The sequence below is a fragment of the Bacillus sp. 123MFChir2 genome, assembly GCF_000383235.1.
Classification (GTDB): domain Bacteria; phylum Bacillota; class Bacilli; order Bacillales; family Bacillaceae_G; genus Bacillus_A.
In genome coordinates this window covers 1-53,506 of record NZ_KB910953.1, presented here as the reverse complement: position 1 = coordinate 53,506, position 53,506 = coordinate 1, and the positions used below count along the sequence as shown (strand labels likewise).

The following is a 53,506-nucleotide window of genomic DNA, read 5'->3' as shown; positions in this document are numbered from 1 at the left end:
CTGTATCGCGGGCAAAACACAAAATGGTAGTTAATTAATGACACAGTTGTTTTGGTTCTTCTATAATCATTTATCATATTCACATTGTATCAGTTCGGTTGTTAAACTACAACGCGAAAGATAAAAAATAAAAGATACCAACATTTTGGATACTTAAAGTACCACAAACCTTGCAATTTTCAGTGGTACTCCGTATCCAACCTCACTTTCATCCCATGCCTAAAGGCGATGGGCTTTCCCGTTCGGAAAGGGCTGTAAATATAATCGCTCTGTAATGAGTGTTGGATATTTTTTTGAGATAGTTTTATAGTCCATTCATGTCATTTCCTTTCTACATTTCTACTTGAAATGCTGTATAATGACTCCTTTACCCTCTTCCACCTCAACTTCTGCAAGTGCCCCGTTTATAAATGTAATTTGCGGGGGCGTATGACCACAGTCTACGTCATAAATAATTGGAATTTGCAGCTCATCAGCAAGTTCTGCATATACATCTTCAGCAGTATATTCATTCACTGGATGATTGGCAGCACTGCGTCCGAATAAAATACCGGAACAATTATCAAACCAACCAGCCAATTTCATTTGAACTAATGTGCGTCGTAAATCAGTAGTGGTCAACTCACAATTTTCAAAATACCAAATGAACGGATCGTCATTACAATATTTTTTCTGAAAATCTTGTAGGTTACCAAATGGTGTGCCAATTAGGTGTCTAATCACATCAATACATCCGCCAAGCAATCGGCCGGTTATGTTCACACTACCATTCGAAAGTGTTTTCCAATTCGTTTCTTCTGTTAAGTGAAACACACAAGGAGATGGATTATTATGTTGCCATTTTTCTTGATATTTCTCTGAAGAATACTGAGTGATTGAATCTCCTGCTGGCGTTGATAACACACTTTGCCACATTGCTGTTGTTTGATCAGAATATTCGCCTCTTACATCTACAAAATTCGTTCCATGAGCAGTCGCTATTCCTGTTTTTAACGTAATCGCTAATAATAAAACACTCATATCCGAGTATCCCAATACCCATTTCTTATTTATCTTTCCAAAATCAATATCTTCTAGTATTTCAATTAATAGCTGACCACCCCAAGGAGGAATGATGATATCAATGTTTTTATCTTGCATCATTTCCATAAATTCAATTGCTCTCTTTTTCGCACTAGCAGACCTAACTTTCTCTTGTGTCCAAACTGTTTCTCCGCAAACGACTGTATAACCTTTTCTTTCCATACTTTCACAAGACTGTTTAAACATATTATGTAGTGCTGCACCTACACCAGAAGAAGGTGCCGTTACTCCAATCGTTGCTCCTTTTCGTAAAAATGGATATTGTATCATATGTATTTTCCCCTTCTTTCCTATATATCTAGACTTATATTCGTTAAACTACTATCAAAATCCTTCATTCAGTTACCGTTTGTAAATCTTCCTCCAATATGCTCCCTATTTACATAAAGATAACTTATAGTGTAATATTACACTATAAGTTGAATTAAATACTGATTTATAGAAGTGATGTTATTCGAATAAAGAAACTGTAATTCATTTCATTTCTAAACATGTTCGTCTGATTCATCTTGAAAAAGGATATTCTCAAGAAAAAATAGCTACTGTTTCAGGAATTTCGAAAAAGACATTGGTTCAAGTTGAAAATGAAGTGGAAATAGAAGGAGATGAATATGAATATGAAAAGAACAAAAATAACATATAGCATACTGTTTAGTTTATTACTATTAACATCATGTGATATATCGAACAAAGAAATTGAACAAAAAGCACAAAACTATACAAAATCGGAGTATGGTATTTCTGTTAAACTAAATCAAGTTGAAACACATGAGACCGGAAAAATTTTATCTTTACCTGGTCCAAAAGAGCGAACAGCTTATGTGCAGCAAGTAGATGAACCACATTTGCAATTCCAACTATTTTTCGATAAACGATTCTCTCCAAAAGTAGATAATGATAACTATAAAATAATAAAAGAAGCGTATGATTTACAAGAAAAATTCAATACATATTATAAAAAAAAAGGGAATGACACTATATTTACGTTCGATCAAATGCAGACAGGGGGTACTTTTTTCGATAAGAAGACCGAGAAAGAAATAGCAAAGAAAAATTTGAAGCATTATGTTACGGCAGTTTTTAGAAGTAATATCTTTTTAGATGTAAATAATCCTGCACATATGGAAAAATTAGCGGAAGTTGCAAGAAGTATTCAGGAATTTAATAAAACAATTGAAAATAATAAGGTTAGTGTGGACGACATAACGATTCAGCTGCCAAATGCTAATAAGAGTTTATTACAAAATATTGTAGTAGATTATGTAGTAACGGCTGAAGAAGCAGAAAAGGCCCTTGAGAAAAGGAGTGATTATATGAAAGCTTTACAGCTTACAAAGTGAAAAAGGAAATCATTTCGATTTCCTTTTTTGATATTTCTCATCAAAACTGTCGTAGCGATAAGAATGTTCACGCGCACAAGTAGGAGCGAAATGTTCATCAAAACCAAGGAGTTTTCCTTCATTTCGTTTGTTATAAGCAATGATTGCTTTCGTTTTCATGCGGCGAAGTTATGTGTAAATCGCTTCGTAATCATAACCTGCGTCTAATACGCCATACTGAATGATCAACGAAAAAAGTCGTTCTTGTATACCTTTTAATAAAGGAATAGCGGCTTTTTATCGAAAGTTAAGAGAACTGAATACAAATAAAAAATGATTCTTTAGATATATGAGAATCGCTTTTTTATGTGAAATATTTCTTTAACGTACAATTTTCTTTTTTTCGTGTCGGGCCTTTAACAACAGAACGCCATACTTACATTTCACAAAATATCCCATTCTGTTTATAATAAAATTTATAAAATGGATTTTATTACATCCCTGTTTTATTATTTAGAAAGGTGGTGTATGTAAATGAAACCATATAAAATCCCTCGTTAAACCCGTGGTCCTCCTTGGCCATTTATATATGATCTCATTCAATATTTTTATAAAAAAAGGAGAACTGTATATGATTGGTCCGGAAAAAGTTACGAGAGAAGAAAGAATGAAAATTGCTTATACGATTGCAGATAAAATATTAGAAAAGTATGGTTCAAAGGTTAAAGCAATCGGTATCTACGGTTCTTTAGCTAGAAAAACAGATGGTCCATTTTCAGATATTGAAATGAAATGTATTTTGTATTCTTTAAAAGATAGCTATAGCTATGAATGGACATCAGGTAATTGGAAGGCAGAAGTAAACTTCGATAGCGAAGAAGATATTGTAGAAGAAGCCACTACAGTAGAAGAAAATTGGCCACTTACTCATGGACAATTCTTCACAATGCTACCAATATATGATCCCGAAGATTTTTTCAAAGAGTTAAGACAAAAAGCCAGTTCTATAGACAAGACTATTTTTGAAAAAACGATTTGTAAAACATTAGTTGAAGAAATGTACGAATACATTGGGAAATTAAGAAATATAGAAATTCAAGGCCCTGAAACATTTTTACCTACTTTGGCTATAAAAATAGCAACTTCAGGTGCGATGATTTTAGGATTACACAACAAACGATATTTTACGACATCAACTCAAGTATTGCCTGAGGCTATAGCTTTTACAGATAAACCAGAAGGATTTGACGCACTTTGTGAAATGGCGATGTCAGGAAATCTTTCTGATCCTAAACAAATTATTCATGTTTGTGAAAACTTTTGGAATGGTTTATTGAGCTGGTCAGCAAAAAAAGACTATGTTATAAATTGTTCAAATGATATACTTTTTATTTGAGCATTTATTAAGTTCCCACAAAGAAACCTGGTCATAAACAAACCCTAAACAAAAACTACTCCTCGTGAATTGACTAGAACGAGGAGCAGTTTCTTCTATTTAATTGGCTTTTCCAGCACATATAAGTCTTCTTCTAAATTTGTAAGTTTATCTGCAACAAGTTTTGTAGCGTCACCTATTGCTTGATTATATATATGTGGCCCAAGTTCTTTTATCATTTCTTCAATTAAGCGCTCCGCTTGAAAACGGCCAATTTCTCCTAGATCTTCTTCTTCAAAAAATTGTTGAATATTTTCTACAATTTTTTCTTTTTTATCATTTGGTAATTTCATAAACATCATATTACAAAGCTCCTTTTTCATTATTTGATAAAATATGGCGTAGTGTTTCCATTGAAAAACGTGTTCCAGGGCACGTTTTTGTTACGCCATTTAATTCGCGATGACCGAGAACATGCTCACTATTTAAAGAAAATTGATGCATGAACTGTTTACATAGCCAATGTAAGGAAATCATTTGTACTGGCGTTGGATCATAGACGTCAAAATTTCCAGCTACACAAATTCCAATACTATTCGTATTATAACCTTTCGCATGAGCTCCTATATGAAGCCCTCTTCCTTCGTAAACGGTGCTATTTTCTTCAATAAAGTAATTATATCCTATTCCACTCCACCCTCGACTATTTCGATGAAATTCATGTGCCTTATATACGTCCCAGCCATCTTCGGCTGTATGATGAATGATAATTTTTGTAACATCTTGTAATGGCAAAAGCGGATCTCGAAAGGATACATGTGCTTTCTGAATGTGCATAGTCTCATCCTTTACAAATGAATGGTAATTGCGGTTTTATCATCTGGATGAATAAGCTGTTTTGCTTCTAATTCTTCTATTATTTTTATGTATTCTTCAATACCATGTTCCCACACAAATTGTGCACTTGTTTCTAACGACCAATTATGCTGAAACAAGCCATCTGAACAAATAAATAGATTGGTAATTTCTTGTCGTAACAGTTTTCCTTGCTGAATAAAAGATATTGCTTCATTCATCCCGTTTGCAACAGAATATCCGTTTAAAGTATTTGCCATGTAACGATTGTAGCGTAGTTGTTCTTTTTTATCATTAAATATTACTTCATCTGGAACAGAAAGTCCCTTTTTACGGTCTTCTTCCCGTTGTTGTTTTGCCCGTTTACTAATGCCTCTCACTGTGTCTTCTGTAAGTACTTTTACAGATTCGTCAACAAATTTAGCAACAATCATACAATCTCCAAGCTGTGAATATTCTATTGTTTTATCTGTAATATGAATAGCAGCAATGCACGTACACCATAGTTGCTCCTTTTTTGTCGTATCAATATGATAGAGTTGCATTTTTTCTTGCAGTAACTGATTAGCTGTAGCAACTTCAGTTTGTAATGAATCCACACTGGAAATCGATTCAAAGTGTCGCTGAAACAGGTGAGAAGCCAAGTATGCTCCGTTATGCCCATTCTCATCTTGAAAATTAATTAGCGGCGTCGCTCCATCACACACACCATATAGCTGTAAAGTTTCATTACAAATCAATGTATCTTCGCATTCATGTTTAATTGGACTTTTTTGTTGAAAAACTCGAATCTTCATATCCCTCTCCCCTTTTTAAAACCGCTTTCATTTTTCAAACTAATCTAATTTACCAAAATAAACTGTTTTTCCGCAAACCTTACAATCTCATATATAATTTTGAATTATTATTTGTATATAGCATCTTTAGTGAAGGACGGGAAAGATATGTATCGATTACTCGGAGTGATTTTAGGGTCTTTAGTTGTAGCACTTTCTTTTAATCTTTTCCTTATCCCCCACAAGATTTTAAGTAGTGGGATTAGTGGAATCGCAATTATCATTGGAATCTTGACTCCCTTAAATACTGGCTTAATAAACTTTTTACTAAACTTACCTATTCTTATTTTAGGGTATATTGGACTTGGAAAGCGATTTATTAGTTATACAATCGTATCTGTTATTACACTTTCGGCAGCATTATATGCAATTCCTGTACATGCGGTGGCAACAGATGCACTACTTTCTTCTTTATTTGGTGGTGTAATTGCCGGAGCAGGTATTGGACTTGTTTTCAATTGCTATGGTTCAACAGGTGGATTTGATGTTATTGGAATGTTACTTTCACGTAAAAAAGATATTCAACTCGGTGGACTCTTAATCGCACTTAATACTATTGTAATCATTATTTCTGGATTTTTCTTCGATTGGGATACTGCTTTAAACAGCTTATTATCTATTTTCGTTACAGGAAAAGTAATCGATGCGATTCACACAAAACATCGAAAAATTACTCTAATGATTGTGACAAACCAAGCAGAAAAAATGAAAGAAAAGCTCCTTTCAAGTCTTGTGCGCGGAATTACCTTACTCGACGGAGAAGGTGCATACTCAAATGAAAAAAAACATGTATTAATGACCGTAATTTCTCGAGAAGAGCTCGCTGGAATGAAAGCTATCATTTCTGAAGTTGATCCACAAGCGTTTGTAAACATCACAGAAACAGTGGAAGTATTAGGATTATTTAGAAGAGGGTAAAAAACGAGGTGGCATCGCATCCACCTCATTTTTTTACCCATTTTTCCGTTCCATAAATTCATTTCGATTCCAAAATGGATCTAACGCATAAAATCTTGTAACATCAGGACGTGCTGTATCGACTATAATAGAAACTCCTTTTTATATTAAATCCTCTTGAAAACATTCAATATATTGAACATAAAATGCTGGATAAGCTTTTTTTACAGGAGAAAAATTTTGCTCTACTCAATGTAAATCTCTTGACTCCCACAAAGAAACCAACAGCTGCCTCGCTTCCTTAGTTCTGCAGGCTTTGGCATTTCTTCTAATCCGAGTATATTCCCATAAAACGTACGCGTTTTTTCTTCACATCCCTCTGGTGCCGCTAACTGTACGTAAATTTTAAACGTCATAACAATCTCCTTCTCTTTAGTATCATTGTTATATCAGAGATCATTTTAACAATAACTTCCATAATTATTATGAAGATATATAAGAAAAATGAAAGAATCTCTCGTATTTTCAATTAAGGAATAAAACTTACAATTCAAAAATATCCAATGAGAAATTGACTATTTATCCTTATCATGTCTATACTCTTAAAGGACATAACATTTGCAGTGTTATATAATTAAACCAAAATATAAAGTATATACTATATAATCTATTTAAAAATCTTTATACATATATGAATATATACCCGGGGGAATTATGAATGCGAAGGAAAAGAATTACGTCTGTAAAAAAAAGCATATATCTAAAAAGACGCGCTGCTTTTACAAAAAATAGAATAAAAAAGACAGTAAACACGACACACTGCAATGAAAATTCCACATTAACAAAACAACAATTAGAGTCGCTTCTTAAAGACACTGTAGACGCTATTGTCGTTCTTGATTTAGAGCTTCGTGTAATGAAAATAAACAAGGCCTTTGAAACTCTTTTCGGCTGGACCGAACAAGAAATACTTGGAGAAATAATACCTACTATCCCAGATTTCTCAAAAGATAAATACAACAAGCTATATCAAGATCTTGCGCATAATAAACTGTTTACATCGAAAGAAACAATTAGACAACAAAAAAATAGAAGTTTAATACATGTCACTAATTTTATCTCCCCTATTGTAAACACACATGGAGAAGTAGTAGCGTTTGTAAGTAGTTTAAGAGATATTACAGAACGAAAAAAAATGGAACTTGCATTAAAAGAAAGTGAAAAACGCTTACGAACTCTTATAAATGCAATGCCAGCGTTTATTCTTTTGAAAGATGAAGAAGGAAGATGGCTTGAAGTTAACGATTATGCAATTTCTAGTTTAAATTTTGAAAATGTACCGTATCGCGGTAAAAAAGATAGTGAACTCATCCAATATAATGAGTCTTATCGTAATTCCTTCTTATACTGTGAAAAATCCGATCAATATACATGGCAAACCAAAGAAAGCATGTGTCGTGAGGAAATTATTATTCACGCTGACTCTACACCTATCATACTTAACATTATAAAAGTTCCTCTTTTTCATCCTGATGGATCGCGAAAAGGGATTGTCATTATGGGACAAGATATTACAAATTTAAAGAAAACAGAAGAATTATTAAAAAAATCCGAAAAGCTCGCAGTTGTTGGACAGCTAACTGCTGGTATTGCCCATGAAATACGAAACCCCTTAACTTCTTTAAAAGGATTTTTAAAATTACTAGAACCTGATATGAATAAAAATAACAAACGGTATATTGATATCATGTTAAGCGAAATCGCTCAAATGGAATCGATTACTAATCAATTTATGGCAATGTCTAAACCACAAGCCATGTCTATAAAATCCTATCAGATTCAAACATTAATTGAGGAAGTGGTAACATTCATTTCACCAACAGCCATGATGCATAATACACATATCACCATGAATCACACATCCTCTTTACCAGCAATTCAATGTAATGGAAATCAGCTCAAACAAGTATTCATTAACATATTAAAAAACGCAATAGAAGCCATGTCTCACGGAGGGACTATTTCCATTCGAACAATGCAGATAGAAAATCAGTCTATAGTAATCAGTATCACCGATGAAGGGTGTGGAATTCCACAAGATCGCATTTCACGTTTAGGTGAACCTTTCTATAGTTTGAAGGAAAAAGGAACTGGATTAGGCTTAATGATGTGCTATAAAATCATTGAAGAGCATAATGGGAAGTTACAAATTACAAGTGAATTAAATAAAGGGACAACTGTATATATTCGGTTACCTATATTCCCAAAAGTTTAATAAAAAAGAAGAGCAAACAGAATTTACATTTTAGCATGTATTTGCGCTTTTTAAAACGTTACCTGCGATTGCTGTTTTTCAACAAGAACAAGAAATTTTTATAACACTTGGAAATAAAGAGAAATTTATATAATTACAAGCATTCTTTAAAAGATTAAACTCATTTCGACATATTAGGGTTCACTATACATGCCCATAAACTTAAGAGCATTAACTATCCCAAGCTGTAAAAAAACGTTATTCCTTTTGTAAAAATATACAGGAAGGATGGCGTTTTTTTCGTTTTATAGATACAATTTCATTCATTTTTCTTGGTGTTCCGTATCCCATTCACTTAAATAGGGTGCATATTCTAATTCATCTGGATTCTCATTTAACATAGAAATAAATTCAATTTATTCCCATCACAATCCAGAAAGTATACACTTGCAGCGGGCATCCATCTTTGGACAATTGGCTCTTGGTTTCCTTTTCCGTGAACTACCCAACACTTAACGCTCCTTGAAGAAGGGGACTTCTTTTCGGGAAATATGTTAAATTCTTAAGTTGATGGCAATGTGGTGCTACCCTTATAAAAAAGTTTGGTCATATCTCAAAAATTTCTTCAATCCCTTTCATTACTTCAAAGGATCCTGAACTTTTATTTGAAGGTATCGCTATCTTGATTCCTGATTTAGGATAAAAAGCAGAATGGAAGCTCACGCCAGGGTCATATCCCATTACATGATACTTAATTATAGAATTTTCCCTTTTAGTGATCCAAAGTCCATATCCATAATCTACCCCATCTTTAACATGGATTTGCGAATTTAAAAGTATTTCTGTGTATTCTTTACTTAAAAGTTGATGATTTAACAATACTTCCCAAAATTTGATCATATCTGATGGTGTAATAAAAGCCCCACCATCAGCTCCACCTTTTATTGGAGTCGAGTAGGTATTTGTTCTCCATGTTTCATCTTTATTATCTATGTACCCATAGGCAGTATTTTTAGGGAGTCGATCTAAAGAAAAATATCCTGAGTCATTCATTCCACATCGTTGGAAGAGATTTGCATCAATATAGTCGGTAAAAGAAAGTCCTGATTGTTGTTCCACGATTAAACCTAAAACAATAAATCCAGCATTATTGTAGTGGGATTTTTCTCCAGGTTGGAACATCATCTCCCCATTTTGAAATAAAGGAAGAAAATCTTTTGCGTCATTCAAGAGATACATAGGTATTTGTTTCCAAAGGTCTTCAAAGTCATCCATTACTTGTTCATCAAAATAGTCCGGTATTCCAGAACTGTGGGTCAAAAGGTGATGAATTGTTACGCCTTTGTTAAAATGCGGAAATTTTATGTTCAAACAATTTTCAAGACGTGTTTCAAATGATAGTAAACCCTTTTCAACAAGTTGGCAAATAGCAACAGCTGTAAACAACTTACAGCCAGATGCAATTCCAAAACGTGTATGAACAGTATTCAATTTTTTATCCGCCCTGTTCGCATAACCAAATGCTGATTCAAATAAGACTTTATTGTTATCCTTGATGTAAATAGCTCCAGAAAATTATTCATCTATTATGTTATAAATTGTTTTAGTAAGGTTTAAAACTCGATTGCTCAAAATAATCCCCCTTATTCATAGATAGTAATGTATTATTCTACATTTTAGTACTAATTTCCTTTCACTCATTAATACAAGGAAAGAATAAAGTCCAGTTTTTCAGGACAAGAAATTCCATAACCAGAACATAGCGTTCACCGTAATACTAGTTAAACTTCCAATTAATGTGCTTCCTACAATATCAGATGGATAATGCTGCCCGCTCTAAATATTTTGTAGTCCCTAATAATATCTCCTTCAACTTCACTTCAAATATGCTCCTTAGTATTTCCGTATAAAAAAGAACTATGAAATAGCCAGAAAGAAAAAGAGCTAATTCCCCATTCCGTCAAAACGAAACTTTGAATTAGCTCCTTTTTCTCATATATTTACTTGCTTACGCACTGTTTCACGTGCCAGCAAAAAACTCATAATGACCTGCGCTGCAACGCGGCTTGTCATATCGCGAAAATCAAGAGTTGGATCGATTTCCACAATATCCATACCTGCTACAAGTGGGTCTTGCCCAAGCACTGCCATTGCATCCAGTAATGTCGCACTATCCATACCACCTGGTCCGATTGCTGGACACCCTGGCGCAAATGCTTGATCTAATACATCCATATCAACAGAAACATATATAGATGTAACCCCTTGGCAACGCAATAATTCAATACTTTCTGTAATAATATCTTTTATATGACGTTCTCTAACATGCTGCATCGTATATACCGTTACACCATGCTCTTTTGCATATTCATGATACGTATGAGCATTAGAAAAGTTTCGAATCCCTATTTGCACTAATTGCTTTCCACTAATGACATCACTCTCTAGTAAACTACGAAATGGCGTCCCGTTTGACGGTCCTCCATCTTCTAAGTTACGTAAATCATGATGAGCATCAAATTGGATAATCCCTACTTTTCCTTTACTACTTGCAAACCCACTTATACTCGGAAAACTAATCGAGTGATCTCCGCCAAGAACAATCGGTACCATTTGTGGATTCGATTTTGTCAAACTTTCTAGCGTTTTCGCAATGCGAACATGACTTTCTTTTATATCCGTAACATGCATCGTAATATCACCGCAATCATAGAGGACACTTTCTTTCATATCATGTTCTTCTGTAATTGCATACGTACTATAGGCATCTAACATTGCTCGAATTGTTTTTGGGGCAAAGCATGCACCTGAATGACTAATGGATGGTTTTGAAAGCGGAGCACCAATTAATGCCGCGCCGAAAATTTCTTCACTCTCATCCCAGTTCTTAATGATATCGCTCCATTTCGTTACTTCACGATCAATAAACTTTGCATTTTTCTTTAAATAGTGGTCTTGCTCCACGCTTTTTCACCTCGTGTATATGCAATATTCCCTTGTTTCCACACTGTATTTACATGGCTAACACCGTAATGGTACGGTACATACGCATAATTGTATGCATCCCATAATACGATATCTGCCTTACGCCCAACACGGATTTTCCCAGCAACATCACCGCGATTAATCGCATATGCTGAGTTTACTGTTACAGCGTTCCACACTTCTTCGGGTGTCATTTTCAGTTTTAGCATTGCAATGCTCATAATCAGTTGAATATTTTCGGTCGGGCAGCTACCTGGATTAAAATCAGTTGCTAAAGCTACCGCTACACCATCATCAATCATTTTACGTCCTCTAGCAAAACTTTCTTTATTTAAATAGAATGTTGTCCCTGGAAGTAATACAGCAACTGTATCCGAATTTGCTAACATTTCAATCCCTTTATCAGATGCGCCGACTAAATGATCAGCTGATGCTGCACCAATTTCAGCAGCCGCTTCTGCACCGCCAAGCGGATCAATTTCGTCTGCATGAATTTTCACATCAAAACCAAGTTCTTTCGCTTTACGTAAAAATTCTTTTGATTCTTCAACAGAGAATACGCCTGTTTCACAAAAAATATCAACAAACTCTGCCAATTGTTTTTCCTTAATTTCTGGTAATAAATCAAGCATCCACTGTAAAAACTCTTTCGATTTCCCCTTATACTCTTTAGGCACTGCATGAGCCCCTAAAAATGTTGACACAACATCAATTGGATGCTGCTTCTGAACCTCTGCTGCTGCCTCTAATTGTTTCCACTCTGTTACATTATCTAATCCATATCCGCTCTTCGCTTCCATTGTTGTTACACCAAAAGATAACATGCGATCTAAATGGAATTTTGCTTTTTCAACAAGTTCTTCTTTCGTCGCTTGTTTTGTGGCATTTACAGTGGAAAGAATGCCGCCGCCTTGTTCTAAAATCTCTAAATACGGAACGCCTTGTAATTTGAGAGCAATTTCATTTTCACGAGAACCGCCAAACACAAGATGGGTATGCGGATCAACGAGACCTGGTGAAACCATTTTCCCTTTGCAATCCACAACTTCTTTTGCATGTAATTCTTTCGCTTCTTCCATTGTTCCTACAAATGTGATCACACCATTTGCAATACCTACCGCACCGTTTTCAATGACAGGAAGCGCATTCATCGCTTCCCGTCTTAATAATCCATCTTCTTGATCCATTGTTAATAATTGACCGATATTTGTTAATAAAATGTCTAGCATCGTTTTCCCTCCTTACTTCATCATTGGAATGTTAACGCCTTTTTCTTTTGCTGTTTGCACCGCAAGATCATATCCAGCATCAACGTGACGAACTACACCCATTCCAGGATCAGAAGTTAACACGCGCTCAATTCGTTTTGCTGCCGCTTCTGTTCCATCTGCCACAATAACCATTCCCGCATGAAGAGAATATCCCATACCAACACCGCCGCCGTGGTGAACAGACACCCAGCTCGCGCCGTTTACACTATTAATTAATGCATTTAAAATTGGCCAGTCAGCTACTGCATCACTGCCATCTTTCATTGCTTCTGTTTCACGATTTGGTGAAGCAACAGATCCGCAGTCTAAATGATCACGACCGATAACGATTGGTGCAGATAATTCCCTTTTTGCTACCATTTCGTTAATAATGCGGCCAAATTTCGCACGCTCTCCGTATCCTAACCAACAAATACGAGATGGAAGTCCTTGGAATTCAACTTGGTCACGTGCCATACGAATCCAATTACATAAATGCTCATTATCAGCAAATTCACGTAAAATCACTTCATCTGTTTTATAAATATCTTCTGGATCACCAGACAGTGCTACCCAGCGGAATGGTCCTTTTCCTTCACAGAATAGTGGACGAATAAATGCTGGAACGAATCCCGGGAAATCGAACGCATTTTTTAAGCCTTCATCGTATGCAACTTGACGAATATTGTTTCCATAATCAAATGCAATCGCACCGTTCTTTTGCATATCAAGTATTGCTTCCACATGTTTTTTCATACTTTCTTTTGATAATTGAACATAACGATCTGGATCTTCCCCGCGAAGTGTTGCTGCTTCTTCTAATGAATAACCAACTGGAACATAACCATTTAACGGATCATGTGCAGATGTTTGGTCTGTTACTAAGTCTGGTGTAATGCCGCGCTTTACAATATGCGGTAAAATTTCAGCTGCATTCCCTAATAATCCAATCGAGATCGGCTCTTTCTTTTCTTTATACTCCTTCGCAACCACTAATGCTTCTTCGAGAGATTCTGTATACATATCACAGTATCTTTTTTCAATGCGGCGATCGATGCTGCGCTTATCAACATCAATTGCAATGACAACACCACCATTCATTGTAACAGCAAGTGGCTGCGCTCCGCCCATTCCGCCAAGACCAGCAGTAATTGTTAACGTCCCTTTTAATGAACCACCAAAATGCTGACGTGCTGCCTCGCCAAATGTTTCGTAAGTTCCTTGTAAAATCCCTTGTGTACCAATATAAATCCAGCTACCTGCTGTCATTTGTCCGTACATCATTAAACCTTTTTTCTCAAGCTCACGGAAATGCTCCCAATTTGCCCATTTTGGCACTAAGTTTGAGTTTGCTAGAAGAACGCGCGGTGCATCCTCGTGGGATTTGAAAATTGCTACTGGTTTCCCAGATTGAACTAATAACGTTTCATCGTTCTCTAAATTTTTAAGAGACTCTACAATTGCATGATAGCTATCCCAATTACGAGCAGCACGGCCAATACCACCGTATACAACAAGCTCTTCTGGTTTTTCTGCTACTTCAGGATCAAGGTTATTCATAAGCATACGAAGTGCTGCTTCTTGTACCCAACCTTTCGCATGTAATTCAGTACCTCTTGGCGCACGAATTGTTTGTTTTACGTTTTCCATTGTAATCTCTCCCTTATTATAGTGTTGTATTTGCATTTAAACGGTCCATTGTCCAATTCATTGTTTTTAACCAATGAGCCGTATTTTCAATATCTGTTGAAAAGATACGATCGTTTGTAATAGATGGTACAATTTGGCGAACTTGATGATAAAACGCTTTCGTTTGCGCACTCATTTGTTCAACACCGCGATACTCAGCTGCTTGCATCGCACAAATCGTTTCAATTGCTAATACGCGGCGTACATTTTGAATAATTTGATGCGCATGACGCGACGCAATTGTTCCCATACTTACATGATCTTCTTGATTTGCTGATGATGGAATCGAATCTACGCTCGCTGGATGAGCTAACGTTTTATTTTCTGAAACAAGTGCTGCCGCTGCATATTGCATAATCATCGCACCAGACTGAAGACCTGGTTCTGGACTTAAAAATGGTGGTAAATCGTTTAACTGCGGATTAACAAGTCTTTCAATGCGACGTTCAGAAATATTTGCAAGTTCTGCCATTCCTACCTTTAGAAAATCCATCGCAAATGCAATTGGCTGTCCGTGGAAATTACCGCCAGAAATTACTTTTTGACCGCCCTCAAAAATAAGCGGATTGTCTGTTGCAGCATTCATTTCAATTTCTAATTTTTCTTTCACATAATTTAGCACTTGCCAAGATGCTCCGTGTACTTGCGGGATGCAGCGAAGTGAATACGCATCTTGTACACGAAGTTCCCCTTGTTTCGTAACAAGTTTGCTATCATGAAGCACATTACGAATACGATTGGCAACTTCTACTTGCTCTTTATATCCACGCGCTAGATGAACATCTTCATCAAATGCATCAATAATGCCTTGCAGTCCTTCAATCGTCATCGAAGCAATTAATTCAGCTTGATAAGCCATTGACTCTGCTTCTAAATAGGCAACAATACCTTGTGCTGTCATTGCTTGTGTCCCGTTAATTAGAGCCAATCCTTCTTTTGCTTCTAATGTAATGGGTTCTAATCCTTCTTTTGTTAGAGCGATCATCGTATGAACACGCTCACCTTTATAAAACACTTCCCCTTCTCCTAATAAAGCAAGCGCAAGATGCGAAAGCGGTGCTAAATCTCCGCTTGCTCCAAGCGAGCCTTGCTGCGGAACAACGGGATGAATTTGACGATTTACTAGTTCAAGAAGCATATTTACAACAAGTGGTCTAACACCTGAAATCCCCTTTATCATTGTGTTCGCACGCAATACAAGCATTGCGCGTGACACTTCTTCAGAGAAAGGTTCACCAACACCACATGCATGAGATTGAATTAAATTATGTTGAAGTGCTTTTACATCTTCTTTTTGAATAAATACATCGCTAAATTTCCCAAAACCTGTTGTAATACCGTAAACGACTTTACCTTCTTCAACAATCTGTTCTACCGCTTGCCTACATTCTGTAACTTTTTGCATACTATTTGGACAAGCAGTTACCTGCTCCCTTTCAAACAGAATTTGTTTCATTTCTTGCAGTGTTAATGAATGTCCAGTTAATGTGATCATGATTTTCCTCCTTTAAACAGCACAAGGGGGCCTTACCTTTTTAAGACAGACGAATGTCCTAAAAAGTTGTAAGGCCCCCTATTAACTAATAAACTATGGGCAGTTTTTTTATATGTGATTAATTCCTAATCCAATCGCCTCATGCTCTGATCCTTTCACAGGCGCACCTATCGTACCATATAATGCAACAGCAACCCATTCGCCCTCTTTCTCACCGTCGTATGGCGTGCCGCGCACAATCGCAAATCGAAGCCCTACTGTACGAAGAACGTCTGCTAACTGAATTTGACCTCTCGTTACTCCGTACAACGCTTCCATAATTGCATGGTAAAGCGCATGTGTTTCTCTGTAAACATCTGTTTCAATAACATGGTTACTACGTGCAGCTGTTTCCATTGCAGCAACAACTTTTTGCGAATTCATTGAACCAACTTTTCCCGTACAATATTTCCATCCTTTTGGAATAGATAAAATTGGACTCTCTTGTTCCTCCGCAAGTGCAAGTAGCATCGCCATGCGACCAATTCGTTGTGTTCCATGAAGAAGCATGTGACTCTCTCTTTTCTTTTGAATAGTTTAAATATTTCTTAATTTAAGAATATATGAAAACGCTTAAATCGTCAATGGTTAAATTATAATGATTTAGATAAATCAAAATTAAAACACGACATAAAATCATTCTTTTTAGGTGGACGAGAGCACCTGGCCATGCATAGAAGCGGTCAGGGCCTTTTTCTGCCACGTGCGGAGTTCAAACAAAGAGAGAAAACAAGTACAGATTCCTTCTATTCTGTATAGCAGCAATCTTCACATTGAAAAATCAAGATAGATTTATATAGTAAAATTACATCATAACGGTATATGGCGCGATCCGAAGGCTGTGACGATTTATCGTTGCAAGAAATAATTAAAATTGTTCTACACTAGCAAAGCTGCCTCTTTTAGAAAAAGACAGCTTTCTTTTTTCCGTCAATCTATTATTCTTTCAACATACTTTCCATCATTACGTTTCTTTTCCCGCGATAAAAGTTGGATTTATGTTCTGTATATACCCCGCAATATTCAGCTATGACAAGTCCAAAGTCAACAAATGCGTGTCCTTGCGCTGTAATAATGTTTTTATGATGAACTATACCTTCGTATGCAAAATGAGTTTTAGAAAAACAATCTAACTTTCTATAATCTAATGTGACTGTATACGGTACATACTGTAGAATACCAGCAACTGCTAATACAAATGGTCCTCCGCATATCGCAGCAATTAGCTTCTCTTTTTTATGCATTTGACGTACGAGTTCAAATAATACTTCGGAATCTTTTACGTGTACTAAATCGCCACCTGGAATAATAATTCCTTCATAATCATCTACACATATCTCACTTAACTCATAATGTGGTTGTACTTGTAACCCTATTTCACTTTCAACAATCTCTTTTGTTAATCCAACTGTTTCAACTATATAAGAATCTTTCAAAACAGCAGTAGCAATTGTAATTTCAAATTCTGCAAAAGTAGGATAAATTAAAACTAGTATTTTTTTCCTCATATCCTAGTCTCCTCTAAACATTTTATAGAACAATACTCTACTTCCTCTACTGACTTTACATCTATATTCAAATACGTAACCGGAAATTGTTCATACCAGCTTTTCTCTATTTCTATTAATTTCATTTGTTCTTCAAATGTGCTTCGTTGTCTTATATCAAATTCTTTTTTTGTAGCACTTCTTTTGAAACAATTAAATATAAAATAACCTGTATGCGATATTTCCATAGTTTTCGATGGATTCACTCAATTTTCTAAAGATTTATTAACAGCTTCAACAGCATGTATGAAAGTCGTATCAAATAATGGAACGTTAGAATCCTCTTGTGTTATCAATAACCCGATTTCTGTGCAACCTAATATAATTCCTTCAGCTCCGTTATAAACTAAACGCTCAATTACTTTTTTGTAGTAATCCCTTGATTTTTGACACACTTTTCCTAAACATAATTCTTCATAAATCACTTTATTTACAATTTCTCTATCATTTTCATTTGGAACAATCACGTTTATACCGTTCGATTCTAATTTAGATTTGTAAAATTCTTGCTCCATCGTATATTTTGTTCCAAGTAAACCTACTTTGCTAATTCCTTCCTTTTTCACTTCATTAGCTGTAGCATCAGCGATATGTAAAATAGGAATATCTATTTTTGCTTTTATATCATCTACAACTTTGTGCATCGTATTTGTGCATATGACAATAAAATCCGCCCCTCCCTTTTCTAATGAACATGCAGCTTCACCCAATACTTCACCAGCTTGTTTCCAGTTACCCTTTGATTGATAACGTTCAATTTCGTCAAAGTCAACGCTATATAATAGGCATTTTGCTGAGTGCAATCCTCCTAATTTTCTTTTTACTTCTTCGTTAATAACCCGATAATAGTGTACAGTTGATTCCCAGCTCATTCCACCAATAAGTCCAATTGTTTTCATTATTTTCCTCCCTATAAAAAATCTTCCCTATTAATTATAGGGAATTTTTAGAATAATAAGCAAGACGTTTACCACCTTGTTTCCTTTTTCTATCTGTCTTATAATAAAAAACAGAGATTATATTGAACGTATTTTTCCGCTATGTAAGCTTGGAAGTCCAAGCTTACATTATTTTTTGCTTTCCCTTTTCTTTCAAAAGGAGTATACTATACAGGAACATATGTTCTTTTCACTACATACAGTAAGGAGTTTGAACAATGGTATACGACACAAAGATACAATCATGGAACGAAACATTGAAACAATTACAAAAGCGTTATACTGGATTAGCAGTTGAAAATCGCAAACAACTTGAAGACATTGAACTTATGACTTTCTTTCAAGACAACGAATACATTGCCCTTCCTACACATATTAGCGGCTTATCAGCAGCACGCTTTACCTCTTACTCTATTTTCACTACCGATGACAAAGATCGCAAAGTTGGCACGCTTATCATTGAATATTTAGAAGATGATAATGAGATATTATGTGTTGAACAAGTATATTTCGTTTAACTCAGGGCGCTTGGTCACAATGACCAAGCGTTCTTGATTTCTATCAATCTCACTGCTTATAATACTAGTAAAGGAATACTGCTACGTTTCAAACAACATGACAGTTACTTGCTTGCCCATTTGTTTGAAACTTCGCATGTGGCAGGAGAAGGACCTGACCGCTTCTATGCACTCGTCCTCCCTAAAAAAAGAAGGAGTTTTTTCTATCGGGTTTTTAACTTATTTATAGCATAAAGGAGGGTTCTACTTGCTCGAAGGGTGGTTCAGTTGGTTCATTGTCATTTGGACGGTAATTTTACTAGGACTTATGTCCATTGGTGGATATTTCATGTTCCGAAAATTCTTAAAACGATTACCAAAAGAAGATGGTATGTCTATTTTAGATTGGGAAGAGCATTATATTAATGAAACACGGCACTTATGGGATGAAGAGCAAAAACAATTATTAGAGGAACTTGTCAGTCCAGTTCCTGAACTTTTCCGCGATGTTGCAAAATCGAAAATTGCCGGTAAAATCGGCGAGTTAGCTTTAGAAGAAAAAGCACCGAAAATAACTGAAGATTTAATTATCAAAGGATATATTATAGCAACTCCAAAGCGTGATCATAAATTTTTAATAAAAAAATTAAATGAAAAGCAAATTGATTACTCTAATTACAGATCTTTGCTTACAAAATAGGTTACCTAGGCCAATCTCTTCACTTCCCTCGCAATCTTGATGTACGAATAGCGGGATAAATCTATTCTTTACTTTATTAATGAAAAAGATTGCCAATTCTACAGGCAATCTTTTTCATTAAACTACTTAATCTATAATATATTTTATTTCACTAGAAGTGTGTAGTACTTCATCTAAAATGCCTTGAGCTTCTATAATCCCATCCTTTAAAACAATGATCTGATCTGCCTTTTCAAGAATCATCCTCCTATTAGATACAATGACACAACTCGCTTTATTATTAGCAATTAACCTTGTCCACAATAATGTTTCCGTTTTTATATCGAGTGCACTGGAAATATCATCAAAAACTAGCAGTTGCGGATTTCTTACAAACATACGTGCAGCTGCGACCCTTTGAATTTGTCCCCCTGATAGTTTAGTCCCTTTTGATCCTATCATTGTATCTAATCCATTCTCTAATTTAGCAATATCCTTTTCTAAAACAGCAGATTTTATGGCAGTTTCTAAATCTACCTCTTCTTCCCGTACTCCTAGAAGGATATTATTTTTCACAGTGTCACTAAAAAGATTGGGAACTTGTGCGCTATATGCACTAATTGGTGGGGAAAAGAAATGCTTTACATCATTAACTTGCTCTCCATTCCAATATACTTCTCCAGAATCCATCGGTAAAAGTCCAATTAGTGATTTAATAAGCGTACTCTTTCCTGATCCTGTCCGTCCACAAATCACTAAAATTTCTCCTTTTTTTAAAGTGAAATTTATGTTCTTTATTCCACTTTCCAATCCACTATATTGATATGTCAATCCCTTTACCTCTAAAACTTTTAAATCCTTTTCTAGATCTTCATCATATCTCGTCATCTGACGTTGTTCATCCTTTACATTAGAAAAATGCTCTTGATCATTCTTTAAGAAGATTTCCTTATGTTTAACTAAAATTTCCGGCTCTTTTCTTATATTAACTTGAGTCAGTATGTTACGGTATCCGACTTTCGTCTGCTTAAAATAAACAATAAAATTCCCTAATGACTCAATGCTATCAGTAATAAAAACTAAATAGTAAACAAATATACTAAAATCACCAACAGTAAATTGACCGGTACTAATTGAATTTGCACACAAAAGTAAAATTACCCCTGTCCCTATATTGGATACGTTATTATATATTGAATCTATTAATTGGGTTAACATAGAATCTTTAATCATCGCCTTATGTCTTCTTTGATTTAATTCATCTAAGTTCAACATAATATCCTTTTTAGCACCCGATGATTTAATTAACAATATAGATTCAAATATTTCTCCTATAGCTGCATTCACAGTTCCAGTTGCTTTTCTACCTTCTTCCCTATTTTTTTCGATATTTTTTTCAGACTTCTGAGCTAATAGAATCACGATCACAAGAGGTATAAAAACAAATACAGTGATTTTATCATCAATTAAAAATAAGATAACAATAGATCCTAACGCACGAATCATTTGTCCTATTATTGTAGGTAACCAAGAAATACATGTTCCAATTTGCGACACATCATCCCTAAAAGAATTTAAAACTTCTCCTACAGGGGTTTTGATTGCTTTTCCACCATGTTTTTTTAATATGGAACTTAACATATTTCTTTTTAGTAATGTATTTATATAAAATCCATGTGTAGCTGTTTTGTTAAAATATACCCACATAATAAATATATGAAAACATGCGACTATTCCCATAAGCCCTATTAGCTCATATATACCAAATATAGAAGTACTTTTCCCACCAATAACATCAAAAAACTCTTTAATAAGTATTCCCTCTATAATTGGTATACTTCCTATTACAAACTCCATCAAAATAATTACTGTGTAAAGAATTGGTTTATATTTGATCAAGCTCCATAAAAATTGACTCTCTCTTATGTTCTGATCCATTATACAAGCACCTCTTCTACACCACGTTGAAGCAACTGATGATATTTCGTACTTTCATCTTCTAAAAGTGTTTTTCTTTCCCCAAATTCGACTACTTTACCATTCTCAAGAAGTAAGATATCTTGTGCCCTATTAAGAGTCGACAGTCTGTGTGCAATTATAATGCATGTCCTATTCTTTACAAGTTTATCTAGAGCACTATCAATAAGCTGCTCAGTCGCAGAATCCATTCTTGATGTAGCCTCATCAAAAATAATAAGTGTTGGATTCTTATGAAACACCCTAATAAATGATAATAACTGAGCTTCTCCAGATGATAAACTCTTACTGCCTAGTTCTAGATAAGTATCTAATCCATTGGGTAAGCTTTCATACCAATCTTGAAACCCTAATTCGTATATAGTTTTTATAATATCTTCATCTTTAATGGCCTTCTTAAACAATGTTATATTATCTCTAACTGTAGCTGTTAATATTTGAACGTCCTGCGTTATATACGCTATATTTTTTACAATCTCTTCTTCCCTTATTAATGTTATATTTTTATTATTTAATAATATTTCTCCGCTTTTTATGTCATACATTCTTACAATAAGTCGAGCTAACGACGTTTTACCGCTTCCAGTATGACCTAATACACCAAGAGTTCTCCCGCCATCTACTTGAATAGAAACATCTTTTAATACATCTATTCCTTCTTTATATTGAAAATCTACATTATTGAATTTTATATGTAATGGCTTTGAAGAATCAAATGTTTCTTCTCCATACTTCAGCGATGATTTTGTCATAAATAAATCATTTACTCTCACAAAACTTGCCCCTGCCACCTGCAATTCTTGAATATTCACTCTAATTTGCTCAATTGGTCTTCTTAAAATCTGTGTATAATTAAATATTAAGTAAGCTGTTCCAATTGTTATAACACCTTTTGTCCATAAATATGTAGATACTGAAAAAGCGATTATCGTTCCAACAGCAAATATTGTGATTGTTACTGACCACATAGTAGCCCACGTTAATCTAGCCTTCCGAAATACAGGGAATATTCTCCTGTTTAATTTATAAAAATTATCCATCACATACTCTCTCGCACCACTAGAAGCAATATCTTCTGTACTGGAGATATTCTCTCCTATAAATCCACTTAACTCTGCATTTACTTCACTCGATTTTACCCAATGATTTTCAGTCTTTGACTTTACCTTCCATAAAAGAACTATTGCAAAAATGGCAAAAATGGTAAGACTTATACCAATAAGAACATTTTCATAAAAGAGAATAATTAAAGTTCCTAATAAAAGTATGAAATTATTTAGTACATTTAAAAATATCTTTGAAAATAAATCAAATAATTTTGATACATCTCCATCTACTCTTTCTAATAATTCGCCTGGTTTATTTTCTTTGTGAAATGACATATCTAAATTTATACAATGCGTAATTAAATCAGTTCGTATATCATTCGTAGCTTTCCAAGCAACCTTCTCTCCTATATAAACGATTACAAGACTAAGTAACTGTGCTAGAAAAGCACATAAAATAAACAGCAAAGTAGCAACTATTAAATTTTTGCCTCCATTCCCTTTTGTTGCCTCATCAATAAAATATCTTGATATTTGAGGATTTATGAGCAAAAGTCCAATATTAACCGCTGATATTAACAAAAGAAGCGATACGGCAAGTTTTTGTTTTTTTACATATTTCCAAAAGAAAGTAATATTTCTTTTTCTGTGTGCACCCATTTTCTCCATCCTTTACATAACATACGAAATTAGACGAATTACCATATTTAAATTTTTTATAGAAGAATATCCCTTTTTAAAAATAACCAAAAAATTTAAAATATTCATCTCGATATATTAACATAAAATTCCATAAAAAAAAAAAACAACGCCTATTAGACGCTGTTTTTCATACATATAAGATTTTCACTCTTTATGTTAACTTCATATCTTTCTCATTATAAAACTCTTCTTGTTTTTTCATTTCCTTTTGCAATTTTGTAAAGGAACGAAACATTGCAATGCGCCAAGATACAATCATTGCAAACGCAAGCAAGAAAAACATTCCGCTTAATTGCCATACATCAATTGACTGACTTAAATATGATTTAAATACAATACGAACAACAAGTAAGCCGATTAATATAAAGATAAACGCTTTAGAGCGTATTAAATAAATCTCTTGTCCACGTACTTCAAATTTTGACGTTTTAATAAGAAAGATTGAAAATATTAATCCTACTATAATTGCTTCTACTATTTCTGATGGTGTTAAGCGAAATTCAGGAAGCAGATACATACATGCTCCTGTACTCATAAAGATTGGTGGCAGAACAATCTTTTTCAAAGTTGCTGGTTTCTTTGCTGCTTTCAAACGAATAAAAATGACTCCAACAGCCATACAAACTGCCATAATACTTGATAAAAGAGCTAAATTCATTCGCACTCATCCTTTGTTTTGGAAATATCAAAAATATGGTATCATCATATGTATTTCTTTTAGTATTTCCAAACTTTTCAACAAAAAAAACTAAAATCCTTTAAATCCACCAAATAAATTTGAAAAGAAGATTGTAATTTTTGTAAGTCCATTAAAATATAGTAATACTCCCATCGCAATCATAATATAACCACCGATTGTAACGAACGTTGCACTATGTTTTTTAATCCACGTCATCTTTGTAATAAAGAACGATAAAATAAAGAATGGAATTGCAAAACCAAGTATGTAAGCAATCATATATAACATCGCCGATTGCGGATTTGTTGCAGCAAGCGCAATAACCGATACTAAAATCGGCCCTGTACAAGGCGTCCATCCGGCAGCAAATGCAATCCCAATTAAGGTAGAGCCCAAATAGCCACTCGGTCTGCTTTTAAATGTAATTTTGCGATCTTGCATTAAAAATGTCGGTTTAAACACTCCTGTTATAACAAGGCCGAAACCAACAATAAAAATTGCTCCTAATTGACGAATTAAATTTTGATAATCTACAAAAAACTTCCCGACATAGCTTGTTCCAAAACCGATTGCAATAAAAATTATTGAAAATCCAATTAAGAAAAATGCAGTATGCAACATACTCCGTTTCCGAAGCATTGCATTCTCTTCCTTCAAATCAGAAATGGACATGCCTGTTATGTATGATAAAAATGCTGGATAGAGCGGTAAACAACATGGAGAAATGAACGACAAAAAACCTGCTCCAAATGCTAAAAACATATTAATATCTTGCATATTATGCCTCCTTTCTTCTCAACTTATTGTAACAAAATCTAGAGCGAATACCATAAAAAATTCGTGAACATACTATTATCACTATGAATATATCAAAATCTTATTCTGCATATCTACATATAAGTCCTTTTTGATTTTGCAACATATCAATTACTGTCATACAAAAACATAACCTCCACTCGCTTCATCCATTTGTTTTAACCCTTGCACGTGGCAGAAACAGGAACTGACCGCTTCTACGCACGGCCAGACCCTCTCGCCAACCTAAAAAAAGAGGGTTTTATATCGTTTTTTTCAATTTGTATTTATATGGTTACTTTATTTATATTTCACTTCATTTACTATTAAAAAATATTTTTTTACTATGAAAGTTATATTCACATTTTCCTTATATTCTCAAGGAATTTCTTCTCTTTTTTTCATCATTATGCATAAATATCATCATTTTATTATTATTCTATAAAATGTCACACTTTTCTTTCAGTTGACCCTCTATTTTTAATTTTGTATACTTCCATCTAGCTAAGTTTGTTCGTTTTTGAACATAATTACCATATAAAGTGAAACTTTAATCAGTGGGAGTTTTCTTCATCCCCCACTGACTATTAGCCCTAACCAATCGGGCTTTTATGGGCAGTTTATCTCCCTCCTAACTTCTTAAGAAAAGCGGAAGCGGTTCACTCAGAATCGCAGGACGCCCACGCACAGGGCGGAGAGGCGCTTTTTGCCTCGGCCGAGGGGGGGGAAACGGCCGGAGATTCTAGCCGCTAGAGCTAGACAACAAAGAAGAGCGGAAGTGGCTCGTTCAGAATGTGAGGGGGATGGAGCTTCTGACGTAGAGGTGTTTTTTACCTCACAGGAAGAAGCGAAGCCACCGAACATTCTAGCCACTGAAGCTAGACAATGCTTTCGCTGAATTTTGAGGCGGGAGTATTACTGCCCACGAATAGCGGGACAAATAAATCCAACTTAACTTTCCAACACGCGGCCAGTTGCTCTCGCCACCCTAAAAAGAAAGTAGTTTTCTGCCTTTTTTTTCATAGAGTGACTGAGTAGTTACAAAAGTTTCATGTCAGGTTTTTAATTTGGATTTATATAGAAATGATCGGAGGGATATAGATGCTTCGTTATTCATTACTCGTTTTATTAGGAGCATGTAGTTACGGTATTTTGGCAATCTTTGTTAAATTTGCATACAGTGAAGGATTTACGCTTGGAGAAGTAATCGGCAGTCAATATTTGTTCGGATGGCTCATTTTACTTGCGATTACATTATTATTTTCGAGACATCGTGTACCATTTAAACAAATGATTATTTTATTTATTGCAGGAACATCAGCTAGTTTAACTGGTATTTTTTATTACGCTTCATTACAAACGGTACCTGCTTCAATCGGTATTGTTTTACTATTTCAATTCGTTTGGATCGGCATTATCATTGAAGCAGTTGCAACAAAAACATTACCTTCTAGAGAAAAATTGATTTCTGTACTTTTCTTACTTGTTGGAACGTTTCTTTCAAGTGGATTGCTTGAACAATCAGCAGGAGCAATTGACATGAAAGGCATTTTCTTCGGGTTATTATCAGCGGTATCATTTGCTTTTTATATTTTTGTGAGCGGAAGAGTAGCAGTAGAAGTCCCGGCATTGCCTCGTGGTGTAACGCTTATGGCAGGTGCATTAACATTAGTAATGATTGCTTTCCCACCCACATTTATATTTAACGGCACACTTACTAGTGGACTATGGAAATATGGGTTAGCATTAGGAACATTTAGTATTGTCATTCCAACTATTACTTTTACAATTGGAATTCCTAAGATCGGTTCTGGTTTAGCAACAATTTTAGGTGCTGCTGAACTTCCAGTTACAACAATCATGTCAGTGCTTCTTTTAAAAGAAGCCGTACTGACTTCACAATGGCTTGGAGTTACTCTTATCCTTATTGGGATTACCATTCCACAAATTGCTTATAAAATGCGCGGACGATACACAAGGCAGCATACACATAAAAAAGTGGCAGCATAACAAACCGGACTTCTCTAAGAAGTCCGGTTTGTTATTTATCCCGCTATTCGCGGGCAATAAGACTCCCACTTCCCCTTTATACTTTCTCTTTCATGTTATATAAATCGATAACAGTCAACTGATCCGTGCATCGATAACATTGTCCCATTGTTAGTAAAATCATAATAAGAAAATTATTCCTGTTGCACGAATTTTTAACACAAACAAAATAGCAGTGTCTTATACACATATTATATTAAAGTTAAAAACAGCGATGTTACTCAGTAACATCGCCGTTTTCATCGCATAATTTGCTTTTTCAATTGTTTAAAATAGCGTCTTCTTAATAATAAAAAGTAACATATATGAACGAGTAAAAATAGCCCGATGACGATTAGTGAAGACCGAAGAATTGGTGTCGTAAATTGTGTTTGCAATGCTGTAAGAGCAACACTCGTATGCAAAACAGCTATAACGATCGGAATAAAGAATAACGCGCCCATTTGCACCGTTACAATTTGTTTCATTTCCACTTCATCCATACCAAGTTTTAATAGTGATTGATAATATTGTTTATCTGTTTCTAAATCGGTAAACAAGCGGAAATATAAAAAGCTTACGGCAGATAAATAAAAAATAGCTCCGACAAACAATCCGATAAATAGAATAATGCCTGTCAATTCTTTAATCTTATTATAAGTGATCACACGTGATGAAAATTCATACTGTCCTTCTTGATTCAGTCGTTTTTCTAATTTTTCTGCTACTTTCGTCGTTCCTTCCCAACCCTTTACTGTATATCCTGTATAACTCGCTGTTTTCTCTACTTCTGTCATTTGCTGTTCCATTTCATTGGAAACAACGAAAATCTTTCCAGGAAATACACCACCTGAAAAAATATTTTGTTTTAACATAGAAGAAACATGAATTTGTTTTCCACTTTCTTTCAGTGCTACATCTGATTCTTTAGAATTATCTACAACACTACTTTCCAATATAAAAGAAGGAACGCGAATCGCCTTATTTCCCTCTAATACCGCCGTTTCATATCCGAGCCGCTTTGCAAATTTATTATAATTATCCTGACTCATAATTACAGCTGGTTGCACATGGTTAGGAATAGATTGAAACTTCAACTGTGCACTTACTTTTTGGAATATAATATTTTCCTTTTGAAAGGTATCTTCAATCTTCTTTTCATATTGAGCTTTCTGTCCTTGGTGTTCATTATATGTAATCAAACTAAATGCAAATGGAATGTTCTTCATCGACTCGCCCTTTTGCGTTTCTATAAAAGCAGCAAACGTTCCAATGGCACAAAAAGCAACTGTCGACACAATCGTTACCATAAAAAACATACGTGCATTATCCTTCATACGGTATGCCAACATAGAAAATGAGAATAAATTCGTTTTCTTCCAATAGATAGGCTTCCATTTCTTTAAAAACTTTATGATAAATACACTAAGCTGCGTATATAAAAAATATGTGCCAATCATTACAATAGTTGCAACGGGAAGCAGTAAAAACGCGACAGCGCCAGGCTTTGCTGTTAAAGATAACATATATCCAATAGCTATTAAAATCGCCGCTATTATCGACAATAGAATAGAAGCTTTCGGTTCAGGCTTTGGCTTCTTATTCCCCTTTAATAACGCGATTACTTTTTTACTTTTCACAAATAAACTTGTCGTAAAAGCAACAATGAAAAACAATGCTAAAAACACAACAGCTGTTAATTTCATTGCTTGCCATGGCATATAAAATGGCAAACTTTCCAATCCCATCACTGTACTTGCTAACAGAAAAAATAACTTTCCAAATATAAATCCGAAAGCAATACCGCTAATAAGAGCACTTATGCCAACGATCATATTTTCAAGGAAAATCATCCGTACCAATTGCCAATTTGTAATACCATGAATAACAAAAATACCAAACTCTTTATTCCTAACCTTTAAAAATGAACTAACGGAGTAAAAAATAAAGAAAAAAGAAAAGAAATAAATAATGTACTCCGCAACAAGCATTCCTTGCCGAATAGCACCTTGTCCATCTATATCAGGATGATAAATAAATAAAGCATATAAAAAGAAAATCATAACTGAAAATGCACTGCTTAAAAAATAAGCGGCATATGCACGTATGTTTCGACTTACGTTTTTAAACGCGAGTTGAGAAAACGTCATCTTCATTCCCCTCCCACGTTTTTTGTACTTTCATAAAAATAGGTATCACCATAAGTATGACATCTCCTTCTTCTTTCTTCTTTTTTCACTATAATAAAAAAAGAAAAAGGAAAACATCGAACTTTCTTACATACATTCGTGCATTCTTACAGTTTTGTCATTTTTCTTATCATTTTGTATATGTGTTCATTACCTTGCCTTTCGCTATTTTCAAAAACTCTTGTAATTCTGGGTTAATATTCGCTTTTCCGTATGCAACGGCTAGTTCTGCAACAATTTTAGAATCACATATTTCTTTGTAGACAACTTCTGATTGATATAATTTATTTGCAGACACTGGTATTACCGTTATTCCAATCCCAGCAGCAACAAGTCCTATAACTGTTTGATATTCTGTCGCCTCTTGTACAATTTGCGGGCTAAACCCTGCATCACGGCATAAAGAAAGAATATTATCATATAAAGTCGGCCATACATTTCGAGTTATGAAAACAAAAGATTCGTTTTGCAAGTCTTCAATGTATATTGCTTGTTTATTCGCAAGTGGATGCGCTTTCGGTAAACAAAGTGTACAAGGAAGGTGCTGCACAGTTTCTAACTGTAATAATTGACTTGTAATAGGTGGACGCAACATCCCGACATCAATTCGATTATCATGAAGTGCATCTACTTGTTCTGGTGTAGACAATTCATGCAGTACAACAGATACATTCGGAAATTTTTTTCGATATTCCCGAACAATTGGCGGCAAAATATCATACATCGCTGAACCAACAAACCCTATAGACAGCTCTCCAATTTCCCCCCTTTGCGCTCTCTGGGCAACTTCGACTGCCTTATCAATTTGTATAAAAGCTTTTTTCACTTCTTGTAAAAACAATTCCCCTGCTTCTGTTAATTCTACTCTTCGTTTCGTTCTTGAAAATAACGTTACTCCCATCTCTTGTTCTAATTGTTGAATTTGTTGACTTAGCGGCGGCTGTGTCATCTGTAAACGAGCAGCTGCCCTACCAAAGTGAAGCTCTTCTGCTACCACAATAAAATATTGTAAATGCCGTAATTCCATATAGAACACCCTTTTTTATTAATATGTATAATAAATTAATAACATAAGAATTATATATTAGACAAATGTTTTTAAAGAAATCATACAGTACTATCCCTAAATATTTTATTGATGGTTTTAACAATTACAGCAAGTCTATATATACGTTAAAAAACTGACATAAGCCCCTTTATTTTGAGCAGGACGAGAGCATCTGGACACGCATAGAAATGGTCAGAGCCTTATACCATATGCCAGATTGAAAACAAAAGGAGAACGTCAAGTGTAGGTCATTTTGTTTTCTACATAGGATCGACTTATATGTAGAAAAATTAATTTATGTAGCTCACTTATCGTATTTCAGAGTTTATAAAAATAAAAGAAAACGCATATAAGAGAGCGCTTTCTTTTATTTCTTTCACTATTCAATTAGTCCATGTATATTTTCACATTTCTTGCCTCAATCATTTCCTAGTGAACACTAAATATTCACACATCTATGCAACAACTCATAATCTTCCGGAAATGAGAGCTGAAGGTGTTGAAGTTCATCCAGTCGTTTCCACTCAATTTTATAAATTAATTCGTCTGGATCTTGAATTTTCCGTTCCCCCCCTACTATTTTCACAACATAATAGTGTACTTGCACAGGAACATTAAACGTAACACCTATTTTTTCATGTACCTTTTCAATAATTTCAATGCGATAGCCAGTTTCTTCCCATACTTCACGAATGCAGCACTCTTCTAACGTTTCTCCATTTTCTAATCCACCTGAAGGTACAGACCAAAGTTTTTCTTCTTCTGGCTTTCCTTGTAGTACCATTAATACTTCATTATTATCATTAATACAAATTGCAGCTGCTCCAATCCAACGTTTCACTATTTTCCCCTCCCATACATACTATTCTGTATTTCACTTATCTTTTCCTCGAAAAAAGAGGAAAAAACCTATAATCTATCGAATATCTTCAACAACTTCATTGATAGCGCATTCCCAAAAACAGAAAGGAAGGATTCTGTGAAAATTTCTAAGTATGTTGTGGATTGTGAATTTTGTGAGAAAGATCGAGGAACAAGACAAGCAACTGTAACTATTGCTGCTTCTTCTAACACATTAGCAATTCAAAAAATAACAGAAGAATGTCAGCGGCGTTTTGGGAAAGCATTATTATTAAAGACAGAAGTTGTAAAAGAAGAATTTATAGCAGAAGCAACAAAAAGCTGACCAAAATGGTCAGCTTTCTATTTTCCGATCGTATTGCGTTTTCTTTCCGTACACATTATCACATGAAGATTAGGGGCATCCTCTATGAGATCGGAATCTTTCCATTATGTACGTTCCATAATGGATATCGAACAATATTTTCTGTATAATCTACAACAAATCATCCAGAAAAAAGGGAAGTTTAGTTCGCATTTTTAGAAAAGGGATAGGGATATTACCGGTAATACATCAAACATTCGAACATTACATCTATTATAATATACTAATGTTATTCATACTGGAAATATATATTACATATATAATTAATATGTAATATATATTAATCTCCCCTCCATATTCAAGTTATTTATTCTATTTTTTAAGAAAAAGCCTTCTAAATCTTGTTCTCACAGGGCTTGCTGAAGGCTTCCTTTATTCTGCAACAAATACATATTGTAGTATAACCCTTGTTCCACCAGTAATTCTTGATGTGTTCCTCTTTCAACAATTTGGCCGTCGTGCATCACAAAGATTTGATCCGCATCTTGAATTGTAGATAAGCGATGTGCAATTGCGATAGTTGTTCGCCCTTTTCGCATGTGCTGCAATGCCGTTTGAATTGCTTCTTCTGTTTCTGTATCAATATTTGCTGTTGCCTCATCTAACACTAATACTTTCGGATTTGTTGCAACAGTTCTTGCAAACGCCACAAGCTGTCTTTGACCACTTGAAAACGCCGCTCCTCTCTCAACTACTTCTGTATCGTATTGATTTGGCAGCTGTTCAATAAATGTATTTGCCTGCACAAATTTTGCAGCCTCTTCCACTTCTTCATCTGTAATACTTTCATCATACATACGAATGTTTTGCTTCACTGTTCCAGCAAATAAGAAAGCATCTTGTAATACAAGACCAATACGTTTTCGTATCTCCGCCTCTTGAAAGTTCTCTAGCCGCGCTCCATCAATTACAATTTCTCCTTCATTAATATGATAAAAACGCATCAATAAGTTCATAATTGTACTTTTCCCACTACCTGTATGCCCAACGAAAGCAACATTTTGCCCAGGTTTCACAAGGAAAGATACATTTTTTAGCACATCACGTTTTCCATCATAAGAAAAGGTAACATCTTTAAATTCAATTTCCCCTTCCGTCATTAAAGGAGCTGCATTACCTTGTTGTACTGGCGCTAAATCTTTTTCATCTATTAAATGAAACACACGTGATGAGGATACTAGTGCTTGCTGAAAAAAAGACAATTTCATCATCATTTCATTTACTGGTTCAAAGAAACGATGAATGTAGTTTACAAAGGCATATAATACCCCTACTTCAACAGGGCTATGCATTGCGTCAATCCCAAACAACGTGACTACCAATACAATTGCCAAAGTATGAACCAGATCGGTTGCTGGGCGTAATAACAAAGCGTCTAATTTCAAATTGCGGCGCCCTGCTCCGTAATGTTTTTCATTCACTTCTTCAAATTCTTCACGCATCCGTTTCTCTTGTCGGAATACTTGAATAATGTTCATACCTTGAATAGATTCATTCAATTTTGCGTTTAAAAGACTTAATTGATTGCGAAGTTCTAAATAAAAAACTGAGCTTTTCCGGCGATAAAGAGACATGATTGTAATCATAATTGGAATAAGAAGTAATGAAAACAGCGCAAGTTTCACATCTAATAAAAACATAGCTATTAAAATACCGATTAAAAATACGATATTCTTTACAAAGGTAGATAGTACACTTACAAAGAAATCTTTAATTGCTTCTGTATCGTTTGTTATTCGCGAAACAAGCGTTCCAATCGGTGTACGATCGAAGAAGCTAAGCGATAAACTTTGTACATGTTCGTATACTTCTATGCGCAGATCTTGCACAATTTTGAAGGCGATATTTTGGAAATACAATAAATTTAAATACGTAAACAACACCTTTAATAAATGAAACACGATATAAACAATAAATAACGTTATTAACACATTTTGTTCAAAATTTTTGGGGACTAAGTGTTCATCGATAAATACCTTAATTAAAAAAGGCCCCATCATTTCCGCAACAGTTGCACCAACTAAAAATAAAAATGCAAAAGCGAGCAGTTTTTTATAAGGCTTCAAATATGATAATAGACGCCATAAATCATTTTGTTTTTTCCCCTGCATCATACCCCTCCTTTCTCAACTAGTGCTTCTAATTGCTGACTTTCATACATGTCTTTATACCAACCATCTTGTTGCATTAAACTTTCGTGCATACCACGCTGCACAATCTTTCCATCATCAATAACAAGTATTAAATTTGCATGTTGAATCGCGCTTAAGCGATGCGCTGTAATAATAGTCGTTTTATTTTGACGTTCATGCTTTAATGATGTCAAAATCGTTTCTTCTGTCTTTGCATCTACCGCCGATAAGCAGTCATCTAAAATTAAAATTTCAGCATTTGTTAATAATGCACGGGCAATCGAAATACGCTGCTTTTGACCACCAGATAAAGAAACACCGCGTTCACCAACGACAGTTTCATATCCTTCTGGAAATTTCGCAATATCCTCATGAATACACGCAATAGAAGCTGCATGGACAATATTTTTATATGTAGCACTAGGTTTTCCAAATGCGATATTTTCACCAATACTTGCAGAAAATAAGAAATGGTCTTGTGGTACATATGAAATGGAGGAACGAATAGCGTGTAGTGTCAAATCTCGAATATCATTTTCGCCAACTCGTATGTTCCCGTCAAAATGATCATATTCTCGAATTAAACATTTTAACAATGTCGTTTTCCCTGCTCCCGTACGCCCTACAATTCCTAAAGTTTCTCCTTTTCGTAAAGAAAAATGAATGTCTTGTAGATTTATTACTTCATTTTTCTTATACGAAAATGTGTCAATATCAAACTCGATGTTACCACTTGCTACTTCTTCACTTGCCCCTTCCCTATTCGCCACATCAGACACTTGCATAAATAAGTTTTGAATACGATCATAAGACGCCCGGCCACGCTCCATAATATTAAATAGCCAACCAAACGCTAACATCGGCCATACAAGTGTACCTAAATAAGTAGTAAATGTTATAAGTTCTCCTATCGTAAGCTCTCCACGAACAACCAATACAGAGCCGTAACACACTGCAATTAAAAAAGAAAAACCTACAATTAAAGAAATTGTTGGATCAAATAATGAATCAATACGGGCAACGAGAATATTTTTCTGTACCACTTCTTCTGATTTATTACGAAATGATTGCAAATCTTCTTTTTCTTGACCAAGTGAACGAATTACCTTCACTCCACTCATACTTTCCTGAACTTTATCATTAATTTCTGAAAAAGCCTGCTGCGCTTTATGAAAGCGACGATGTAACAAAGTCCCATAATAATTTGTCGAGATTGCTACGATTGGCATTGGAATTAAACTGAGCAGTGTTAATTTCCAACTAATTGTAAACCCCATCGCAAAAAGAACACATGCACCAACTGTTAACGAATCTACAAGTGTTAATACCCCAGAACCTGCTGTTTGCTGTACAGCTTGAATATCATTCGTTGCGCGGGCCATTAAATCACCTGTCCGGTGTTTTTGGTAAAATGATGGACTCATATTTGTAAAGTGCTCATACAGTTTTCGGCGTAATTGACGAGCTAACTTTATAGAAGATCCAAAGATCATCATGCGCCATGCATAACGCAAAATATACACCATTATCCCAGCACCAACTAAAATTACTGCCCATTGTACTAACTTCTGAGTCGTTAAAGAATGATTGCTAATTTCATCAACAATGATCCCAATTATTTTAGGTGGTACGAGTTCAAGAAGAGCAACGCCTAATAATAAAATACTCCCCATTATGTATGCTCTCTTCTCTTGTTTAAAAAACCATGCTAAGTCTAAAAAAACTTTCATTTTATACCTCCTATCCCAAATGAGCGATGTTTTCAGTTTATCAAAATTACTGAATTTTTTAAAGTTTAAAACTTTTTAAAAGACAATATGAAAGGGCACTCCAATAGGAGTGCCCTTTCTAGCGCTTATTTCAGTTGTTGTTTGTTCATTGCGCTCATCATTTGATTGATTTTCTTTTGGGATGGTTTTTGTCCCATTTGCATCATCATCATTTTTAACATTTGCTCATTAATTGGTGGATTTTTTTGCAAATAATTCATCATATATTTGCGTGCGATAAAAAATCCTAACGCTATGCCTGCTACTAGTGCTAATACGCCCACTAGAACGCCTACCCAAATTGACATATATTTTCCTCCTTCATGTTGTCTACCTTACAGTGTACTAAAACCTTTTCAAGAAGACAAGATTGTATTCGACATTTTTTATATATAAGTACGCACTTGTTTAAGAGGATTTAACCATCCATACTGCTTACTCTCATAATCCATCGCAAGAAATGTCAATTCACATTTTCTAAGCACTTCAAAAATAGCCGTTTCGAGCTCAACATTTTCAGAAGCATGCATCCGGATATACTGTGATTTAATACGCACTTCTCCGTATGCATTTTTATTAGACACCATATGCATATACCCATTTCTTTCGTATTCCCCATATGTTCGCAGCGCTTGTTCCATTTTATGATGTAGTTTCATTACTTGTAAGGGCAACGTTATATACTTCATTTGTTTATACAACACTTTCTTTTCTGAAAGGGAACGAGACTGTGCAAAACGAGCAAACAAATCAAACAATAAAAACTCACGACCGAAATACGCCTTCGTAATATCTTCTCGAATTAAGTATAGTTCATACGTTCTCATATTTTCCCTCCCGCATTGGACAACTTTATTCCTTTCATTATATAGAAATAAATACGCAATGATTGTCTGACTGCGGAGAAAGAAAAAACTTTTTCTGTCGAATAAAGCGAAACTTCCCTCAGTGGGATTTTACTCCCTCAAACTAACGGGATCATTTCATTTACATAGAAAAATCCCTCCATGCTGGAGAGATTTTTCTAAAATCATTATAGCATTTCTTTTACTTTGCGAACAACGTTTTCTACAGTAAATCCGTATTCTGCCATAATCTTTTCACCAGGAGCAGAAGCACCGAATGTATCGATACCTAATACGTCTCCTTCAAGACCAACGTAACGATGCCATCCGAAACTAGCACCCATTTCAATTGCGAAACGTTTCGTTACTGCTTTTGGCAATACAGATTCTTTATATTCAGCTGATTGTGCTTCAAAGCGATCCATAGACGGCATGCTAACAACAGATGCATCAATACCATCTTTAGCTAATGCTGCTTGCGCTTCAACTGCTAAACTTACTTCAGATCCAGCTGCAAGTAAGATTACATCAGCAATGTCTTTTTTACTTGAAGAAATTACATATGCACCTTTAGCAACTTTTTCATACGTATTGTCTATTGCACCTTCTAATGTTGGAAGATCTTGACGAGTTAAGATTAATGCAGTCGGTGTTTTTGTCGATTCTAACGCAAGTTTCCAAGCTGCAACTGATTCGTTACCATCAGCAGGACGAAGAACATCTACATTTGGCATTGCACGAAGCGCTGCAAGCTGTTCGATTGGCTCATGCGTTGGTCCATCTTCTCCAACTGCGATACTGTCATGCGTGAACACATATGTTACTGGCAGTTGCATTAACGCAGCAAGACGAATTGCTGGACGTAAGTAGTCAGAGAATACGAAGAACGTACCACCGTAAGTTTTTAAACCGCCGTGAAGTGCGATACCGTTCATTGCTGCACCCATTGCAAATTCACGCACACCGTACCAAATATTTTTACCGCTATAGTCTTCTCTTGTGAAGTCTTTTTCTTTGTTCATGTATGTTTTGTTAGAACCAGCAAGATCTGCAGATCCACCAAAGAATGACGGTACAGCTTCAGCAATTGCATTAATAATTTGTCCAGAAGATGAACGAGTTGCTGTTTTTGAACCCATTTCATATGTCGGTAAGTTCTTATCCCAACCTTCTGGAAGAAGACCTTTCATTGCTGCTTGCAGTTCAGCTGCTAATTCTGGGTATGCTTTCGCATAATCATCAAGCATTTTATTCCACTCAGCTTGCGCTGATTCACCAGCATCTTGTACTGTTTTACGGAAGTTTTCATACACTTCCTCTGGTACATGGAAGTCTTGCTCAAATGCCCAAGCATATGTTTCTTTTGTTAACTTCGTTTCTTCTACACCAAGCGGAGAACCATGTGAAGCTGATTTTCCAGATTTGTTTGGTGAACCAAAACCGATTGTTGTTCTTACTTCGATTAATGTTGGACGTTTTTCGTCAGCTTTTGCTTCTTCAAGCGCTTTCGCAATCGCCTCGATATCGTTTCCATCTTCAACACGGATTACTTGCCAGCCGTATGCTTTATAACGATCTTCTACACTTTCAGAGAAAGAACGATTCAAATCGCCATCTAATGAAATATCATTAGAATCATATAGCACAACTAGACGACCTAATCCTAAATGAGCTGCTAATGAAGATGCTTCAGCAGAAACGCCTTCCATTAAGTCTCCGTCACCGCAAATTGCGTATGTATTGTGATCAACAAGATTATACTCATCACGATTGTATTTCGCTGCTAAATGTCTTTCAGCCATCGCCATACCTACAGCTGTTGCAATACCTTGTCCAAGTGGACCTGTTGTTGCGTCTACACCTGGTGTGTGACCAAACTCAGGGTGACCTGGTGTTTTACTTCCCCATTGACGGAAGTTCTTTAAATCATCGATTGTTACGTCATAACCCGCTAAATGCAGTAAGCTATATAGTAACATTGAACCATGACCTGCAGATAATACGAAACGATCACGGTTAAACCACGTTGGGTTCTTTGGATTGTGTTTCATAAATTTCGTCCATAATGTATACGCCATTGGAGCTGCGCCCATTGGCATTCCTGGGTGACCAGAGTTTGATTTTTCAATCGCATCAATGGATAATGTGCGAATCGTGTTGATAGAAAGTTGTTCGATTGAATGTGTCATGCTATTCTTCCCTTCGCTTATATTAAGTAAACGTTTTACACCTTTATATGATAGCTTTCCTTGCAAGATTATACAACATGTATCGACAAATATATTGATGTTTTTTCGTATTTGTTCAAAAAAACGTACTATTTTCCACAATGTATAGGATTTCAATCCGCTACACTTTTTCCTTTTTATCCCATACTCTATCTTATACCTTGCGCTTCCTCACTTCTTATCATTAATCAATGATTCCATACAATTCTTCATTATCTTTAAACATTTTGTCTAAAATGATACAAATATTTTAGACAATTTAAATTCCAAAATGCAAAATATATCCTTCTTCACTTTTCACTTTATAAAATAACGTGACTAAAGATTGTAATTGCACGCAAAGAATATCTCGATTGAAAGAGAGTTTTTCATATTCACCGTTCGTATCATCTGTACCACAAGTCCATTGAAATGACCCTGTAAGTTCAATCGTTTCAGGTGCTAATGAAAACAAATGAATTAATGAACGAAATACATTTACTGCTATATTTGCTCCTTCTTTCTCAATTTTAGTGATGCCATGATAATGAAGACCAAATCCCGTTTCTTTTTTCGGAGGTATATGTGTTGGAAGCCAATTAAAAAAATCTAGCAAATACACAACAATTTCATCGCTTAATATAACACAATCATCCTCTGACGCACTTTTTTTATAAAAAAAACTTTTTTCAATCCATTCAAGATCTTCAGAACTTAATTCGCCCTTTTCATATGAAACAAAGACAAATTCATGTTGCATTGCCATAACATCCCCCCTCTCTTCTTATTATATAACGCCCCCTTTCTTTTCTTATCGTTTCGAACGCAATATTTTATCTAGCAATTGATAACCGTAAAAAAGGCCCTATCCTCCATTTGAAGAATAAGACCTTTCACCTTATAAGTGTACAGTTTACTTCTTATTACGATCAGCATACACAGCCATTGCAACATGCATAAAATTCGCTAACCCTACGCCAAATTGATCAATATTTTTTGTAAAACGTTCATCATCAACATACATTTGTCCTAGACCTTTAAAAGCATCCAATGAATAATGACCAAAGTTCTGTAAATAGTTATACCATTCTTGAATTGCTTCTTGAGCCTGGTCTGATTCAGGTGAATCATGACGAAGTGCTGCAAGCTTTCTATAAATCGTATTATATTCTTCTTGTTTCTCTTTCGTCATATCTACTTTATTAGCCCTATCCACCGCTTCATTTCCCCATCTTTCACGTGCTTCCTGCTCATACGGATTTTGACTAAAATCAAAACCCTCAAATCTTTCTTTGTTTGTCAATTGAATTTCCCCTTTCGAGTGTTGAATCGTCTTATCAATTGTCGCAATCACTTTATCTAATCTAGAACGCTTCTCAAGCAACATTTTACGATGTAAAACAAGCGCCTCTTTTCGATCAAATAAAGGATTATTGATAATTTCTTTAATTTTCTTTAAAGGGAAGCCAAGTTCTTTAAAAAATAGAATTTGTTGCAAAGTCTCCAGATTATCATCAGAATAAAGCCGATAACCAGATTCGGTCGTCTCCTCTGGGGTTAATAACCCTATTTCATCATAATGATGTAGTGTGCGCACACTAATACCGACTAAATTTGCTACTTCTTTCACTTTCATTGTTTTGCCCTCCCTTAGTACATACAATAAAGTATAACGTTACGTGAGGGTCAACATGAAAAGAAAAAAATTTCTAAAGCGGCAATTGCATATATGTTTAATAACACATTTTCCTATCAAACTAAAAAAAGATGGGCTACGCCCATCTTTTAATTTAATTTTGCTTGATCTTGTTTTTTTAGTTCTTTTAACTTCTTCGGCGTAACGTCCTTGCCTTCTTCGTTAACGACTTTGATTGATTTCAATTCGTTTAACATATTTTGACGAAAACCTTTTAAATATTGTTCACGGAGCGATTGACGCTCACGTTGCTCTTCTTCTGTTAAACCTTCTGCTTTTGCTTTTTTCGCTAAGAAATTAATGCGTTCAATGAGTTCGTGACTTAGCATCTCGAATCCCCTTTCTACTAAAAACTGATTATTATCATACAATAGTTACTCTTGTTTATCAAGCGATTGATTCGTATACTCCACATACCGGCGATGTACTGTTGCTTTTGAGACATCATGCCCAAAACCGCGGAGCGTTGCTGCAATTTCTTCAAATGTTAACTCATTACGGCGCAGACGAACAATCTCTTCAATAGGTACTTCCTTTTTTTCACGACCTGTGCTTAAATGTCGATTCTTTAAGTTTTTTTCAGGACGAAAGCCATTTTCTACAGCTCGTTTCATTCCTCGTTTAATCTTTAGATTATGAATCTTTCTCTGGTATTCTTCTACTATGCCAATAATATCAAGCACCATTGAATCTGAATCAGAAAGCTGTAATTCGCCATTATGTGCATGTGTATATACTTTTACCCCTTCTTTATTCAAACAATGCATTAAGGCAATCTTTGCATTTCCTCTTCCAAGACGTGTCTCGTCTTGAATAAGAAGCACATCAACATGTTCATCACGAATGACATCTAGCACTTCTAAAATCCCATCTCGTTCGATACTATATCCGCTAGCTTTCTCCTCTACTACTCTTACAACATTCATTTCATACTGCTTAGCTAAATGCAATAACTCATCCTTTTGACGTGTTAATGATGTTTCCTGCGCTTCTTTTGTCGTACTCACACGTGCATAAATAATCGCATTCATTTCAGACCCTCTTCTCTATCTCACTTTTCACATCATAGTGTATCATATTTGTAGCTTTTATTCGAACTTACGTTTGTAGAATGTTTTCTTGCATGTTATAATAAAAATAAGAAAACTTGTAGAAAACGAGGTGTTAAAAATATGGAGAAGTTAACGAAACGGCAACAAGACATTCTCGACTTCATTAAACAAAAAGTACAAGAAAAAGGTTATCCACCTTCCGTACGTGAAATCGGCCAAGCAGTCGGCCTTGCTTCTAGCTCTACTGTGCACGGACATTTATCTCGCTTAGAGGAAAAAGGCTACATTCGCCGCGATCCTACAAAACCGAGAGCAATTGAAATTTTAGGAGACGACAGTAACCAAGCCAATACGCAACCAGTCGTTCACGTACCGATTGTCGGAAAAGTTACAGCTGGTTTACCAATTACAGCAGTTGAAAGTGTAGAAGAACATTTTCCGCTTCCAGCGAACCTCGTTTCAGGTTCAGATCAAGTATTTATGTTACGCATTTCTGGAGACAGTATGATTGAAGCAGGAATTTTTGACGGAGACTTAGTTGTTGTTCGCCAGCAGCAATCTGCATACAATGGTGAAATCGTTGTCGCTTTAACAGAAGACAATGAAGCTACGGTAAAACGCTTTTACAAAGAAAAAGATCATTTCCGCTTACAGCCAGAAAACTCTTCTTTAGAACCTATTATTTTGGATAACGTTTCTGTTATTGGAAAAGTAATTGGTGTATATCGTCATTTACATTAAAAAGCAGACCAAATTTGGTCTGTTTTTTAATTCGCCTCGATTTTTACAGAGCCCGCTGTTGTTTCTCCTTTAATCTGCACCTTTCCACTACCTATAGTTATTTCTTTATTTTCTTTTCCGAAAATCTGTACCTCTCCTGCAGCAGCGGAGCCTTTCACAACAGCATCTTTTGGCATTTCCTGCAACTGAATATTAACGTCTCCTGCTGCCGAATCCGCCTCAATACTATACTCTGGATTATGCTGCGTTACCTTTACATTTCCTGCTGCCGACTCTGCACGCACTTTTCCTTCTACTTTATGAAGAACAATATCTCCCGCACTAGATGACACTTTTACATTCTGCACTTTCATTTCCTTCATTTCCACATCACCGGCTGCTGAATGCGCAGATATATTTCTACTTTGAATACTTTCTACGCGAATCGTTCCTGCTGATGTCTCTGCTTCAATTTTATTATATACACGTTCAGGCACAACAACTGTGAGGCTTTCATCTTTCAAATCAAATGAAAAAAAAGAAAAATCAAATATATGTTTCTTTTTCGTTTTCACTTCCACTTGTAGCATTTCGCCGTTCTCGTTTACGTCTAATTTTCGCTTTTCCTGATTACCGCTATACCGAACTTCAAACAAATCAGTCTTACCTTTTTCAATCACAACATCTCCAACATCTGTGTCAACATTAATGCTTTTGATTTGCTCATTTTTAAATTGTTTCTGTTCCAATTTCTTTGTATCAGCTGATTCATTCGCAGTTTTCATAAAAAAGGCTGATCTTGTAAAAAATAAACCGATTCCCCCAATCGCAATACAAACAATCGCAATCAATACAATTCTCCTCATCTCATCTACTCCCCTTTAATCACCTTTAAATTCCAGCTTGCATACTTCACAAAAAGCTTTGTAAACCAAGTCGTGCAATAATATGCACCGATCCCTAAAAGCAAACCAATACCGAAGAGTACAATAGCTACAAATACATCAGATAAAATAAAAATTTGAGCGAAAACAATTTTGATTAACAAAAGTAATGGTGATAAAATACATACAACACTCACCATCCAAAGTGATAAAATAAGACTACCAATTGCTATGAGCGGTCCTAGCACAACAACCAAGTTAAAAAAACTAAGTCCAATAATTGCTATAATTGCTCTCGCTATGTTAGAAGGAGTTGGATTATGCTTCACCAGCTCTAAACGATGAGACGCTAACGTTTCTTTAGCTATTGCTTTCGGAGAACCGAGCGCTTTTATAATTTCTGCTTCTGTTTTCCCTTCTTCTATTCCGAATTGGAAATGTTCCTCATAGTCATATAAAATATCGTTGCGTTCTTCTTCTGGTAACTTTTTAAGATGTTCTGATAATTCACGAAGAAACTGTTCTTTGGTCATCCTCTACACCTCTTCAATAATTTCTTGTACTCCCCTTGCAAAATCACGCCATTCTGTTACAAGAGTGTTAAGCTGCTCTGCACCTTGATTTGTTAACTGATAATACTTACGCGGAGGTCCTTCCGATGATTCTTTTAAATACGTCTGGAAGTACCCTTCTTTCGTTAAACGGCGTAGCAAAGGATACACTGATCCTTCTGATATTAAAAATTTATTTGAAATTTGCTGAACTAATTCATAGCCATAACAATCTCGTTTCCTTACAAGCGCAAGAACACAAAGCTCCAATACCCCTTTTTTAAATTGAACATTCAAAGGCAATCCTCCTCTCCATTCAGTACTATCCAATGCAAGGTACCTTATTAATTATAATATATCATTCAGTATTGAATATTACAAGGTACTGTTCCAATTTTTACAAATTAAAACAAAATTCCTCTCGTCGAAAACTTCTTCATCCTCCTTAACAAAAACACAATTATTAACATATAAAAGCTTTAAAGAGATTGTTATCTTTTTTAAGGAGGTATTTTAATGATATACGATTTTTACCCAGCCCAAGTAGCAATTCCTTATAAATATATTCCTTATTATAATATTCCACGTTACACTTCCTCTTTAAAAATTACTTGTCCACTTGCTCAAAATACATTTTATCCTGTACATTACGCGGAGACTGTTCCTATATTACAAAAGAATCCGACAGTTAGAGGCTCATGGACTCCTTTTTCATGGGTAGAAAAATACGCATATGCGTTTACAGGACCTTATAACAAGGCTGAAGTTGCACTCACATTCGATGATGGTCCAGATCTCATTTATACTCCTCAAGTATTAAATAAATTGAAAAAACATGGTGTAAAAGCGACATTTTTTTTATTAGGAGAAAATGCCGAAAGATATCCTGAGGTTGTAAAACGGATTGTTAACGAAGGACATATCATAGGAAATCATACTTATAATCATCCTAATTTAATAAAAATAGATGACAAGCAATATCATGAGCAAATGTTAAAAACAGAAAAAATTTTACAAAACCTAACCGGATACGCGCCTAAATTCTTCCGTCCTCCTTATGGGATTATAAATGAAAATCAAATGAAATGGGCTACTGAACAAAACTTTATGATTATTCAGTGGAGTGTGGATACATTAGATTGGAAAGGCTTAAATGCCAAGGAAATTACTAATAAAGTATTAGGGAATTCCTTTCCTGGAAGCATCCTCTTGCAACACACTGCACCAGGGGGGAATTTACAAGGGTCCGTAGACGCTCTCGACCACTTTATTCCTAACCTTATATCTAATGGAGCACGGTTCGTGACCCTCCCAAACATGTTTCATACTTCAAAACAAAGGCTATAAAGTAAAACTTTCATCAGTAGCAGATGTGAGACTACTCCTTCAAGCAACAAAAAGCCGAAGAAAAAAGCAAAAAGGTATGAACAAATGATTCATTCCTGATCAGACATAGCATAAGATGGCGTGTGCTTTTTTGGTAAATCAGTTGTTTTTAAATATAAAGATTTTTCGGTAATAATTACACACATTGAAATTTAACATTGTCGAGCTACTTAGTTACTTTATAAAAGGTAATGTTAATCATTGGTACCGTCAATATTTTTGCAGGTAAATTACTAATTATATGGTTCATCACCAAAAGACGGGGTGACATATAGGTAGATGTACACTCCACTCCGAGTGGACGCTTTCCGCGGGCGAGAGCGAGCCTCCTCGGCAAGCCTGCGGGGTTTCACTTCCCTCGCTATTCCCGCAGGAGTCGCCACTCTCCATTCCGTGTATGAAAAATGACTCATTTTCAAAAAATCAACCCCATGTTACGGTGATGAACCAATTATATTCTTTAATAACAAATTATTCCTTAAAATCCAACAATATATATGCTATACTTAATAATAGAATGAATTGATGTTATTTTTTGAGGAGGACAAATTTTGAAAGACACTGTAAAAATATTAAAATGGGTGAGTGGTGGTTTGGAAGCTCTATTAGGAATACCTGTGCTAGGTGGAACAATTATTGTTTCTTTACTCTGGCTACCACTCCTCTTCATGTTAGCATTACATATCATTACTTTAGTATTAGCTAAAAAGAATGGTATGAGCGCTAACGGTAACGTTCTAGGAATTGTTACATCTTGTATTGCATGGATTCCATTTGTGGGAATGATTATGCATATTTTATCAGCTATCTTCATTATGATGGATGCGGCTCGTAAAGAACAAACTAATTAACAATTATTTGAACAGTAAATCCATTTTTGAGGGTAAAACACATTAAAAATGTGTTTTACCCTCAAAAAAAATCCCCGATACCAGTAGTATCAAGGTTTTCTACTCTTAGTAAAGAGCCCTATATTGATCGCGTTCCCATTGATGAGATTGAATGCGGAATATACCCCATTCAATCTCTTTCATTTTATAGAGAAGATTTTTTGTCATTTTTTAATTTTATTTATTGAGTTCCGTCATGCCCTGCCACTCATACCTACTACCTCTAAACGCTAACTTCTACTTGATTTCCTAACAGCTTACTAAACATCCCTCTTTTTTCTTTTGCCAATTCGATAAAGGCTCCGTTTTGAACAATTTCCCCATTGTCTAGTACAAGCACCTGATCAGCATTGCGTATCGTCGATAAACGATGAGCAATAACGATAATTGTCATCTTTCCTTTTAATCTTTCTAGAGCAGATTGAATTTTCGCTTCGTTTTCCGTATCTAACGCACTTGTTGCTTCATCCAGCACTAAAATCGAAGGTTTTCTTAAAATAGCTCGTGCTAGTACAAGCCGCTGTCGCTCTCCTCCCGAAAGCCTCACTCCACGATCCCCGATGAGAGTATCAAGCCCTTGCGGTAGTCTTCGTACAAATTCAGCAGCTGCTGAAAATTCCAGTGACTCCCACATTTGTTCTTCACTTGCATCTGGCTCAATCATTAGCAAGTTTTCTCTTATACTAGCATGAAATAAAAATGGATCCTGTGGCACATAGCTAATAGACTTTCTTAAGGATAATAAATTATCATTTGTAAGAGGTGTACCATCTATTAGTACTTCTCCTTTGTCTGGCTGCATAAGTCCCATTAAAATATCGATTAGTGTACTTTTCCCGGCACCTGATCGTCCGACAATAGCTGTCATACAATTAGATGGGATTTGTAAATTGATATTTTGGAGTGCATATACAGATTCTTTCTGATTGTAGCGAAAATAAACGTTCTGGCATTCAATTCCTTTGTCTAGAGATATTGGTTTTATATGTTTATATTGTTGTTCTATATCTTGTAATTCTGCAAATTTATTGCATTCTTCTTGTAACTCTATTAAAGACTTAAAAGCTGAAATACTTGCAGCCAGTTGCTCTAGGTTAGATTGAATACTTGTAAATCGAGGCCATAATCTTGAAAAAATGAGAATAATTAATAATAATTGCTCTGATTGCGCATGAAAAAACGTTACAGATAAAAAAATAAAAAATGCAATGAGAACAGCCAAAGATATTTTATAAAAAAGTTGGGAAGCAGATCTCATTTCCATGTATTCAATTTGTTCACAAGCCATTTTTTGCGTTACAGAACGAAACCAAGTTAACCGTGACTCTTCTAAAGTATTACTTTTTATATCTTTAATCCCATTAAAATGGTCTGTTATGCCCGCAAGATAATTTTGCGCTAGCTCAGATGTTTTGCTCCCTAACATTCTAGCTCTTTTAATAAAAATATGTGAAACGATCGAAAGGAACAAACCACAAAATAACACAAATATAGTTATTTTAGAAGATAACCAGAAAGCAATACCTACATGTACAAAGGTAAAAACGATAGAAGCTAATAACTGTAAAACAAGGTTAATCCCATAGCTAACACGTGCCAATTCTGAAGTTAATGCATTGATAAGATCAGTCTTCCTTTTTTTGATAAAAAAACTCCACTTTACTCGTAAAATAACACTATAAATGTCCCATCTTAACTGCTGAGTGAAACCTTGTTGAATTTTCACATCTCGCATGGTCAAATTTCTTTGTAAAATATTTTGACTAACAACCACTAGGATATATATACCTAGAACGAAAGATAAACTAGTTGCTTTAGAAGTTTCCTGCAAAAGATTAAAAATAGACGAAAGAGGAACCCCCCCTCCCCCCATATTAAAGATTCCACTCATACTGATCATTGGAATTAATAATAGAAGTCCTATCCCTTCAAGTAAACTAACCAAAACCATTCCAATCAGATTCACATAAAGAATTCTCCCTGCAAAAGAATGCAATTGTTTTATAAAATATAGAATATGCTTCATCTTTATCCCCCTATGTTAAAACGTGTTTCCTTGTTTTCCTCCAGAAGCATAAAAAAGGACGTAAAGGAAAATACAAAAAATGAAGGGGTTTAGGTAGCGGTAACGTTTTAGCGTCAATAGGATAAGGATAAAGGTAACTCATAATAAATAAAAACTTTTGCTGGTTAGACATTAACGAAAATAAGTAACGAGTGTGATATATCATTACTTCTTCAGGAACAGAATCTGCATGTAAATTCACCATTTCTTTGAAATAAAATAATGTATCTTTTGCTAACCGTTTAGATTGTTTCTGATTTGTCAGTCCCATCATTTCTTTTATAATTGTAGTATTTAATAACTGAGAAGCCAGAATTAACGCTTGTCCTCCTATAGGAAGGTAATGATACTTCTTCAACAGCCTATTAATCTGCGCCCAATCAAGATTTTTCCTTACAATTTGGTTTATATCTACAAGCCAACGCAATCTAGACCATCCGTGCCGCGCCCCATGGGTAACAAGAAATAAAAACAAGTCCTCACTTCCCAGCAAGTATATAGGGTAACTTGTTAGTGTGCTTTTGCGTTTTCGTTCCCATAGTTGCTCAAAGCTTGGTTCCTTCCCAGGACCAGGATTTAATCTCCAATGAATTTCAACTTTGATCTGTTTTTGAGGATGGAAAAATGTTATATGATGATGTCTCCATTTCCAGTCGTTTAATATCGTTTGAATATAATCATCTTTCACATAACCTTTCTCTAAAAGAAGGGTTTCCGCTTTTTCTAGTTGATGAATCGGAATAAGAATATCTAGATCACAAGATGTCCTTAAGGAGATATCTCCGTAAAGGTCATGAGCAAGTATCGGTCCTTTCAAAAAAAGAGTACGAATCTCATTTTCAGTAAATAATTTACTTACTTGTTCCATTTCAGCGCTCAAATGAAGCATTTGAAAAGTATTTTTTTTGAATTGTAGATACAAAGTTTGAATGACATATGGAGGAATCGACTTCTCATCTATCTCTTTCACCTTCAAATAAATTAATGGATAAACGCGGTGATGCATTGCAAGTTTAAGAAACGCACCCCAGTCGATATTTGTAAACCATTCATTACTATTTGATAATACGGTATTACCCTCCTGTATTTTTAACATTTCAAGCAGGAGTTGTAGTTCCTTAGGGATATATTCTACATGTAGGCTAAAATCATTATTATTCATTGCCTCCTCCTTTAGTCGCTTGTTCACTTACCCTCTTTGCAAATGTTCCAACGACAGTGAATTTCTCCATTCCTTCTGACCCGGTGACATAAATAGGACCACTGCGTAACCATGCATGTGCAATCAATTTTCCGCTATCATCTTTAGCAGTTCCTAAATAAAGAGTACTTTCAATCTGACGTTTTTTAAGCATTTTCATCCCTGCTATGGCTTTCACAAGACACTGACTTTCCCAAAAAGTATAGCGACTCATAATATGTATAGCTTGAGATACACTCTCTAATGTCTCCTTCTGTAACTCACCATGAGTAAAAGATGTTTCATTCATATGGTCGCCTAAAGAAGGTGCTACTTTAGAAAAAGGTACACTTTTTAATATACGAGCCCAACCTAAAAGAATAAAGGCCTCTAAAAACAACAGTTTTGTTTTCGTATTTAGCGCTAAAAATATTCTTAACCTTTTCACAATATTCATGAGTCCCTTTCTAATAATTCTAGTAAAAGATATGAAACTACGTATTGGATTGATTCTCAATATGAATCAAATTTTCTTGTAATAAACATTCTAAAAAGGAAAGAACCTGTTTTTCACAATCTGTTTCTTCTACATCATAATTTGATAATAGTATCGTAACCAATTGAGAAACCGTAATTGGTTTTTCAATACAATCCCATATTTCTCCTCCCATCCCCCCCAAGTTGTAATATTTTCCTTTTCGGACATTCAGCATTACTTTTTCTCCATCCATATCGCTTACAATGTTTCCTTTGTTTTGCACAATCTGGAAATCTAGTGAAATCATTTATATTCCTCCTTCATGTATAGAACTTAATATAAGGGATACAAGTTCGTGCGCAGTAAATCTTGAGGTTGGACGACGTAATTGAAACATATTAATTTTGTTTACCATATTTGTAGAAACTGTAAAATGCCATTCCATCAATCCTAATCGCGGGACTAGAAAATTGCGAAATGTATGATGAAATAATGTTCGAAGACGCTCAAGTCCTTCAATTTGAATCATTTCAATGCTCTCATCCTCTGTTTTCACTAATTCAATCACACCTACAAGAGGTAATGGATCCGCAAAAAATTGCGAAGATACAGGAACAGCATACTTCGTTTCTCTTTCAAACAACGGACGATAATGTCTGGTTTCCATTCCAAATTCATTTAAGCTTTCCTGCCACAGTTTTTGTTGTGGATAAGATGGCATAACAAATGGAGTACCTTCACAAGAAAGAGACACAGCAATTACATCATCACTTAAAAGTTGATACCCTTTACGTAAAAATGCAGAAGAAAGCGTTGATTTTCCAGCCCCCGAATCACCAATTAAAGCATAAGCTTTCCCATTAATGGCGAGCGCACTTCCATGTAACGGAAGTATTTTCTTCTGTATTAATAACGCTCCCATACAAGTTCCAAGAAGATAAAGCCGTATTTTATCTTTTTCCGCTCCTGGTAGAGGTGAAAAAGTAATCTTCCTACCTTCTTGTATAGAAAATATAGCAGTTTGAGGGACTTGAAACATGACTATATTTTTCTCCACTACAAATCTTTGCTCATATTTATCACTATATTTACACCATTGCTCCGATAAATCAGCAATTTCAATGATAATATCTGTCCTCTCTGTTGGTTCATTCATTTGCGGCAATTCTGGTAAAGGAATCTCACTTTCTATTCTTAATCCGAAAGCTTTGTATATTACATTTCTCCCAGTAGCCAACATCTTCCTCACTCCACACTAATAACAATTTATTTTTAAAGCTCTTATATAAATTCATACTATATAAGAGCTTTAAACACATACAATCCTTATTGTTTAGCTGTACTTTACAGGATCATCTGGATCGGGCTGAACTGCATCCGGAATTTTATGTCCTGGTCCAGCCATTGTCATATTAATATCAAGCACTTCTAGTACTGGTTTCTTCCATTCTTTTTTCATCATCTCACCCCCTTTCAATTAAATTTTTTTATAAACCGATACACAATTAAACTACGCATTAAAATTCTAAAATCTAAATCAAATGCGTATTCTGGCCTTGGTTCCTTTTGAATTTTTAAAATTGCTGCCTTAATTACTCCGATATCTAGAAATTCAGAGATTATAGGATCCAAGCTAAGCTGTTGAAGTTCCTCGATAAATTGATTCCAAGAAGGTGCCATACGACACACCCCATCTGCTCCTTGAACACCTCGGACGCGCTGATTTAACCTTACCTTATCAGGGAGATAATTTTTTGTTGCCCTCCGTATAAGCGAACGGTCTAAACCATTTTGAACATATTGTTCTTCCGGGACTGATAAACAAAATTGGATCATTCGTAAATCATTCGTTGGATCACGATTCCATAAAGAGTAACGTAAAGATAATTTCGTTTCATACGTCCCATTTATACTCCAGTAATACAAGTGTTCAAATTGTTGTTTTTTCATCTCGTACGCATTCGAAGTCGAAGAACCAGTCATATCGATACCATGCTCTTTTAGCTTCTCTACAACGTTCATTTTCTTTGCAAATTCGGGATTGATTATTATAGGAAAAAGACTTTCCTCTCCCAGTGAAAATAGCCGATTTAAAGACGGAAACGCCTTTTTTCTAACCACTTCAAAAACTCTCGATTTCTTCACTCCTAAGTTTCTACTATATAAATGCAGTTCACGGAAAAAACGAAACCAATGTAGCTTTTTTAAAAGCATCGCTTGATAGTCTAAAACAGGGCCCCAAGATACTGTCCAATTCCCTCTTTGGCCACTTAAGAGTACACCGATTCCTTGCTGATATGCCTGCTCATAAACCCCTTTTAACCAAAATGTATTCTCAAAAAATTTATATGGCATCTCTAACGTTTCCAGCCAATCATCAACTTCTGATAAGGGACTTCTTCCTGCAAAATCTAAATAGTGATCCTTTATATTTCCTACATGCTGTACAGTCGATTGAATAAAAGGTCTTTCATCAGCTACCCTGCCCTTATGTGTCCAATCTACAAATCCTTCTACTGGAACGTAACTAAATGTATGTAATTGTTTTTTTCCCGCACATAAATCTCTTGCCGCAAAGCTAACAACAGAACCCGAATCCAATCCTCCACTCAAATGGGCTCCTACTTGATGGTGAGTGCGCAAACGCGCCCTTATCGCTCTTTGATATACCTCCCGAAATGCTTCTTCATATTCTTCATTTGACTTGAGCTGGAGCTTATCTCCAGCAACTAATGTACAATATCTAGAAAGTTTTACTCTTTCCTCCGTCACCAAGATCGTATGAGAAGGAGGAATCTGTTCTATATGTTTATAAACAGTAAGAGAAGGGTCTACCGATTCAAAATTTACTGGTATAGCTAGAAATTCAGCAAGCCATTGCTCGTTCAACTTCTTCTCGATATAGGGCAAAGTAAATAACGGCTTTATAAGCGTACAAAAAGCAAATCGGCGCTGGTCGCGGTAAAAATAAAGAGTCCGACTCCCAGAAAAATCTCTCGCTCCAAACAACTTTCTATTTTTCTTATCCCAAATTATAAAAGCAAAATCACCTACTAAATATTTAGGGGCTTCTTCCCCCCACTTCTGGTAAGAGAGTAAAATCAATTTGCTGTCTGTCATGCTTTTTCTATCTGCATAATCCACTTGCAATCTCTCAAATAATTCATCACGATTATCGATGATAGCATCTGCTGTAATTGCCAATTGCCTTTCAGAATCATAAAAAGGCAATTGTTCACTAATGGACTCTGGTGTTATCCATTGTGCATGACAGCCAAGAAATACATTCTCTTTATGCCATATTTGAACATTATCAGCAGGATATTTTTGTAAACACTCCATTAGCCCCTTACTGTATTCAGTTGATATAGGCTCGTCATTAAAATAAAATATACCTGTTATCGCACTCATTTTTTCCTCTCCCATTACGCAGAAAGTAAACAAAAGCCCAATCGGATAAAGTAAAGCTTTTATCAGTAAGATTTTATTCATCCCTTACTAATCATTACCTCTCACGAATTGGGCTTTTACAGACAGTACACATGTATTCTTTATTAAGAACATACATATTTATAAAAATAAACATGTAACTACTGATAGCTGGCTTTTTAATATAGTTGTTTTATCTTCCATAAGTAGAACTATTATAAGTTATAAATTACCATTTCATCTTCGCGATGTCAATTAATTAACCGAATATTCAATCAATAAATATACCTTTAATCGATTTTCCATAAATAAAGACACTTTTACACCAAATTAGCGAACTATATTCATTTTAAATGTTCTACATATAAATGCAAATTGAGAAACTAACATAAAAACCCTTTTCTTTTTCGGTGGGCGAGAAACTGGCCATGCATAGAGGCGGTCAGTTCCTTTTCCTGCCACGTGCAAAGTTTAAAACAAAAATAGACAGCAAGTAGCGAGAGGCCACTGAAAAACTCACGTTTTTTCAGCTCAAAAACCGGATGTGAAATTAGAAAGGCGACTTTTCGTTCAAAATGGAACGAAAAGTCGCCTTTCTTTCTATTCTTTTTTTACTTTTCTTCCTTTTTTTCCTTCATTAAGGTCATAATTCGTTTTAAATTGACGGCAAATATAGCCATCGCACCTTGCATTCGCATACCAATGAGACCCGAGGAAGATGCTACATCATACCCGTGTCTGTGCTTCAGTTCACTATTTTTCGCTTCGATTTTGTAACGCTCTTTCCCTTTTTCT

At 35.3% G+C, this 53,506-nt stretch carries 49 protein-coding genes and 6 pseudogenes; 12 read left to right on the top strand and 43 right to left on the bottom strand.

What is annotated here, in order from left to right; all coding sequences use genetic code 11:
- A pseudogene (locus H280_RS25185) lies at positions 1 to 77 on the bottom strand (IS200/IS605 family transposase); the annotation flags it as partial.
- Between the two features lie 262 nt (positions 78 to 339).
- The gene (locus H280_RS0115325; protein ID WP_020062020.1) at positions 340 to 1,353 is read right to left on the bottom strand and encodes a S66 family peptidase; all 1,014 of its coding nucleotides are present in this window, start codon (positions 1,351 to 1,353) and stop codon (positions 340 to 342) included.
- A gap of 202 nt (positions 1,354 to 1,555) precedes the next feature.
- On the opposite strand from H280_RS0115325, the pseudogene H280_RS26530 reads away from it, so the two are divergent.
- Positions 1,556 to 1,666 (top strand): annotated as a pseudogene (locus tag H280_RS26530) (transcriptional regulator); the annotation flags it as partial.
- 34 nt (positions 1,667 to 1,700) lie between these two features.
- Positions 1,701 to 2,423 (top strand): hypothetical protein, encoded by a 723-nt coding sequence (locus tag H280_RS0115320; RefSeq protein WP_028411256.1) that lies wholly within the window; start codon positions 1,701 to 1,703, stop codon positions 2,421 to 2,423.
- Between the two features lie 18 nt (positions 2,424 to 2,441).
- Here the strand turns inward: H280_RS0115320 and H280_RS26525 are convergent.
- Positions 2,442 to 2,699, bottom strand: a pseudogene (locus tag H280_RS26525) (IS5/IS1182 family transposase); the annotation flags it as partial.
- Between the two features lie 334 nt (positions 2,700 to 3,033).
- Here H280_RS26525 and H280_RS0115315 point away from each other — a divergent pair.
- Positions 3,034 to 3,798, top strand: a complete 765-nt coding sequence (locus H280_RS0115315) for an ANT(4')-I family aminoglycoside nucleotidyltransferase (protein WP_020062018.1) — start codon at positions 3,034 to 3,036, stop codon at positions 3,796 to 3,798.
- Positions 3,799 to 3,893: 95 nt separating this feature from the next.
- Here the strand turns inward: H280_RS0115315 and H280_RS0115310 are convergent, their stop codons facing one another.
- The 3 genes from H280_RS0115310 to H280_RS0115300 are packed head-to-tail and all read right to left on the bottom strand — an operon-like array spanning position 3,894 to position 5,429.
- Positions 3,894 to 4,139, bottom strand: coding sequence for a DUF2164 domain-containing protein (locus H280_RS0115310; protein WP_020062017.1), 246 nt, complete (start codon positions 4,137 to 4,139; stop codon positions 3,894 to 3,896).
- A gap of 1 nt (position 4,140) precedes the next feature.
- A complete protein-coding gene (locus H280_RS0115305) occupies positions 4,141 to 4,614 on the bottom strand; it encodes a peptidoglycan recognition protein family protein (RefSeq protein WP_020062016.1) in 474 nt (157 codons plus the stop codon).
- An 11-nt stretch (positions 4,615 to 4,625) separates the two neighbouring features.
- Positions 4,626 to 5,429, bottom strand: a complete 804-nt coding sequence (locus tag H280_RS0115300; RefSeq protein WP_020062015.1) for a protein phosphatase 2C domain-containing protein — start codon at positions 5,427 to 5,429, stop codon at positions 4,626 to 4,628.
- Positions 5,430 to 5,576: 147 nt separating this feature from the next.
- Between H280_RS0115300 and H280_RS0115295 the strand changes: the two genes are divergently transcribed.
- Positions 5,577 to 6,386 carry a YitT family protein gene (locus H280_RS0115295; protein ID WP_020062014.1) on the top strand — a complete coding sequence of 270 codons (810 nt, stop codon included), beginning with the start codon at positions 5,577 to 5,579 and terminating at the stop codon, positions 6,384 to 6,386.
- A 224-nt stretch (positions 6,387 to 6,610) separates the two neighbouring features.
- Here H280_RS0115295 and H280_RS27035 read toward each other — a convergent pair whose 3' ends face one another.
- A complete protein-coding gene (locus tag H280_RS27035; protein WP_020062013.1) occupies positions 6,611 to 6,781 on the bottom strand; it encodes a hypothetical protein in 171 nt (56 codons plus the stop codon).
- A gap of 302 nt (positions 6,782 to 7,083) precedes the next feature.
- On the opposite strand from H280_RS27035, the gene H280_RS0115285 reads away from it, so the two are divergent.
- Positions 7,084 to 8,640: a PAS domain-containing sensor histidine kinase gene (locus H280_RS0115285; protein WP_020062012.1), complete on the top strand. Its 1,557-nt coding sequence runs from the start codon at positions 7,084 to 7,086 to the stop codon at positions 8,638 to 8,640.
- 302 nt (positions 8,641 to 8,942) lie between these two features.
- Here H280_RS0115285 and H280_RS25175 read toward each other — a convergent pair.
- From H280_RS25175 to H280_RS0115240, 9 genes and pseudogenes are all read right to left on the bottom strand, one after another.
- Positions 8,943 to 9,115, bottom strand: a pseudogene (locus H280_RS25175) (VOC family protein); the annotation flags it as partial.
- Between the two features lie 110 nt (positions 9,116 to 9,225).
- Positions 9,226 to 10,251: pseudogene (locus tag H280_RS0115280) on the bottom strand (serine hydrolase domain-containing protein).
- 360 nt (positions 10,252 to 10,611) lie between these two features.
- Entirely contained in the window at positions 10,612 to 11,583 is a 972-nt protein-coding gene (gene hutG / locus H280_RS0115275; protein ID WP_020062010.1) for a formimidoylglutamase, read from the bottom strand.
- The gene (hutI, locus tag H280_RS0115270) at positions 11,562 to 12,833 is read right to left on the bottom strand and encodes an imidazolonepropionase (protein WP_020062009.1); all 1,272 of its coding nucleotides are present in this window, start codon (positions 12,831 to 12,833) and stop codon (positions 11,562 to 11,564) included. Before hutI ends, hutG begins: the two co-directional genes overlap by 22 nt.
- A gap of 12 nt (positions 12,834 to 12,845) precedes the next feature.
- Complete coding sequence (gene hutU / locus H280_RS0115265; protein ID WP_020062008.1) at positions 12,846 to 14,504, bottom strand: urocanate hydratase; 1,659 nt, start codon at positions 14,502 to 14,504, stop codon at positions 12,846 to 12,848.
- 16 nt (positions 14,505 to 14,520) lie between these two features.
- Complete coding sequence (hutH, locus tag H280_RS0115260; RefSeq protein WP_020062007.1) at positions 14,521 to 16,038, bottom strand: histidine ammonia-lyase; 1,518 nt, start codon at positions 16,036 to 16,038, stop codon at positions 14,521 to 14,523.
- Between the two features lie 108 nt (positions 16,039 to 16,146).
- Complete coding sequence (hutP, locus tag H280_RS0115255) at positions 16,147 to 16,587, bottom strand: hut operon transcriptional regulator HutP (RefSeq protein WP_020062006.1); 441 nt, start codon at positions 16,585 to 16,587, stop codon at positions 16,147 to 16,149.
- Positions 16,588 to 17,015: 428 nt separating this feature from the next.
- Complete coding sequence (locus H280_RS0115250; RefSeq protein WP_020062005.1) at positions 17,016 to 17,585, bottom strand: DJ-1/PfpI family protein; 570 nt, start codon at positions 17,583 to 17,585, stop codon at positions 17,016 to 17,018.
- A 245-nt stretch (positions 17,586 to 17,830) separates the two neighbouring features.
- Positions 17,831 to 18,523, bottom strand: coding sequence for an aspartate/glutamate racemase family protein (locus tag H280_RS0115240; RefSeq protein ID WP_020062004.1), 693 nt, complete (start codon positions 18,521 to 18,523; stop codon positions 17,831 to 17,833).
- Between the two features lie 257 nt (positions 18,524 to 18,780).
- Between H280_RS0115240 and H280_RS0115235 the strand changes: the two genes are divergently transcribed.
- Together H280_RS0115235 and H280_RS0115230 are read left to right on the top strand one after the other, a co-directional pair.
- Entirely contained in the window at positions 18,781 to 19,080 is a 300-nt protein-coding gene (locus H280_RS0115235; RefSeq protein ID WP_020062003.1) for a hypothetical protein, read from the top strand.
- 247 nt (positions 19,081 to 19,327) lie between these two features.
- Positions 19,328 to 19,759, top strand: coding sequence for a DUF2621 domain-containing protein (locus H280_RS0115230; RefSeq protein WP_020062002.1), 432 nt, complete (start codon positions 19,328 to 19,330; stop codon positions 19,757 to 19,759).
- Between the two features lie 126 nt (positions 19,760 to 19,885).
- Here the strand turns inward: H280_RS0115230 and H280_RS0115225 are convergent, their stop codons facing one another.
- The 4 genes from H280_RS0115225 to H280_RS0115210 form a co-directional block, all read right to left on the bottom strand.
- Entirely contained in the window at positions 19,886 to 21,676 is a 1,791-nt protein-coding gene (locus tag H280_RS0115225; protein WP_020062001.1) for an ABC transporter ATP-binding protein, read from the bottom strand.
- Positions 21,676 to 23,421, bottom strand: coding sequence for an ABC transporter ATP-binding protein (locus H280_RS0115220; RefSeq protein WP_020062000.1), 1,746 nt, complete (start codon positions 23,419 to 23,421; stop codon positions 21,676 to 21,678). Before H280_RS0115220 ends, H280_RS0115225 begins: the two co-directional genes overlap by 1 nt.
- A 193-nt stretch (positions 23,422 to 23,614) precedes the next feature.
- Complete coding sequence (locus H280_RS0115215) at positions 23,615 to 24,121, bottom strand: CcdC family protein (protein ID WP_020061999.1); 507 nt, start codon at positions 24,119 to 24,121, stop codon at positions 23,615 to 23,617.
- 90 nt (positions 24,122 to 24,211) lie between these two features.
- Positions 24,212 to 24,919, bottom strand: coding sequence for a cytochrome c biogenesis CcdA family protein (locus H280_RS0115210; protein WP_020061998.1), 708 nt, complete (start codon positions 24,917 to 24,919; stop codon positions 24,212 to 24,214).
- A 1,119-nt stretch (positions 24,920 to 26,038) separates the two neighbouring features.
- Here H280_RS0115210 and H280_RS0115200 point away from each other — a divergent pair.
- The gene (locus H280_RS0115200; RefSeq protein WP_020061996.1) at positions 26,039 to 26,947 is read left to right on the top strand and encodes an EamA family transporter; all 909 of its coding nucleotides are present in this window, start codon (positions 26,039 to 26,041) and stop codon (positions 26,945 to 26,947) included.
- Positions 26,948 to 27,225: 278 nt separating this feature from the next.
- Here H280_RS0115200 and H280_RS0115195 read toward each other — a convergent pair whose 3' ends face one another.
- The 3 genes from H280_RS0115195 to H280_RS0115185 form a co-directional block, all read right to left on the bottom strand.
- The gene (locus H280_RS0115195) at positions 27,226 to 29,115 is read right to left on the bottom strand and encodes an FtsX-like permease family protein (protein ID WP_020061995.1); all 1,890 of its coding nucleotides are present in this window, start codon (positions 29,113 to 29,115) and stop codon (positions 27,226 to 27,228) included.
- A gap of 169 nt (positions 29,116 to 29,284) precedes the next feature.
- The gene (alsR, locus tag H280_RS0115190) at positions 29,285 to 30,181 is read right to left on the bottom strand and encodes an acetoin biosynthesis transcriptional regulator AlsR (RefSeq protein WP_020061994.1); all 897 of its coding nucleotides are present in this window, start codon (positions 30,179 to 30,181) and stop codon (positions 29,285 to 29,287) included.
- A 460-nt stretch (positions 30,182 to 30,641) separates the two neighbouring features.
- Positions 30,642 to 31,043, bottom strand: coding sequence for an NUDIX hydrolase (locus H280_RS0115185; protein ID WP_020061993.1), 402 nt, complete (start codon positions 31,041 to 31,043; stop codon positions 30,642 to 30,644).
- 138 nt (positions 31,044 to 31,181) lie between these two features.
- Here H280_RS0115185 and H280_RS0115180 point away from each other — a divergent pair, with 138 nt between their 5' ends.
- Positions 31,182 to 31,388, top strand: coding sequence for a DUF3903 domain-containing protein (locus H280_RS0115180; protein ID WP_020061992.1), 207 nt, complete (start codon positions 31,182 to 31,184; stop codon positions 31,386 to 31,388).
- A gap of 386 nt (positions 31,389 to 31,774) precedes the next feature.
- On the opposite strand, the gene H280_RS0115175 is transcribed toward H280_RS0115180, so the two are convergent.
- The 9 genes from H280_RS0115175 to H280_RS0115135 form a co-directional block, all read right to left on the bottom strand.
- Positions 31,775 to 33,538: an ABC transporter ATP-binding protein gene (locus H280_RS0115175; protein ID WP_020061991.1), complete on the bottom strand. Its 1,764-nt coding sequence runs from the start codon at positions 33,536 to 33,538 to the stop codon at positions 31,775 to 31,777.
- Positions 33,538 to 35,289, bottom strand: a complete 1,752-nt coding sequence (locus tag H280_RS0115170) for an ABC transporter transmembrane domain-containing protein (protein WP_020061990.1) — start codon at positions 35,287 to 35,289, stop codon at positions 33,538 to 33,540. The genes H280_RS0115175 and H280_RS0115170 overlap by 1 nt, the downstream gene beginning before the upstream one ends.
- Before the next feature lie 125 nt (positions 35,290 to 35,414).
- Positions 35,415 to 35,636, bottom strand: a complete 222-nt coding sequence (locus H280_RS0115165; RefSeq protein WP_020061989.1) for a YneF family protein — start codon at positions 35,634 to 35,636, stop codon at positions 35,415 to 35,417.
- 78 nt (positions 35,637 to 35,714) lie between these two features.
- Positions 35,715 to 36,155 carry a sporulation inhibitor of replication protein SirA gene (sirA, locus tag H280_RS0115160; protein WP_020061988.1) on the bottom strand — a complete coding sequence of 147 codons (441 nt, stop codon included), beginning with the start codon at positions 36,153 to 36,155 and terminating at the stop codon, positions 35,715 to 35,717.
- 206 nt (positions 36,156 to 36,361) lie between these two features.
- On the bottom strand, positions 36,362 to 38,362 hold the full coding sequence (tkt, locus tag H280_RS0115155; protein ID WP_020061987.1) for a transketolase: 2,001 nt from the start codon (positions 38,360 to 38,362) through the stop codon (positions 36,362 to 36,364).
- A gap of 298 nt (positions 38,363 to 38,660) precedes the next feature.
- Positions 38,661 to 39,146, bottom strand: a complete 486-nt coding sequence (locus tag H280_RS0115150; RefSeq protein ID WP_020061986.1) for a hypothetical protein — start codon at positions 39,144 to 39,146, stop codon at positions 38,661 to 38,663.
- 147 nt (positions 39,147 to 39,293) lie between these two features.
- Positions 39,294 to 40,016: a MerR family transcriptional regulator gene (locus tag H280_RS0115145; RefSeq protein ID WP_020061985.1), complete on the bottom strand. Its 723-nt coding sequence runs from the start codon at positions 40,014 to 40,016 to the stop codon at positions 39,294 to 39,296.
- A 149-nt stretch (positions 40,017 to 40,165) separates the two neighbouring features.
- Positions 40,166 to 40,405, bottom strand: a complete 240-nt coding sequence (locus H280_RS0115140; protein WP_020061984.1) for a DUF896 domain-containing protein — start codon at positions 40,403 to 40,405, stop codon at positions 40,166 to 40,168.
- 45 nt (positions 40,406 to 40,450) lie between these two features.
- On the bottom strand, positions 40,451 to 41,107 hold the full coding sequence (locus tag H280_RS0115135; RefSeq protein WP_020061983.1) for a YneB family resolvase-like protein: 657 nt from the start codon (positions 41,105 to 41,107) through the stop codon (positions 40,451 to 40,453).
- A 141-nt stretch (positions 41,108 to 41,248) separates the two neighbouring features.
- On the opposite strand from H280_RS0115135, the gene lexA reads away from it, so the two are divergent.
- On the top strand, positions 41,249 to 41,869 hold the full coding sequence (gene lexA, locus H280_RS0115130) for a transcriptional repressor LexA (protein ID WP_020061982.1): 621 nt from the start codon (positions 41,249 to 41,251) through the stop codon (positions 41,867 to 41,869).
- Between the two features lie 26 nt (positions 41,870 to 41,895).
- On the opposite strand, the gene H280_RS0115125 is transcribed toward lexA, so the two are convergent.
- Genes H280_RS0115125 through H280_RS0115115 form a run of 3 tightly spaced genes read right to left on the bottom strand, consistent with a single transcriptional unit; the run spans position 41,896 to position 43,580 of the window.
- A complete protein-coding gene (locus H280_RS0115125) occupies positions 41,896 to 42,714 on the bottom strand; it encodes a DUF4097 family beta strand repeat-containing protein (protein ID WP_020061981.1) in 819 nt (272 codons plus the stop codon).
- Positions 42,715 to 42,719: 5 nt separating this feature from the next.
- Complete coding sequence (locus H280_RS0115120) at positions 42,720 to 43,265, bottom strand: HAAS signaling domain-containing protein (protein ID WP_020061980.1); 546 nt, start codon at positions 43,263 to 43,265, stop codon at positions 42,720 to 42,722.
- 3 nt (positions 43,266 to 43,268) lie between these two features.
- The gene (locus H280_RS0115115) at positions 43,269 to 43,580 is read right to left on the bottom strand and encodes a PadR family transcriptional regulator (RefSeq protein WP_020061979.1); all 312 of its coding nucleotides are present in this window, start codon (positions 43,578 to 43,580) and stop codon (positions 43,269 to 43,271) included.
- Between the two features lie 219 nt (positions 43,581 to 43,799).
- Between H280_RS0115115 and H280_RS0115110 the strand changes: the two genes are divergently transcribed.
- Both H280_RS0115110 and H280_RS0115105 read left to right on the top strand, forming a co-directional pair.
- A complete protein-coding gene (locus tag H280_RS0115110; RefSeq protein ID WP_020061978.1) occupies positions 43,800 to 44,630 on the top strand; it encodes a peptidoglycan-N-acetylglucosamine deacetylase in 831 nt (276 codons plus the stop codon).
- A 590-nt stretch (positions 44,631 to 45,220) separates the two neighbouring features.
- The gene (locus tag H280_RS0115105) at positions 45,221 to 45,520 is read left to right on the top strand and encodes a hypothetical protein (protein ID WP_020061977.1); all 300 of its coding nucleotides are present in this window, start codon (positions 45,221 to 45,223) and stop codon (positions 45,518 to 45,520) included.
- Positions 45,521 to 45,782: 262 nt separating this feature from the next.
- Here the strand turns inward: H280_RS0115105 and H280_RS0115100 are convergent, their stop codons facing one another.
- From H280_RS0115100 to H280_RS0115065, 8 genes and pseudogenes are all read right to left on the bottom strand, one after another.
- Positions 45,783 to 47,585, bottom strand: coding sequence for an ABC transporter ATP-binding protein (locus H280_RS0115100; protein WP_020061976.1), 1,803 nt, complete (start codon positions 47,583 to 47,585; stop codon positions 45,783 to 45,785).
- Positions 47,586 to 47,595: 10 nt separating this feature from the next.
- The gene (locus H280_RS0115095; protein ID WP_020061975.1) at positions 47,596 to 48,786 is read right to left on the bottom strand and encodes a nucleotidyltransferase domain-containing protein; all 1,191 of its coding nucleotides are present in this window, start codon (positions 48,784 to 48,786) and stop codon (positions 47,596 to 47,598) included.
- Positions 48,779 to 49,261 (bottom strand): lasso peptide biosynthesis B2 protein, encoded by a 483-nt coding sequence (locus H280_RS0115090; protein WP_020061974.1) that lies wholly within the window; start codon positions 49,259 to 49,261, stop codon positions 48,779 to 48,781. Before H280_RS0115090 ends, H280_RS0115095 begins: the two co-directional genes overlap by 8 nt.
- A 37-nt stretch (positions 49,262 to 49,298) precedes the next feature.
- On the bottom strand, positions 49,299 to 49,589 hold the full coding sequence (locus H280_RS0115085; RefSeq protein WP_020061973.1) for a lasso peptide biosynthesis PqqD family chaperone: 291 nt from the start codon (positions 49,587 to 49,589) through the stop codon (positions 49,299 to 49,301).
- Positions 49,590 to 50,522 (bottom strand): hypothetical protein, encoded by a 933-nt coding sequence (locus H280_RS0115080; RefSeq protein ID WP_020061972.1) that lies wholly within the window; start codon positions 50,520 to 50,522, stop codon positions 49,590 to 49,592.
- 93 nt (positions 50,523 to 50,615) lie between these two features.
- Positions 50,616 to 50,741 carry a paeninodin family lasso peptide gene (locus H280_RS25810; RefSeq protein WP_020061971.1) on the bottom strand — a complete coding sequence of 42 codons (126 nt, stop codon included), beginning with the start codon at positions 50,739 to 50,741 and terminating at the stop codon, positions 50,616 to 50,618.
- A gap of 14 nt (positions 50,742 to 50,755) precedes the next feature.
- Positions 50,756 to 52,693: a lasso peptide isopeptide bond-forming cyclase gene (locus H280_RS0115070; RefSeq protein ID WP_020061970.1), complete on the bottom strand. Its 1,938-nt coding sequence runs from the start codon at positions 52,691 to 52,693 to the stop codon at positions 50,756 to 50,758.
- A 629-nt stretch (positions 52,694 to 53,322) separates the two neighbouring features.
- A pseudogene (locus tag H280_RS0115065) lies at positions 53,323 to 53,506 on the bottom strand (IS5/IS1182 family transposase); the annotation flags it as partial.

Excerpts from the sequence above, each read along its gene's own strand:
- hutH (WP_020062007.1), bottom strand. The coding sequence starts at position 16,038 with ATGATCACATTAACTGGACATTCATTAACACTGCAAGAAATGAAACAA.
- H280_RS0115325 (WP_020062020.1), bottom strand. The coding sequence starts at position 1,353 with ATGATACAATATCCATTTTTACGAAAAGGAGCAACGATTGGAGTAACG.
- H280_RS0115095 (WP_020061975.1), bottom strand. The coding sequence starts at position 48,786 with ATGAATAATAATGATTTTAGCCTACATGTAGAATATATCCCTAAGGAA.
- H280_RS0115195 (WP_020061995.1), bottom strand. The coding sequence starts at position 29,115 with ATGACGTTTTCTCAACTCGCGTTTAAAAACGTAAGTCGAAACATACGT.
- H280_RS0115150 (WP_020061986.1), bottom strand. The coding sequence starts at position 39,146 with ATGGCAATGCAACATGAATTTGTCTTTGTTTCATATGAAAAGGGCGAA.
- H280_RS0115110 (WP_020061978.1), top strand. The coding sequence starts at position 43,800 with ATGATATACGATTTTTACCCAGCCCAAGTAGCAATTCCTTATAAATAT.
- H280_RS25810 (WP_020061971.1), bottom strand. The coding sequence starts at position 50,741 with ATGAAAAAAGAATGGAAGAAACCAGTACTAGAAGTGCTTGATATTAAT.
- H280_RS0115135 (WP_020061983.1), bottom strand. The coding sequence starts at position 41,107 with ATGAATGCGATTATTTATGCACGTGTGAGTACGACAAAAGAAGCGCAG.
- H280_RS0115200 (WP_020061996.1), top strand. The coding sequence starts at position 26,039 with ATGCTTCGTTATTCATTACTCGTTTTATTAGGAGCATGTAGTTACGGT.
- hutI (WP_020062009.1), bottom strand. The coding sequence starts at position 12,833 with ATGCTAGACATTTTATTAACAAATATCGGTCAATTATTAACAATGGAT.
- H280_RS0115170 (WP_020061990.1), bottom strand. The coding sequence starts at position 35,289 with ATGAAAGTTTTTTTAGACTTAGCATGGTTTTTTAAACAAGAGAAGAGA.
- tkt (WP_020061987.1), bottom strand. The coding sequence starts at position 38,362 with ATGACACATTCAATCGAACAACTTTCTATCAACACGATTCGCACATTA.
- H280_RS0115295 (WP_020062014.1), top strand. The coding sequence starts at position 5,577 with ATGTATCGATTACTCGGAGTGATTTTAGGGTCTTTAGTTGTAGCACTT.
- H280_RS0115305 (WP_020062016.1), bottom strand. The coding sequence starts at position 4,614 with ATGCACATTCAGAAAGCACATGTATCCTTTCGAGATCCGCTTTTGCCA.
- alsR (WP_020061994.1), bottom strand. The coding sequence starts at position 30,181 with ATGGAATTACGGCATTTACAATATTTTATTGTGGTAGCAGAAGAGCTT.
- H280_RS0115120 (WP_020061980.1), bottom strand. The coding sequence starts at position 43,265 with ATGACCAAAGAACAGTTTCTTCGTGAATTATCAGAACATCTTAAAAAG.
- H280_RS0115125 (WP_020061981.1), bottom strand. The coding sequence starts at position 42,714 with ATGAGGAGAATTGTATTGATTGCGATTGTTTGTATTGCGATTGGGGGA.
- sirA (WP_020061988.1), bottom strand. The coding sequence starts at position 36,155 with ATGAGAACGTATGAACTATACTTAATTCGAGAAGATATTACGAAGGCG.
- hutP (WP_020062006.1), bottom strand. The coding sequence starts at position 16,587 with ATGCTTCTTCATGGAACACAACGAATTGGTCGCATGGCGATGCTACTT.
- H280_RS0115240 (WP_020062004.1), bottom strand. The coding sequence starts at position 18,523 with ATGAAAACAATTGGACTTATTGGTGGAATGAGCTGGGAATCAACTGTA.
- H280_RS0115140 (WP_020061984.1), bottom strand. The coding sequence starts at position 40,405 with ATGCTAAGTCACGAACTCATTGAACGCATTAATTTCTTAGCGAAAAAA.
- H280_RS0115165 (WP_020061989.1), bottom strand. The coding sequence starts at position 35,636 with ATGTCAATTTGGGTAGGCGTTCTAGTGGGCGTATTAGCACTAGTAGCA.
- H280_RS0115285 (WP_020062012.1), top strand. The coding sequence starts at position 7,084 with ATGCGAAGGAAAAGAATTACGTCTGTAAAAAAAAGCATATATCTAAAA.
- H280_RS0115100 (WP_020061976.1), bottom strand. The coding sequence starts at position 47,585 with ATGAAGCATATTCTATATTTTATAAAACAATTGCATTCTTTTGCAGGG.
- H280_RS0115070 (WP_020061970.1), bottom strand. The coding sequence starts at position 52,693 with ATGAGTGCGATAACAGGTATATTTTATTTTAATGACGAGCCTATATCA.
- H280_RS0115210 (WP_020061998.1), bottom strand. The coding sequence starts at position 24,919 with ATGCAAGATATTAATATGTTTTTAGCATTTGGAGCAGGTTTTTTGTCG.
- H280_RS0115225 (WP_020062001.1), bottom strand. The coding sequence starts at position 21,676 with ATGGATCAGAACATAAGAGAGAGTCAATTTTTATGGAGCTTGATCAAA.
- H280_RS0115215 (WP_020061999.1), bottom strand. The coding sequence starts at position 24,121 with ATGAATTTAGCTCTTTTATCAAGTATTATGGCAGTTTGTATGGCTGTT.
- H280_RS0115175 (WP_020061991.1), bottom strand. The coding sequence starts at position 33,538 with ATGCAGGGGAAAAAACAAAATGATTTATGGCGTCTATTATCATATTTG.
- H280_RS0115145 (WP_020061985.1), bottom strand. The coding sequence starts at position 40,016 with ATGAAAGTGAAAGAAGTAGCAAATTTAGTCGGTATTAGTGTGCGCACA.
- H280_RS0115085 (WP_020061973.1), bottom strand. The coding sequence starts at position 49,589 with ATGATTTCACTAGATTTCCAGATTGTGCAAAACAAAGGAAACATTGTA.
- H280_RS0115300 (WP_020062015.1), bottom strand. The coding sequence starts at position 5,429 with ATGAAGATTCGAGTTTTTCAACAAAAAAGTCCAATTAAACATGAATGC.
- lexA (WP_020061982.1), top strand. The coding sequence starts at position 41,249 with ATGGAGAAGTTAACGAAACGGCAACAAGACATTCTCGACTTCATTAAA.
- H280_RS0115310 (WP_020062017.1), bottom strand. The coding sequence starts at position 4,139 with ATGATGTTTATGAAATTACCAAATGATAAAAAAGAAAAAATTGTAGAA.
- hutU (WP_020062008.1), bottom strand. The coding sequence starts at position 14,504 with ATGGAAAACGTAAAACAAACAATTCGTGCGCCAAGAGGTACTGAATTA.
- H280_RS0115315 (WP_020062018.1), top strand. The coding sequence starts at position 3,034 with ATGATTGGTCCGGAAAAAGTTACGAGAGAAGAAAGAATGAAAATTGCT.
- H280_RS0115320 (WP_028411256.1), top strand. The coding sequence starts at position 1,701 with ATGAAAAGAACAAAAATAACATATAGCATACTGTTTAGTTTATTACTA.
- H280_RS0115250 (WP_020062005.1), bottom strand. The coding sequence starts at position 17,585 with ATGAGGAAAAAAATACTAGTTTTAATTTATCCTACTTTTGCAGAATTT.
- H280_RS0115080 (WP_020061972.1), bottom strand. The coding sequence starts at position 50,522 with ATGTTGGCTACTGGGAGAAATGTAATATACAAAGCTTTCGGATTAAGA.
- H280_RS27035 (WP_020062013.1), bottom strand. The coding sequence starts at position 6,781 with ATGACGTTTAAAATTTACGTACAGTTAGCGGCACCAGAGGGATGTGAA.
- H280_RS0115090 (WP_020061974.1), bottom strand. The coding sequence starts at position 49,261 with ATGAATATTGTGAAAAGGTTAAGAATATTTTTAGCGCTAAATACGAAA.
- H280_RS0115235 (WP_020062003.1), top strand. The coding sequence starts at position 18,781 with ATGGTATACGACACAAAGATACAATCATGGAACGAAACATTGAAACAA.
- H280_RS0115220 (WP_020062000.1), bottom strand. The coding sequence starts at position 23,421 with ATGGGTGCACACAGAAAAAGAAATATTACTTTCTTTTGGAAATATGTA.